Genomic DNA, 57,671 nt, shown 5'->3' on the forward strand with positions numbered 1-57,671 from the left:
TCCAGCGGGACCAGGCGTACCGCGCCGGCACCGATGCGAACCTGCTCACCGTCGGCGGCGGGGGCCTCCTTGGGCAGCACCCGGGGAATGATCTCGGTCTTGTCCGCCGAGGTGGTGGTGGAGCGGTAGACGCCACCGTTCTTCGGGTCGTCGGTGGGGAACGGCCGGGGCTTGCGGACCGGCGGGATGACCATGGTGTCCTCCGGGTTGCCGCCGGTGGCCGGGGTGGTGGCCGGGGCCGGGACGCTGCTGGGCATCGGCCGGGGGCGGGGCACCCGGGGCCGGGTCTGCTCGACGGCCGGGTGCCGGCGCTGCGCGTCGGTGAGCAGCGCCCGGATGCGTTCCTGGCTCTCCGGGGCGACGCCCAGGCGTACCTCGTGCCCGGACTGGGCCAGCGCCGCGGCGACCCCGGCGGTGACCTGTTCCCGCTGCTCGTCGGCGGCGCTGGAGAGTAGGACCAGGGGCAGCGGTGCCGGCCCGTCCACCCAGCGGCCCAGGGCCAGCACCAGGTAGCGCAGGTCGGTGTCGGAGAGCCGACCCGAGCGGTCCCGTCCGACGGTGCCCAGCAGCGGGGCACCGACCAGCGCGGAGGCCTCACCGGCGGTGCGGACCCGGCGGTCCATGGATTCCCGGACGAAGGCGACCAGCCCGCCGACGAGCAGGCCGCCGAGGAGCCCGGCGACCAGGATCAGCGGGGCGGCGTCCCGGCTCGACGGGACGGGTGCGCGGGCGGCGCTGGTGACCGAACCGGGGCTCAGGTCCGCCGAGGCGATCTTGGAACGCTGCTCGGCGAGGGTGGCGAGCTGGTCGTTGAGGGCCCGTAGCTGGTCGAGCAGGGCGCTGGTACGCGGCGACGGGCTGGACGAGCCCTGGTTGGCCGGCAACGACCGCTGGGTGGTGGTGCGCTGGCTGGTGACCAGGGCGATGGTCTCGTCGTACGACTTGAGCACCGCGGCGCGCTGGTTCTCGTACATGCCCTTGCGCAGTTCGAGGTACGACTCGGCGGCGCCGTTGGCACCGTTGACCGCCTCGGTCTCGCTGTGCCCGGCGTAGCTGAACCGCATCACCTGCCCGCCGACCGGCGTCTCCACGGTGAGCGAGTCGGCCACGGCGGTGGTGTCCCGGCCGGTGATCGAGGCGACCTTGTCGATGACGTCGTTGCTGGTGGCGATCCCGCTCTCGGCGGTCATGTTGACCGCCCGGTCGGCGCCACCGGAGGGCACCGAGAACGGGTCGGTGACCACCGGGCGCACCACCACGGCCGTGGTGGCGGTGTAGGTGGCAGGGAAGACCAGCAGGTAGGCGGCCACCAGTAACATCACCAGCCCGGTGGCGGCGAGCACCGTGCGCCACCGGCGCAGCGGAATGCGGGCCAACTCGGCCAGGCCGACCGGGCGCTGCCGGGCGGGAGTGACGTCGGTCACATCCATCAGTCAGGTCCTCTTGCGATGCGAGGGGTGGGCAGGTCGGCGCGGGCCGACGACGGCCCCGGGGCGAGCCGCTGGTTGTCCCATTGTCGCCGACCGTTCACCTGTGGTCGACAGCCGACCGGTCCCCTTGCGCAACGGGCGGTCCGCCGGTGTCCGGGACGCCGGCGGACCGCCCGTGACAGGTGCGGCTCAGGAGGTGGCGAAGAACAGCGTCTTGCTCGACCAGTCCACGCCGCCGCCGGCCGGTGCGATCTCCACCGAGGCGGCACCGTCGACGGCGGTCTCGTCGAACGGCACGGCCCGCAGGGAGCCGTTGGTGTTGCCGTAGACGATCTTACCGTCGACCCAGGCCATCCCCCGCACGTTGCCCCAGTTCAGGCCCACGCTGGGCAGGGTGAACTCGGTGCAGCCGACGACGTAGCCGTCGGGCTCCAGGTACCGGTAGAACAGCTTGTTGGTACCGGCCTTGGTGTAGTACATCCGACCGTCGAGGTAGAACGCGCCGGCCATCGTGGCGGGGTTGAACCAGTCGTTGTAGCCACTGCTCACCCACGGTGCGCCCACCGTGCCGCCGGTGAACATCGACACACCCAGGTAGCTGCCGCCGGCGGCGGTCGGGTCGGTCTTCGACCAGTAGAGCTTGTTGCCGACCGAGAAGGACGCGCCGGACGCGGTGAGGTTCGCCTGCGCGCTGGCCACCGGCGTGCCCACGGTGCTGCCGTTGAACGACACCTTGGCGGTCTGCCCGTTGCCGGTCCCGACGTACAGGTAGCCCGAGGACGCCGTCGGCGCGTTGGTCGCCGCGACGGTACGGCCACCGGCGAGCGGGAACAGGCCCAGCCGCCCGTGGTACTCGTTGCCGAGGCCGTCGGAGTCGAAGCCGGCGTAGAGGCCGGTGCTGCCCCGCCACAGCTCCCACATGATCGGGCCCCAGGTGGTGGTGCCCGCCGGGGCGCCCGAGCGGGTCGGGTTCCAGACCAGCGGCAGGCCGTTGATCGGGTCCAGCGCGCCGAGCCCGAACCGGTTGATCGCGCCGCTGCCGGCCGAGTCGTTGCCGTTGGCGTTGCTCAGCCAGCGGAAGTGACCGCCGACGTAGACCACGTTGTCGGCCACCTCGACGGAGGTCACCGAGTCGGTGCCGGTGTAGTTGACCCAGGTGGCGTCCATGGCCGTACCCCGGTCGGCGGTCTCGAACCGGGCGATGGCGTCGCAGTACGCCCCGTCGCCCCGGCCGCCGTCAGCGATGATCACGAAATACGTGCCGTCGTCGGAGAAGTCGACGTCGCGGGCGTAGAACGGGAACGAGCCGCTGTAGCAGGGCGCCACGTAGCGCTGGGTGCTCCAGTTGGCGACCGTCGGGGTGCCGTCCAGGTCGACGACCACCACCTGGTTGCGGGGCTGGCCGTTGACCTCGGTGAAGTTGCCCACCGCGACCAGGGTCTTGCCGTCGGGGGCGACGGCCAGGCCCCAGACCAGCTCGCTGCTGGCGCGGGCGACGCTGGCGTCGATCTGGAAGCTCGGGTCGATCGCGCCGGTGGTCGCGTCGAGCCGGGCCAGCAGCGAGTGCTCGGTGCCGTTGACCCAGTGGAACGCGCCGGCGATGTAGAGCTTGTTGCCGACCACGACGGTACGGCGGACCAGGCCGCCGTCGCTGCGGCCGACCCAGCTGGCGACCGTCGCGCCGGTCACCGGGTCGAGCTGGACGAGGTTCTTACGGCTGACCCCGTTGACGTTCTTGAACGCGCCACCGACGATCAGCTTGCCGTCGGGGCTGGCGGCGAGGGCGTGCACCGCGCCGTCGAGCGTCGGGCTGAAGTCGGCCTTGAGCGCGCCGCTGGTCCGGTCGTAGGCGAACAGGTAGTTGCGCGAGGTCCAGCTGGTGGCGCCGGCGGCCTTGACCGAGGTGAAGGAGCCGCCCACGTAGACCGTGTTGCCGATCTCGGCGAACGCCTTGGTGTCGCCGTCCTGCGCGTGCGGAATGTTGTCCGCCGGGTTGGCCGAGGTGAGTGTGCTGGTTACCGGGGTGAGATCCGCCGCGTGGGCGGGCGCGGCCAGGAGGCCGACCGCGAGCACCGGTGCGGCGAGCACGGCGAACCACCGCCGCCACACCGGTCGAGACGTTCTGTGAAGCACTGGCGCCCCCAAAAATGAAGTGAGATCGTGCGTAGCTTGCTCTGCCCGGACATTTCCCACCATCAACCGACCGGTCCGGTCGGCCACCGGCTCGGCCCTGTCCTGTCGTACGGGTCGCGTCCGGACGACCCACGCAGGACGAGAATCGCGCATCGACCGGCGGAGCCCACCACCGGGCCGCCCCACCCCGCTCGGCCTCATGCCGCCTCCGCCCACCGGAACGCCGGGACGACACCCGTGGCGGTCACCGTCCAGGCGGCTGCCCGGGTCAGGTCGTCGGTGGTGACCGCGTCGGCCTCCCGGGCCAGCACCAGTCCGCGTCGGTCGAGTTCCCGGGCCATCTCCACCTGGTGGTCGTCGACGTGTTCACCGTGACGGGCCCGGCGCGGCACGTAGACGGCGCGGTGGCCGGCGCGCATCGCGGCCAGCGCCGACCCCACCCCGGCGTGGGTGATGATCACGTCGGCCTCCCGCATGGCCTGCTGCATCTCGGCGTACGGCACCTGCCGGCGGGCACCGGCCGGCATCCGGGGGATCCGGGTCGAGCCGACCTGCCAGAGCACCTCCGCCTCGGCGGGCACCACGTCGACCAGGCGTTGCAGCAGCCGCGGGAAGCCGAAGCGGTCCTGGGTGCCGAGGGTCACCACGATCTTGGACAGCGGGCGCGGGGCGGCGGGCGCGGGGGCGTACCCGTCGAAGATGGAACCGCCGTAGCGCCACCGGCCGTTCGCCCAGCCCGGGTACTGCGTGTAGAGCCGGGTCCGGGGCACCCGGGCGACCAGTCGGCCGGTCAGCGACGGGCCGACGGTGCGGGTGGCGCTCTCGATGTAGTGGCAGTCCAGGCCGTGCCGGGCGGCGGGCAGGAAGAACGACATGGCGACGCTGGCACCGGTGCTGATCACCCGGCGGAACCGCCCGTCGCAGAGCACCCGGCGGGCGGCCAGCAGGTCGCGCAGCGCACCCACCGGGTCGCGGGTGCTCGCCGGGGGCACGTGGATGACCTCGTGCCCGTCGAGCAGCGACCGGCTCTGCGGGGAGTCGAACGTCGCCCAGACGCAGTCGTGCTGCACCCCGAGCCGGGGCAGCAGGTCGTGCAGCTCGGCGAGGTGCCCACCGGTGGAGGCGACGAGGAGGGTGGTCACGTCGGTGGCCCAACTTCTGTGCGAGGAGGGGTGGGGGCCGGGTCCGGACGGCGCGGGAACGGGTCGCGCCCACCGGACGGGTACGGGTCAGGTGCCGGTCAACATCCGGTCGTCGTCGGTGGTGGTGGTCGGTGCCGGGGCGGCGGGTCGGCGGACCCGACCGTCGGCGACCAGCACGGCGAGCACCATCACACCGGTCAGCAGGGTGCCGAAGAACCACCCGCCGAACACGTCGGTGAGCCAGTGCTTCTCGGCGTAGATGCGGGTGTAGCCCTCCACCGAAGCCAGCACGGCCAGGGCGGTGACCAGGCCGATCAGCACCCGGCGCGGCAGCCGCCAGGTCAGCGCGGCCAGCACCAGGATGGTGCCGAAGGTCATCAGCACCCGGCCGCAGCCGCCGGAGGGGTAGGTGCCCAGGTCGGTCGGCGGGTGGCCCCGGTCGACGACCTTCGCGAGGATCGTCTGGGTGTACTGCTCGACGACGAACTGCAGCGGCATCGCCACCAACGGGATCCACCAGCGGCGACGACGCCAGGCGATGGCGAAGCCGATCGCGGCCACCACGGTCACCCACTTGAGCGGGTAGCGGTCGCCGATGGGGGAGATGAACAGGTTGACGTCCTCCCAGAAGCCGACCCGGTGGGCGTGCACGTAGTCGAAGACCCGGTGGTCGACGTGGGGTTCGAGCCGGGAGATCGCCTCACCGACCGGCCAGCACACGGCGACGACCGCCGCGCACCCGGCCAGCAGCACCACCACGGCCGCGCCCACCCGGCCGAACGCGGCGGTCAGCCCGGCCAGGGCGATCCGGAACCGTTCGGCCGTCCGGCCGGTGGCGACGGCCGACATCCAGCGCGACGCCAGCACCGGAACGACCAGCAGCGGCACCAGCACCGCCAGCACGGCCAGCAGGTAGACGATGGTCACCGGGGGTCACCACCGCTCGCACGGCCGGTGGCCGGGGCGTGGTCCACCCCGGGCTGAATGACACGTGACGATCCCATCGTGCTCCCTGATTGTGCCGGCCGTCGGCCGGGCCTCCCCCACACCTGTGCCCCGGACGAGGTCCCCACGTCGTCCCGGGCCGGACCGACCACGCCGTCACCGGCCGGTAGTCGTCGAGTGGGGCCACCCTAGTGGAACGTGAGGCGGCTTCGGTAGCGGCGGTGACGGCAGTGTGGGCTTTTCGCCGTTTTTCCGGTCGGGACCCCGACACTTGTCCCAGCCCACGGGAAACCGCCGGTCAGGGGCGGGGCGTGCCCAGCCGGTCGGCGAGCGTGTGCAGCAGCGCGGGGTGCAACTTCGCACTCCAGCCACCACCGCCGGCGGCCAGTTCCGCCGTCCGCAACCACAGCTCGACGAGATATGCGTCGGCGACGAACTGACACCCCGCCGGGTCCAGGCCGAACGCCGCACCGTGCCGGCCCAACAGCTCGACCATCTCCCCGGTCGCCCCCGCCACGTCCCGGCCACCCAGCGACAGGGCGCTCTGGAACCCGTGGTGGGCGAGATCGAACCCGAGCGGCCGGTCGGCGCCGCTGTTCTCCCAGTCCCAGACGACCAACCGGCCCCGGTGCCGGCCGAGGTTCCACGGCACCCAGTCGCCGTGCCAGTGGCCGAACTCCACCGGCCGGTCGCCGTCGCGGGCGGCCAGGGCCGCCAGCGCCCCGACCACCGGACCACCGGCGGTCGCGGCCCGCGCGGTCAGGTCGGCCAGGAACGCCGAACCGCGCAGCGGCCGGGGTGTCGACGGCGGGCCACCGCGCCGGGCCACCGCCAGCATCGCGGTCACCTCCGGGCGCAGCGGATGGCGGGGGCGGCGCACCCGGGCCGGCATCGGCTCGACCAGGGTCACCGCCAGGTCACCCCAACCCACCTCGTCCAGCAGCCGGGGCACGTCCGGGAAGTCACCGCCGTCGCGGGGCAGATCCCGCAGCGCGGCGGCCTCCGCGCGCACCATCGCCCGGGTCGCGTCGTTCCACCCGATCTTCGCGTACGCCCGGGCGACGCCCCGGTCGTCGAAGAGCTGCAACGTCGGCTTGTGGTGCGGGTCCGGCGGCCGGATGCCGATCGCGGCGTGCAGCGGTCGGCCCGCCAGCCGACCCAGGTGCTCGGCGAGCAGCAGCTCGGCCGGGTCGGCGTCGGTGGGCACCGCCACGGTCAGCACCGGCATCCGGGCCAGCCCGGTCGCCCCGAGCCCGGCCAGCATCCCGACGGCCAGCCGGTTGGCCCGCACCCGGGGCGGACGCAGCGCGTTGTACGCCAGCGTCGACGCCGCGCCGACCCGACGGGAGACGAGCGGGAGCAGGAACCTGGCCCGCTCCACCGAGGGCACCACGGCGTACCGGACGACCGGGCGGTGGGTGGCGGGCACCGGGTCGGGCGGCATGCCGAGCCAGAGCCGGGGGTCACCGAAGATGGCCCGGGTCACCCAGCCCATGCCGTCCTGCCGGGTCCGTGGATCCGTCGCCACCGTCATGCCCTCCACCCGTCCCGCCCGACCGCCGCGCGCTCGCGGCCACGATAGGACCAGCGGACAAGCCGCCGCCCGGCGGGCCGTGACCCACCGGGCGGCGTATCCCGTGCCGGGCGGCTCAGCGCTGCCAGACGCGGACGTAGTCGACCCGGAAGTCGGCCGGGAAGCGGGTGGCCGCGTCGGGGTCACCCAGCCAGCCACCGACCTGGAAGTTCAGCCGCAGGTTGAACGGCTTGTTGAACGCCTCGTCGAACCACGGGGTGGTGCTGCGGTCCCGCTGCCAGACCTGACGGCCGTCGATGTACCAGCGGATCACCCCCGGCTCCCACTCCGTGGTGTACGTGTGGAAGCCGTCACCCGGGTAGCCGGTCGGGAAGTCCCACCGTTGGTCCTGCTTGACCGGCGTGTAGTCGTAGAAGATCGCCTGGGTGGCGGCCCCGTGCAGGGACGACCCGCCGGGCAGCTCCACCACGTCGATCTCGCCCTTGCCGCCGTCGTCGGGACGCAACCAGAACGCCGGCCAGAGCCCCTTGGAGTCGGTCGGCCCGTTGGGCGACTTCGCCCGCATCTCGAACCGGCCGTAGGTGAACGACGCCTTGCCGATGGTGTCCAGGTAACTCTGGGTGTACTGCCGGGTCTGCGAGCTGCACACCGCGGTCTCCCGCTGGGCGCGCAGGGTCAGCACCCCGTCGGCGACGAAGGTGTTGTCCGGGTCGTCGACGTTGCAGCCCTTGTCGATGTCGCGGCCCTCGTTGTCGCGCAGGTTCCACCGCTTGAGGTCGACCGTGGGCCCGGTGAACTCGTCGGACCAGACCAGCCGCCAGCCGGGCACGTCGGTGCCGGGGCGCACGGTCGGCGTCGGGCGCGGAGGGGCCGTGGTCGGCGCGGGCGGGCTGACCGTCCGCGTCGGCTTCGGCGACGGCGACGGTGACGTCCGCGTCGGTGACGGGGCGGCGGTGGTCGGTGCCGCCGTGGTGGCCGGCGGCCGGGTCGGCGTCCGGTCGCTGCGCTGGTAGGTCAGCACCAGGCTCGGTCGGATGGCGGCCTTGGCGTTCTCCCGCGAGGCCCAGTAGATCCGGGTGTTCCAGTTCTCCTGGGTCAACGCGAAGGTGACCGGGCCGTTGCCCTTGACGGCGGCGGAGACGTCCCACTCGTTGTAGCCCTGGGCGACCCGGTCGACGGCCGAGAGCACCGGGCCGAGGGCGGGTCGGTAGGCCCATTGGCCGGCGCCGACGGCGGTGCCCTGGGCGGCGTGGGCCCGCACCCGGGACGAGAACTGCTGCCACGCGTACACCCGCAGCGACGCCTTGACGTCGACCGCGTCGGCGGGCAGGCCCCGCACCTGGAACTCCAGCACCGCGTCGCGCTGGCCGTTGCGGTTGCCGTCGCACAGCTGCGGGCAGCTCGCCAGGGTGGTCTTGACCCCGTTGTCGCCGTCCTGCGGCACCTGGGTGACAGTGGTGTCCGCGACGGCGGAGAGCGTGATCGGTGGCACCTCGGCGGCGATCAACGGCATCATCGTGGCCGTGATGCCGCCGACTGCGGTGACGCTCAGGACACTGAGGACGACCGCCTTGCGTCGACCGCTGATGGCCGGAAGTGCGCGGTGGATTCCGTGCCGGCTCAAGGAACACTCCCCGGGTGGGCGACGATTACCGGCAGCAGCGTATCCACCACGGCTGGATATGGCAGGTCGGAAATCAGAGTGGCGACACGACTTAACCAAAGAATAAGAGAACAGGGGTTGCTTTTCGGCAGGCCAGCAAACGAATGCCGCTTCGGCGAGGTTACGCCTGATTGACCGGAAAGTCGGCGATGCGGTGACGACCGGCTGCCGGTGGGTCAGCCGCGGGCCGCCGCCAACGCCGCCCGCATCGCGTCGACCGGCGCCGGCACCCCGGTGAACTGGGAGAACTGGCCGACGGCCTGGGCCAGCAGCAGATCCAGCCCGGAGACCACCCGCCGGCCGGCGGCCTGCGCCGAGGCCGCCAGCGGGGTCGGCCACGGGTCGTACAGGGCGTCGAAGAGCACCGTGGACGGTCCCCAGTCGACCCCGGCCGCGAGCGGGTCGGCCACCCCCTTGGGCACGGTGGAGACGACCAGGTCGGCCCCGGTGTGCGCGGCGGCGTCGGACCAGGCGGCCGGCACCAGCTCCACCCCGACCGCCGACGCCACCGGCCGCAACTGCGCCACCGCCTCCGCGCGCCGGGCCACCACGGTCACCGTGGTCGCGCCGAGCCGGGCGGCGGCGGCCAGGGCGGCACGGGCGGTGCCGCCGGCGCCGAGCACCGTCACCGTGGCACCGGGGCGCACCCCGGCCTCGGTCAGCACGTCCACCATGCCGGTGACGTCGGTGTTGTCGGCGTACCACGAGCCGTCGGGACGACGGACCAGCGTGTTGGCCGCGCCGACGGCGGCGGCGACCGGCGACGCGGTGGCGGCCACCGCGAGCGCCGCCTCCTTGCCCGGCATGGTCACCGACAGCCCGGCCCACTCCGGGCCCAGGCCGGTGACCAGCGCCGGCAGCTCCTGCGCCCCGCACTCGATCCGGGTGTACGACCAGCCGTCGAGCCCGGCGGCGGCGTAACCCGCGTTGTGGATCACCGGGGAGAGGGAGTGCGCGATCGGCTGGCCGAGCACCGCCGCCCTCACCGGCAGTTCTCGCCGCTCAGCACGCCGTTGGTGCACATCTTGCGCTGCAGCTCGCGGAAGTCGGCATCGGTGGTGCCGTAGCCCATGGTGCCCTTCTTGTCGATGGTCATGAAGTAGACCCAGGTGCCGTTGGGCGGGCTCATCGCGCCCTTGAGCGCGTCCTCGCCGGGGTTGCTGATCGGGGTGATGGTCAGGCCGTCCGCGCCGTGCGTCCGGTACGGGTTCCTCGGGTCGTTCAGCTCGGACTGCTTGAGGATGTCGGAATCCTTAGGGTTCTTGCCCTGCAACCGCAGCCAGTAGTTGATCGCGCTGTCGATCTCCAGGCACTTGCAGTGGTAGCGGTCGGTGTAGACCCGGTTGTAGATCACCCGGGCCACCTTCGGCATGTCCTCGTGGTTGACCGACTCGGCCTGCGCGATCGACGCGGTGATCAACGCCTCGTACGGCGAGATGCCCCGGTCGGCCTCGACCGTCTCGACGAACTTCATCCCCCCGGTCACGTCGAGGAACTTGTCCACCATCAGCGACAGGATCTGCGGGGCGGTCGCCTTCGGCGGCAGCTCGTAGGTGGCCGGGAAGAGGAAGCCCTCCAGGCTGCGCGGCCCCTTCTTGCCGTCCTTGCGGTTGAACCAGAACTCCGGCACGCCCAACTTGACCGGGTCCTTCGCGGCGGCCTTGAACTCGGCGACCGGAATCTTGGTCTCCTTGGCCAGCAGGTCGTAGATGGCCAGCGTGATCATGCCCTCGGGAATGGTGACCCCGTTGACCACCCGGCTCTTCGGGTCCAGCAGCAGGGCGAGCGCGTCGGTGGCGCGCATCTCCTTCTTGACCTTGTACCGGCCGACCTGGATGTTCTTGCTGAGCGCGTTGTCGTCGGCCGCCTCGACGAAGGCCTTGGTGCTCTTGACCACACCGGCGTCGTACAGGGAGTTGCCGATGTCGGTGGCGGTGTCGCCCTGCTTGACGTCGACCAGCGCCTCACCGCTGCCCGGCCCGTCGAAGTCCGGGGTGATGAAGTGGTTACGGATCCGGTCGAAGCCGTAGAAGGCCCCACCGCCGATGCCACCCAGCAGCACCAGGGCCATGAACAGGGCGAAGATGGTCTTTCCGAGCCCGCCGCCCGACTTGCGGCCACCCGACGTGCCGTTGCGCCGGTTGACGAAGCCGCGCCGGTGCCGGCCCTTCTCCCCCCTCTCCTGCTCGTCGAACCCGAGGTCCAGATCGTCGATCATTCCGTCCGCCTCCGCTGCGCTTCCAGCCAGCTCTGCAGGATCTCGACCGCGGCGGCCTGATCCACCACCGCACGTTGGCGCTTTCCCCGGACGCCACGCTCGGCAAGCCTACGAGACGCGACGACAGTTGACATCCTCTCGTCGGTGAGGGTCACCGGAACCGGGGCGATCACCCCGGTCAACCGGCCCGCGTACGCCAACACGTGCTGGGCGGCCGGGCCGTGCCGACCGGCCAGGTTGACCGGCAGGCCGACGACGACCTCGACGGCCTCGTGCTCGACGACAAGCTGCGCGAGCTGGGCGAGGTCGCTGGGCACCGCGTCCGGTCCGGTGGTCAGGTCCCGGGCCAGCGTGACCAGCGGAGTGGCCAGGATGCCGTGCGGATCGGACCGGGCCACCCCCACCCGGACCTGCCCGACGTCGACGCCCAACCGGACCCCACGGGACGACTCACTCACAGATGGTCACCCTCCCCGGTGACGAGCCAGGGCGGACCAGCTCGGGTCCGCCCTGGCTCGGGTGCTGTTCCGTCACGCGTCGGCGATCGTCTTCTCGACCGTGAGCAGCAGGTTCGGTGCCTCGGCGGCGGGCAGGCCACCGCCCTGCGCCACGTCCGGGCTGCCTCCGCCACGCCCGGAGAAGGCCGCCTTGACCAGGTCGTTCGCCGCCAGGCCACGCCCACGGGCCGCCGCGTTCACGGCCACCACCAGGGAGGCCTTGCCGTTCGATCGGGCCGCCACCGCCACCACGGCCGGCCGCGCCGGATCGATCTTGCCGCGGATCTCCTGGGCCAGGGTCCGCACGTCGTTGCCGGCCGCGCCCTCCGGCGCCTCGGTGCCGACGTACGCCACCCCCCGGACGTCCTTCGCCTGCCCGGCCAACGCCGCCGCCCCGCCCAGCACCAGCTGGGCGCGGAGCTTCTCCAGCTCCTTCTCGGCGTCACGCAGCTGGGTGACGGTCTGCTCCACCCGGTCGGCGACCTGCTCACCGGGCACCCGGAACAGCTCCGCCAGCCGGGACACCAGCAGGTGCTCACGGGCCAGGAAGCCGAACGCGTCCATCCCGACCAGCGCCTCGATCCGGCGCACCCCGGAACCCACCGACGCCTCGGAGAGGATCTTCACCAGGCCGAGCTGGGCCGACCGGGCCACGTGGGTGCCGCCGCACAGCTCCCGGGCGTAGTCACCGACCTCGACGACCCGGACCCGCTCGCCGTACTTCTCGCCGAACAGCGCCATCGCGCCGATCCGCCGCGCCTCCTGCTGGGTGGTGATGAAGGCGTTGACCTCCAGATCCGCCAACAGCACCTCGTTGACCTGCTGCTCCACGTCGTGCAGCACGCTCGGCGACACCCCCGTCGGGGTGTTGAAGTCGAACCGCAGCCGGCCCGGCGCGTTCAACGAACCCGCCTGGGTCGCCGACTCGCCGAGGAAGTTGCGCATCGTCTGGTGCACCAGGTGGGTCGCCGTGTGCGACCGGGAGATCGCCCGGCGGCGGGTCACGTCGATCTCGGCGTAACCGGTCTCGCCGGCCCGCACCTCGCCCCGGACCACCTTCGCCCGGTGCACGATCAGCCCCGGCACCGGCTGCTGCACGTCGAAGACCTCGACCTGGCCGGCGCCGACCGTGATCAGCCCCTGGTCGGGCTGCTGACCGCCGCCCTCGGCATAGAACGGGGTGGTGTCGAGCACCAGCTCGACCGTCTCCCCCTCGACCGCCGCGCCCACCGTCGCGCCACCGCGCAGCAGCGCCCGCACCCGGGACTCCCGCTGCAACTCGGTGTAGCCGGTGAACTCCACCTCACCGCCGTCGTCGCGCACCGACCGGTACGCCGACACGTCGGTGTGCCCGGTCTTGCGGGCCTGCGCGTCGGCCTTCGCCCGGCTGCGCTGGTCGGCCATCAGCCGACGGAAGCCCTCCGCGTCGACCTGCAGGCCCTGCTCGGCCGCGATCTCCAGGGTCAGGTCGATCGGGAAGCCGTACGTGTCGTGCAGCTGGAACGCCTTCTCCCCGGACAGGGCCGGCTTCCCCGCCGACCGGGTCTCCGCGATCGCCGTGTCCAGGATCGTCGTGCCCGCCCGCAGCGTGGACAGGAACGCGTCCTCCTCGGCGTAGGCGTACTGGGAGATCCGGTCGAACTCCTCCGAAAGCTCCGGGTACGACGGGGACATGCAGTCCCGGGCCACCGGCAGCAGCTCCGGCAACGCCCGCTCCTGCCAGCCCAGCAACCGCACCGCCCGGATCGCCCGCCGCATGATCCGGCGCAGCACGTAGCCGCGCCCCTCGTTGCTCGGGGTCACCCCGTCGCCGATCAGCATCAGCGCGGTCCGCACGTGGTCGGCGACCACCCGCAGCCGTACGTCGTCCGGGTGCGACTCGCTCGCCACGTGCCCGGAGTGCGCGCCGTACCGCTTGCCGGTCAGCTCCGCCGCCCGGTCCAGGATCGGCCGCACCTCGTCGATCTCGTAGAGGTTGTCCACGCCCTGCAGGATCGAGGCCATCCGCTCCAGGCCCATGCCGGTGTCGATGTTCTGCGCCGGCAGGTCGCCCAGGATCGGGAAGTCCTCCTTCCCGCTGCCCGGACCCCGCTCGTACTGCATGAAGACCAGGTTCCAGAACTCCATGTAGCGGTCCTCGTCGACCGCCGGGCCACCCTCGCGGCCGTACTCCGGGCCCCGGTCGTAGAACAGCTCCGAGCACGGGCCGCACGGGCCGGGAATGCCCATCGACCAGAAGTTGTCCGCCTTGCCCCGGCGCACGATCCGCTCGGCCGGCACCCCCACCGACCGCCAGATCTCGAACGCCTCGTCGTCGTCGAGGTAGACCGTCGGCCAGACCCGCTCGCCGTCCAGCCCGTAGCCGCCCTCGGCGACCGACTTGGTGACCAGGTCCCAGGCCAGCGGGATCGCCCCGGCCTTGAAGTAGTCACCGAAGGAGAAGTTGCCGTTCATCTGGAAGAACGTGCCGTGCCGGCTGGTCTTGCCGACCTCGTCGATGTCCGGCGTGCGCAGGCACTTCTGCACGCTCACCGCCCGCCGGTACGCCGGGGTCTGCTGCCCCAGGAAGTACGGGACGAACTGCACCATGCCGGCGTTGACGAACAGCAGGTTCGGATCGCTGATGGCGGGCAGCGGAGCGGACGGCACCACGGTGTGCCCGTTCGCCTCGAAGTGGGCGAGGTACCGCCGCTTGATCTCCGCCGTCTTCATCGCTGGGGTTCCTCCGGAAAGATCTCTCGGTCACCGATACGCGGGTCCTCCCGCAGCTCGGCGAACTGGTCGTCGAACGCCTCACCCCGGGCGAACGCCTCGTGGATCTCCTGCTCGCGCTCGGCCATCCCGATCCGTACGTCCTCCACGAAGTTACGCAGCGACTCGACCAGACCGCCAGCGGATTCGGACAGCCCACTGGCGATGCCCGCCGGGGTGTACGCCTGGGCCGTCCGGGTGGCCTTGCGGACCACCACCACGCCCACGGCCAGCCCGATACCGAGCCAGAAAAGTCGCCTCATGTCCCTATCCTCCTGTGCGCCGCCGGCCCGGGGTCAGCGGTTGCCGCGCCGGGCGGCCCGACGCTGCTGCTTGATGGTGTCGCGCACCTCACGCTCGGTCTCCGCGGTCCGCCGCGCCGACGCGGCCCGGCGGACGCCGTACCCGAAGGCCGCCACCTTCACCAGCGGGTTCGCCGCGGCGGCCGAGACGACGGTGGCCAGGTTCGCCACGTTGGCGGTGACGTTCTGCGCGTGGCTGGTCATCGTGTCGACCTTGGCGAGCTGGAGGTTCACCCCGTCGAGGGAGGTCTGCACCTGCTCCAGGGCGACGTTGACGTTCTTCACCGTGGTGTTCACGTCCCCCAGCAGCGGAGCGGTCTGCTCGTTGAGGTCGTTGATCATCCGGGTCGTCGCGTCCACGGTGTGCCGCAGCCGCAGGATCGGCACCGCCAGCACGAGCACCAGCATCAGGAACGCGCCGGCCGCGATCAGCGCAGCGATCTGTCCACCATCCACGCAAGTCCTCCTCAAGCAGGGTTCCGGGGCCCGACGCCCCGGAACACGCGACCCGGATCCCCGCCGTCACGGCGTGACCCGCACGGGGTCATCGGGAGCAGGCGGGCCTGCCAGCCCCAGACCCTACCGTCCGTGATGGAAACCGGCTCAGGATGGTGAGCGTGTCAGATCGCCGAGCGGATCATCGGTAATCGTCGGGAACGGGTCCTCACCGGTCAGTGACGGGTCGGTGCTCGGCTGTGGCCGGGTCCGCTCGTCGTCGATCGCGTTACGGACCTTCACCGAGACCAACGAGCCGGTGCACTCCCCCGCCGCGGGGGGGACCGGGGTGGCCGGCGGCACCGCCGGGTCACCGCTCGCCTGTGGTGCCGCGCAGGTCGGCTCCCGCACCCACAGGTCGAGGGTCAACTCGTCGCGCCGCCAGCAGGTGTAGCTGCCCTTGGCCGGCTGCTCCGGGCAGCGGGTGACCTCCCACCGCCGCCAGCCCTCCGTCCGCAGGGCCTGCTCGTAGACCCGGGCGGTCTCCTCCGGTGCCCGGTCGGACTCCACGGTGCGCTCCCGCAACCGGCAGTCCTGCAGACACCAGCGGCTGCCGCTGACGTTGTCCACCGTCTTCGCCGTCGCCCAGCCGGGCACACCCAACTCGTCGAGGGTGTCGAAGACCGGATCCCGGCTCAACGTGCGCATCCCGAAATAGAGCGGGAGCGCCCCGAGGAGCACCACGCTGACCAGCACCAGGACTCCCAGCCGCAGCCGACGCCGTTCCCCCGACCGGCGTCGCGGCTCGGTGCCGGTCGGCGCGTCGGGGTCGACGTCGGATGCGTCGCCCCCGGTGGCCGGGCGCAACGGCCCGCCGGACGGACCGTCGGAATCGGACCGGGCCTCCTGCGGGGAGGTCACCCGGGCCACACCCGGCCCGTCGACCCGGCCGGCGGCGGGTGGCACGGCGGCGGAACCCGCCGCCTCCGCCCGGTCGGCGGGACGCACCGGCGGAGCCGCCCGGCCGACGGACTCCTCCGGCCGTACGCCCGGGGCGGTGGCCCGGGCCACCGCCGCCGCCGCGACGACCCCGCCCGCACCGGCGGGCCGGGGGGCGGCATCGGCGGCAGGTCCGGGCCGTCGGCCACCCTCCGGTCCCGCCACACGACGCGGGTCGTCGGCGGGTACGGGTGGACGCGCGGTGCCGGTGGCGGGGCCGCCCGGACGCACGGTGCCGGCGGCCGGACCGGCCGGGCCGTCCACACGCGCGGTACCCGCGGCCGGACGTGCCACGCCGGTGACCGGGCGCGCGCTACCGGCGGCCGGGCCGTCCGGACGGGCCACCCCGGTGGCCGGACGGGCGGTGCCGGTGGCCGGGGTGTCCGGGCGGGCGGTGCCGCGCGACGGGGCACCGGGGCGCGGGGCCCGGGGATCGGGCTCGCCGAGCCGCGGGCCGCCCGGGCCCGGGACATCGGGGCGGGGGCCGCCACCGGGAGGCCCGGCCGGGCGGGGGGCGTTCGGGACCGGGACACCGACCCGGGGAGCACCGGAGGTGGGTGCCGCGGCGTCCGGACCGGTGGCACCGGCCGGGCGGGCCACCGGTGGGGACGCCGCCGCACGCGGGCCGTCGGCGACCGACGCGACGCCGGGCACCGGCACGGCCGCGGTGGCACCGGTCCGGGGCCCACCGGACGGGGTGCCCCGGCCCCCGGGGAGGCCGGGGCCGTCAGGACCGCCGGGGCCGTGGGCACGCGGGCCACCCGGCACCGGCGCGCTGCCGGGTACCGGAGACGGGCCACCGGCCCGGTGATCCCCCGGCACCGCTCCGGCGGCACCGGGACGCTGTCCCCGGGTCGGCTCCGGTGACGGACCGGAACCGGAGTGGGTACCCCGGGCGGGACGGTCGGGCCCCTGCGGCCCGGGGCCGGTCGGCCGGCCGGGAGCCCCCTCGGGCGGGTTCGGCCGGTCCGTCGCCCGGGTCGGGCCGGGCTGGTCGGGCCAGGACGGCCCGACGGGGACGCCTGTCGTCTCCGGGCCACCCCGACGGGTCGGGGAGGCCGGGGTGGCCGCCGCCGACCCCGCCGGCCGGCCGGCCGGCGGGGTCGACCGGTTCAGCACCCGCAGGGCGGGGTCGGTGTGCGAGGTGCGCCCGGCCTGGCGCAGCCAGTCGGCCGGGCGCTCCGGACGGTCGCCCCGGGGCCGGTCGCCCGGCGCCGGCGGGACCGTCGGCTGGCCGGCCGTCCCGCCCTCGTCGGATCGGCTCCGCCGGCCCGGTGCCTCGTCGGCGTCCGGACGGGCCCGGGGACCGGGGGCGTCGGTGCCGACCGGGTGCCGCCATCCGCCCGACGGCTCCTCGTCGTCGGGGCGGGCCCGGCGACCCACGGGTGCGTCGCCCGCGGGCTCGGGGCGGTGGACGGCCGGCTCGTCGTCGGGGCGGGCCCGCCGGCCGGGCGGTGCGGCGACGTCGGTGGGCGGGCGGCGACGCCCGTTGTCGTCCCGGGCGGCCGAACCGGGCCGACCCGGAACGGAGGGGGCGGCGGGCGCGCCCGGCGCGGCCTCGGGCAGCGATGGCGCGTTGCCGCTCAGCGGCACCAGCGGCTGGTCGGGCTCGGCCGCGCGACGGCGGCCACCCCGCTCGCCGGCCGGCCGGTCCGCGGGCTCCCGGCCCGCGCCGGTAGCCGCGTCAGCGGGCCGGCCCGGGGTACCGGGTGCGGTGGCCTCGGGACGCGGGTCCACCGGTGCCACGGCGGCGGCTCGTGGGCCACCGGCCGACGGGTCCGGCAGCAGTCCGGCACCGGTTGGGGTACCCGCCCCGGCCCGGGGGGCACCGCCCGGGTCGACGCCGACGGGGGCGGAACCCGGGCCGGGCCTGGCCGGCTCGACCGGTGCCGCCCGGCGGCCTCTCGGCCGGTCATCCGGCACCGTCCGGCGGTTGCGCAGGGACGGCTCGGCGGGGGTCGCGACGCCGGGGGCCGTACCGCCGGGGCCGGCCCAGCCGACCGGAGGTGCCTGAACCCGCGGAGGTGTCTGACCCGACGGGGGTGCCTGACCGACCGGGGGTGCCTGACCCGACGGGGAGGCCTGACCGACCGGCGGCGTCGCCCGGCCGGGCCCGGTGCCGGGGACCGACGCACGGCCCGGGGCCGGGACGGCGGCCCGGACCGGGCCGGTGCCACCGGTGGTGGGGTCCGGGCGGGACGCCTCCTCGGGCCGCTGCGGGCCCGGCCGGCCGGGCGGTGCCGGGTCCGGCCACGGCCCCGCACCCGGGCGTGGACGCTGTTCGGGGGTCGCGGGCCAGCCCGGCCCACGGACCGGCGGGGCAGCCGGGCCGGCGGGGTGCTGCGGCGGCCCGTCGGAGTGGGCGACCGACCGTCCTGGCCGGACCGGATCGCCACCGGCCGGCACCGGACCCGGCCGGGTCATCCCGGCCGGTGGCGGCTCGGCCGGGCCTGCGGGCTGCGGCGGGCGGGCGACACCGGGGGCCGTCGGCTCCCGGCGCGGACCCGGTTGACCGGGGAACGGGGCTACCGGGTGCCCGGACTGCGGCCGGGCGCCCGGCGGTGCCGGCTCCGGCCCGGCCCCGGCAGGCGTCGGGTGCGGTCGGGGATCCGGCTGCGCGGGGCGGGCAGCGGCGGAGTCGGGGCGGTGCACCGGCTGACCGACGCGCGGCGCGACCGGCCCGGACTGCGGCGCGACCGGCCCCCGGCCGACGGGCGGCGCGGCCGGGGGGCGCACGGGCGGAACCGGGCCGCCCTCCGGGCCGAGTTCGGTGCGCTGCTGTTTCGCCGTACGCAGGTCGTCGATCCAGCCGAAATCCTCGCCGACCGGCTCGGGCGGGGTCTCGTCGCCGCCCCGCCCACGACCCCACCGACGTCCCTTGGCGCGAGGTTCACGCCGCTCGTCGGGACCGTCCTGCGGTTGCTCCCCACCTCGCGATGTCACTGCCGAACCTCCCCGGCGGCGTCGCCGCCGTCCTCGTCCGCCCCACCGGCGTGCCCCGTGCCCGACGGGTGCCGGCCGTTGACCACCGGCACCGGACCGTCGGGACGCGTCGCCGGGGCGGACAACCCCCGGACGATCCGGCGCAGCAGGGGCAGCCGGGCGGCCACCGACCGCTCGGCCCCGTGCCCGCTGGGCCGGTAGTAGTCGGTCCCGACGAGGTCGTCGGGAGCGTACTGCTGGGTGACCACCCCGCGCTGGTCGTCGTGCGGGTAGCGGTAGCCCGTGCCGTGCCCGAGCCCCCGGGCGCCGGCGTAGTGCGCGTCGCGCAGCCCACGCGGCACCGCGCCGCCCCGGCCGGCCCGCACGTCGGCCATCGCCGCCCCGAGGGCCGTGGTGGCCGAGTTGGACTTCGGCGCGGTCGCCAGGTGGATCACCGCCTGGGCCAGGTTGAGCTGGGCCTCGGGCAGGCCGACGTACTCCACCGCGTGCGCGGCGGCGGTCGCCACGCTCAGCGCCGACGGGTCGGCCATGCCGACGTCCTCGCTGGCGAAGATGACCATACGGCGGGCGACGAACCGGGCGTCCTCCCCGGCGACCAGCATCCGGGCCAGCCAGTGCAGCGCGGCGTCGACGTCCGAGCCGCGCATGCTCTTGATGAAGGCGCTGGTCACGTCGTAGTGCGCGTCGCCGTCGCGGTCGTAGCGCACGGCCGCCACGTCCACCGCCTGCTCGGTGGTGGCCAGGTCGATCCGGTCGACGCCGAGCGCGGTCGCCGAGGCCGCCGCCGCCTCCAGCGCGGTCAGCGCCTTGCGGACGTCGCCGCCGGCGAGGCGTACGAGGTGGTCCTCGGCGTCGGTGGCCAGGGTGAGCGTGCCGGCGAGGCCGCGCGGGTCGGTCACGGCGCGGCGTAGCAGGGCGCGCACGGCGTCGTCGTCGAGCGGCTGGAGGGTGAGCAGCACGCACCGGGACAGCAGCGGCGAGATGACGGAGAAGTACGGGTTCTCGGTGGTCGCCGCGAGCAGGGTGACCGTGCGGTCCTCGACGGCGGCGAGCAGCGAATCCTGCTGGGTCTTGCTGAACCGGTGCACCTCGTCGATGAAGAGCACGGTCTGCGGGCCGCCGGAGCGGCGCTGGCGGCGGGCGGTCTCGATGACGGCCCGGACGTCCTTGACCCCGGCGGTCAGCGCCGACATGGCCACGAACCGGCGGTCGGTGGCCCGGGCCACCAGGTGGGCGATGGTGGTCTTGCCGCTGCCCGGCGGGCCCCAGAGGATGACCGACAGCGCCGCGCCACCGCCGACGAGCTGCCGTAGCGGGGCCCCGGGGGCGAGGAGGTGTTCCTGGCCGACCAGCTCGTCGATGCTCGCGGGTCGCATCCGCACCGGCAGCGGGGCGTCCTGCCCGACGGAGGCGAAGTCGTCGACGCCGACGGAGCCCGCGGGGGCGCTGGGCGCCGCGGCGGGTGCACCGAGGGAGAAGAGGGCGTCGGAATCCATCAGGAAGACAGTACCGGGCGCGGCCCACGACGCCGGAATCGCGCCGTGGGCCGCGCCCGTTCTGATCTGTTGCGGTCAGCCGCGGCCCGGCCGACGGCCCCGGTACCACCGGCCGCCGCCACCGCCGCGCGGGCCGCTGCCGACGCCGGCCAGGTAGAGCGAGAGCAGCAGCAGGCCGATCAGGACCAGGGTGTTCCAGTTGAACAGGTCGGGGGCGCCGAAGTTGGTGTTGAGCAGGTCCAGCAGGAGCGCGAAGCCGAACACGACGGCCGCGAGGATGGCGAGCATGGTTATGTCCTCCGGTAGGGGGTCCCAGTAGGTCGGCCCCGATGTACCCAAACGGTCGACTCGTCAATCTCCATCGTGGAGATCAGCGTCGCCGGGGCGTCCCGCCCGGCCGGGTTCTAGGCTGCTTGCATGATCGACACCGACCGGGAACTCGCCGGCCGGGCGGCCGTCCTCGCCGCCACCGACCACCACCCGTTCGTCCGGCACGCGGTGCGGCTCGACGACGCGCCCCGCGCCTGGGCCCGCGACGGCGCGGTGGCCTGGCTGCTCCCGGCGGCGGGGACCGACCGGGCCGGCGGCGTGGTCGGCCCGGTCGAGGCGGCGGTGGGGCTGGTCGCGGCGCTGGTCGCCGACGGGGCTGTGCGCCCGGGGCAGTACCTGCAGTTGCCCCGGGCCGACCGGAGGCTGCTGGTCGACCGGTTCGCGGCGACCCGGGTCGACGACTGGGACTTCCTCTGGACCACCGCCGCCCCACCCCGGCAACCCGGGCAGGAGCGGGTGGTCCGCCTCGGTCGGACGGACCACCCGGCGCTGGCGGCGCTGATCGACGACGCCTTCCCCACCTCCTCGTCGCGCCCGCAGGACCCGACGGTCACCGGCTGGTACGGCATCTGGGAGGCCGACCGCCTGGTCGCCTGCGGCGCGGACCGCAGTCGCGGCGACATCGGCTTCCTCGCCGGGCTCACCGTGGCCCGCGACCGGCGGGGACGGGGGCTGGGCGCGGCGCTGACCGCCGGGATGATCCGGGCCCTGCTCGCCCGGTACGACCACGTCGCGCTCGGCGTCTACGCCGACAACCTGGCCGCGCTGCGGCTCTACCGTCGGCTCGGCTTCACCGGCACGCTACGGCGCAGTTCGGTGTGGCTCGGCTGAGGCCGCCGCGCCGGCCGGCTGGACGCCCCCGGCTGCGGGCCCGGCCGGTTCAGGCCCGGCCGGTTCGGCCCCGGGTCCGGTTCCGGCCGGACCGGTCGCCGGTCCGGTTCCGGCGGGCGTGGCCGGGGTGGCCAGGCGGCCGGCCCACCAGGCGGGCAGGTAGAGCGGGGCGGCCACCGCCAGCGCGACCGCGCCGACCACCATCGCGGTGCCGACCCCGGAACGGTCGGCCAGGGCGGTGAGCAGCACCGCGCCGAGGGCGAACCCCGGTTGCCCCATCATCGAGTTCAGCGAGATGACGCTGGTCCGGTAGGGCCCGTCGACCTGCCGGTGCAGCAGCCCCAGGTGCAGCGGGTTGGATGCGCCGTGCACGGCATAGCAGGCCAGGTAGGCGACCAGCACCCCGGCGGGCCCGGCGAGCAGCCCCATGCCGAGCACGGTGACGCCCTGCAGGATCCGCAGCAGCCCGGCGGCGGGGGCGGCGCCGAGCCAGCGCAGCAGCAGCGGGGTGGCCGCCGCGCCGGCCGCCGAGACCAGCCAGGCGGCCGAGTTCGCCGGGCCGAGCAGCGCCGCCGCCCGCTCGGGGTCGCCGACCACGTCGGCGAGCCGGACCGGCAGCAGCGACTCGAAGGTGACCATGCCGAAGCCCCAGAACAGCTCCACCGACACCAGGGCCAGCAGCACCCGGGAGCGGCGCAGCAGGCCGACGGCCTGCCCGACCATCCGGGGCGCCGCCACGACCGAGGCACGCAGCGCGCCGGCGCCTCGGGCGGGGCCGGTCTCGACCAGCAGGATCAGCAGGACGACCAGGGCGACGGCCTGCAGGGCGGCGGCGACCAGCACCGGCACGGTCAGGGCGCTCACCGGACCGACCGGTCCGAGCGCGATGAGGCCGCCGCTGAGCAGCGCGCCACCGGCGATGGTCACGCCCGCGACGGTGCCGGCGAAGCCGAGGCCGGGCTCGTAGTCGGCGTCGCGGTCGGCGGCCAGGGTGGACTCGACGTACCAGGAGTCGAGCGGGCCGCTGTCGAGTGCCCGGTAGACCCCCTGCAGGGCCCAGACCAGGAAGAACAGGGCGAACGAGTCCGCCACCGCGAACAGCCCGAGCGACAGCAGGCTCACCGCCCAGGCGGTGACCAGGACCACCCGGCTGCCGAGCGCGTCGGCCAGGCCACCGGTGGGCAGTTCCAGCGCCAGCACGACCAGACCCTGGGCGGTGGAGACCAGGCCGATCTGGGACAGCGTCAGGCCGCGTTCCTGCATCAGCAGGATCATCACCGGGATGGTCAGGCCGGTGGGCAGCCACCGCAGGCCGTAGAGGGTCAGGTAGCGCAACCGGACCTGGCGTACGGTGAGCGCGTTCATCGGGGCCCCTCCAGCAGCGGGTAGGCGGCCAGGAACACCTGCACCGGGCGGGCCTGCGGATCGGCGGGCGCGTGTTCCGCCTCGCGGCGGTACCGCTCCAGCACCTGCCACACCTCCGCCGTGAGCGCCTCGAGCCGGTCCGGTGCGACGGTCAGGAAGATGTCGCTCATGCCGATCGCGTCCCGCCACGCGGGGGTCGCCTCGTGCTGGGTGGCGAACCAGCGTTCGGCGTGCTCGACGAGCAGGCGTACCTGGTCGCCCTGGATCCACTCGATCGCGGCCCGCGCGTCGGGGTCGTCGTCGAAGTCGGTCGGTTCCCAGTTGGTGATCTCATGGGCCGCCTGCCACCAGCGCTGCCGGCCGGTCCCCCGGTCAGGGTCCTCGGTGACCAGCCCGACCTCGGCGAGCTGCCGCAGGTGGTAGCTGGTGGCGCCGGTGTTGGTGCCGAGCAGTTCCGCCAGGGTGGTGGCGGTGGCGGGCCCCTGCACCCGCAGTGCGCCGAGCAGCCGCATCCGCAGCGGGTGCGCCAGCACCCGCACCTGCCGCTTGTCGATCCGCACCTCGCGCGGCGCGGGTCGGGGGGTGGGTCCGTCGTTCGCCATGACCGCACAGTACCTGTGCACAGTTTCTATGCACAAGAGTTGTGCACAGAAACTGTGCGACAGTCATGGCGGACCGGTCGGACTCCGCCGCACGGTCGGTGCGGCAGTGGGCGGGGGGCGGGCAGAACAGAGGGCCAGGCGGGCCGTTGGGCCCGATGGGCCGGAGCGCCAGGCAAGGCGGAGGGCCAGGCGGGGCGGGCGGGGTCAGCCGGCGAGGAGTTCGGTGACGCCGCGCAGCCGGGTCCGGAGCAGACCGGCCGCGCGGGAGGAGTCCAGGCGTACCTGTGTCGGGCGGACCAACCCCGACGACCGCCCGGTGGCGGTCGTCATCCCACCCGGGTCGAGCCCGTCGCGCCGGGCGACCAGCAACCCCAGTTCCGCCCGGCTGACCGCGTCGGGGCCGGCGACGTTGAGCGGCCCGGCGTACGACGACGTGGCCAGCTCCAGCACGGCGCCGGCCAGGTCGGTCACGTCGATCGGGCAGCGCAGCTCGTCGGTGAACAGGACGGCCCGCCCGGCGAGCGCCTCCCGGCAGAGCCGGATCTGCTTGCTGCCCTCCCCCACGATCAGCGAGGTACGCACCAGCGCGGCGGACGGGTCGATCGCCCGGACCGCGGTCTCCGCCGCCGCCTTCGCCGCACCGTAGACGTGGATCGGGCTGGGCGGCTCGTCGTCGCCGTAGGGTTCGGGACGTCCACCGTGCAGCGCGTCGCTGGACAGGTGCACCAGCCGCGCCCCCACCTCGGCCGCCGCGTACGCGACGTGCGCCGCCCCGTCGGCGGTGACCGTCCAGTCGTCGGCACGGTACGCGGTCCCGACGACGGCGTCCGGGCCGACCTCGGCGACCAGTCGGCGCACCGCGTCCCGATCGGTCACGTCCAACCGACGTGTCCCGACGCCCGGCACGGCGACCCGGCCGCAGTGGCAGGTTCCCACCACCGACCACCCGGCAGCGACCCCCCGCCGGCACACCTCACCCCCGAGAAACCCGCTCCCTCCCACCACGAGCAACCGCATCCCACCACTCTCCCGTCACGATCAAGAGGTTTGCGTCACCTCGGAGAGCGATGATGACGCAAACCTCTTGATCAACGATGCCGGGTGGGCCGGACCGGGCCGGGTTCCGGGTGGGGTGGGTCAGACCGGGTCGGCGACCGGGGCGGCCGGGCCGGCGGTGCCGGTGGACGCGGTGGCGGCGGGCTTGGGCTTGGCGTCGATGCCGGCCTCGGCGCGCTGCTGCCCGGTGATCGGGGTCGGGGCGCCGGTCAGCGGGTCGAAGCCGCCCCGGGTCTTCGGGAAGGCGATCACCTCGCGGATCGAGTCGGCCCCGGCCAGCAGCATGCAGACCCGGTCCCAGCCGAACGCGATGCCGCCGTGCGGCGGGGCACCGTACTTGAACGCCTCCAGCAGGAAGCCGAACTTGTCCTGCGCCTCGGCGGGGGTGATGCCGAGCAGGTCGAAGACCCGCTGCTGCACGTCGCCCCGGTGGATACGGATCGAGCCGCCGCCGATCTCGTTGCCGTTGCAGACGATGTCGTACGCGTACGCCAGCGCCCGGTCCGGGGCCTCCTCGAACCGGTCGACCCAGTCGGCGTTCGGCGAGGTGAACGGGTGGTGCACGGCCGTCCAGCCGCCCGCTCTGCCGTTCTCCTGGTCGGAGGCCGGCTCGAACATCGGCGCGTCGACCACCCAGCAGAACGCCCAGGCGCTCTCGTCGACCAGCTTGGCCCGCTTGGCGATCTCGATCCGGGCCGCGCCGAGCAGTTCCTGCGCCTCCCGGGTGTTCGTGCCGGCGGCGAAGAAGACCGCGTCGCCCGGCTTGGCCCCGACCGCGTCGGCCAGGCCGCCCAGGTGCTCGGCGGAGAGGTTCTTGGCCACCGGCCCGCGTGCCTCGCCGGTCTCGGCGTCCAGCACCACGTACGCCAGGCCACGCGCGCCGCGCGCCTTGGCCCAGTCCTGCCAGCCGTCGAGTTCCTTGCGGGTCTGCGCCGCCCCGCCCGGCATCACCACCGCGCCGACGTAGCCGCCCGCGTCGATCGCCGCGGCGAAGACCCGGAAGGCGGTGCCGCGCAGGTAGTCGGTCAGCTCGGTCAGCTCCAGGCCGTAACGCAGGTCGGGCTTGTCGGAGCCGTACCGGGCCATCGCGTCGTGCCAGGTGATCCGGGGGATCGGCCGGGAGATCTCGTGCCCGGCCAGGTCCTTCCAGAGCGCCCCGACGATCGCCTCGCCGAGGTCGATCACGTCGTCCTCGGTGACGAAGGACATCTCGATGTCGAGCTGGGTGAACTCCGGCTGCCGGTCGGCGCGGAAGTCCTCGTCGCGGTAGCAGCGGGCGATCTGGTAGTACCGCTCCATGCCGCCGACCATCAGGAGCTGCTTGAACAGCTGCGGCGACTGCGGCAGCGCGTACCAGCTGCCGGGCTGGAGCCGGACCGGGACCAGGAAGTCGCGCGCGCCCTCGGGGGTGGACCGGGTCAGCGTCGGGGTCTCGATCTCCAGGAAGTCCCGCTCGTGCAGCACGGTGCGGGCGAGCTGGTTGGCCCGCGAGCGCAGCCGCATGGCGTTGGCCGGGCCACTGCGGCGCAGGTCCAGGTAGCGGTAGCGCAGCCGGATGTCGTCGCCGGCCTCGACCTGGTCGTCGACGGGCAGCGGCAGCGGCGCGGCCTCGGAGAGCACCTCCAGCGCGCTGGCGGTCACCTCGATCTCGCCGGTGGGCAGTTCCGGGTTCTCGTTGCCCTCGGGGCGGCGGGTCACCTCGCCGGTGACCTTGACGCAGAACTCGTTGCGCAGCGCGTGCGCGTCCTCTTCGCGGAACACCACCTGGACCACGCCGGAGCCGTCGCGCAGGTCGACGAAGATGACACCGCCGTGGTCGCGCCGGCGGGCGACCCACCCGGCGAGCGTCACCGTGGTGCCGGCGTCCGTCGCGCGCAGGCTGCCGGCGTCATGGGTACGGATCACGACTTGCGTCTCCTCATCTGCGGTACGGCTGTTCCCCCGCATTGTGTCAGCCGCCCGGTCCGCCCGGTTGCGGGGTGAGCAAGGCCGGCCCGCCCACCGGACGCGCGGAACGGGCCGCCGGTGTTCCCGACGGCCCGTTCGCGCAGGGTGGATCAGAGGATCCGCTGGTGCATCGGACGATGCGGCAGATCGGTCAGATGATGCTGACGCCGTAGACGCTCAGCGGCTCGGTGACCGGCTGGAAGTAGGTGGTGCCACCGCGGGTGCAGTTGCCGCTGCCGCCGGAGGTGAGGCCGACCGCGCTGCTGCCGCTGAACAGCGAACCGCCGCTGTCGCCCGGCTCGGCGCAGACGTTGGTCCGGATCAGGCCGGAGACCGAGCCCTCGGCGTAGTTCACCGTGGCGTTGATGGCGGTCACCGAGCCGCTCTTGAGGCCGGTGGTGCTGCCGGAGCGCTGCACGCTCTGGCCGACGAACGCGTTGGCGGCACCGGTGACGTCCCGGAAGCTGCCGTTGTAGAGGGAGACGTTGCCGGTCGCGTTGGCGGCGTTGCTGTGCCGGACGATGCCGTAGTCGTTGCCCGGGAAGCTGGTGCCGGTACGGGTACCGAGCACGCTGGTCTGGCCGGAGTTCGAGTACCAGGTCGAGCCGATGTTGGTGCAGTGCCCGGCGGTCAGGAAGAAGGTCTGACCGGCGCTGTTGCGGACGTTGAAGCCGAGCGAGCAGCGACCGCCGCCGGTGTAGATCGCCTGGCCACCGGAGATCTTGGTGCTGAGCACGCCGGCCTCGGCCTCGACCCGGACGGTGCCACCGGTGCGCGCGGCGGCGGCCTTGACCCGCTCCAGCTTGGCGCCGGTGACGGTGCTGTCGACCGACACGACGACCTGGTTGGTGGCGGTGTCGGTCCACCACGCGGTGCCGGGGATCTTGGCCGACCGCTCCAGCTCGGCGGTGGCGGAGCGGAGCTGGGCCGCGCCCCGGGTGACCAGCTTCGGGACGGCACCGGCGGCGCGGACCTGCTTGGCGGCGGCGGTGTCGGTGACGGTGACGACCATCTTGCCGGTGGCGTCGGCGTAGGTGCCGGCGGCGCGGTCACCGAGACGCTCGGCCAGGCTGGCGGCGGCGTCGGGGGATGCGGGCGAGGCGGGGGCCGCCTGGGCGGGGGCACCCATGAGCGCGCCGGTGACCAGGGTTCCGGCCATGGCGACGGCGGCGGCGTGTCGGAGTGAGGACCTCGTGGGTCGCATGCAACAACCTCCGGAAGGGGGTGACGGGCGGCGTCATGAAGACACACCCGGGGACAACCGGCCGACCTGGGGAAACCGGCCGAGTGACTGAAGTATTCACATATTTAAGATCGTAATCAAGACATGCGTTTGCCCGGATTCACCCCACCGGCGGTTATGACGGTCAGGCAACATCGTGGACACATCCATGTCAGACCCTCCGCCGACCCGCCCCCGCCCCCACGAACGGCCGGGCCCGAAGCGGCCACCGCCGAGGGCCCCGAGCGGCCACCGCCGACGGCCCGACGCACCCGGTGCCGACCGCCGCCGCACCCGGTCCCGCAGGCACCGCAGCCGATCCCGTCGACGCACCGACCGACCTCCGCACCGTCCGGGACCCGGTGGACACCGGGGCGGTCCGGCCACAGCCGGGACGGCACGTCACGACCGGGCCGCCGAGCAGGACGTCTCGTGCCGGCAGGCCCGATGGCGGCGGAGAACGGCAGCCCTCGACACCCGTCACCGGGAGTGATCATCAGTCGATCCCGTCACCCGATGGTCCACCCCTTTGCTCTGCTGCCCCCACCGCGACAGCTACACCAGGTAGCTACGTATGAGAAGACCAGCGAACCGCACGCCGCAAGAAAGGGCAGCTCAGGCCGGTGTCGCTTCGAGAGCAGCAGAGCAAAGCGCGGAAGGGCAGGACCACGAGGGAGGAGCCTTAGTGACGGAGGGTCACATCCGTCGACCCATTACCGAAAGTCACCGACTCCGAGGGGCGGACGGGGCATCCGGGGTGACGCACGACGTCGACACAACCCCGGGCGACGCGCCGGGGCCGGAAGAGCCGTCCCCGCCCGTGCGGCACGCCGACGCGCCCGCCGCACGGCACACCCGACGCGTTCCCCGCAGGGGGTGGCGACGTGGGCGCACCTGCGGGCAGGCACGGGTGCGGTAAAACCGCCGGGGGGGGGACGATCAGGTCAGGCGCGGGCGGCCAGCTTGGCGGCCCGGGCGTCGCGCTTCTCCTCGAACCGGGACGCGGCCTGCTCCAAGCCGTCCAGGTGGGCGGCGATCCGGTCACGGGCGGCCTCACCCTCGGCGCCCAGGCCGGCGACGTTGAACACGTCCCACTGGCGCAGCACCGGGGCGACCACGTCGTCGCGGTGCTGACGCAGGTCGTAGATGCCGGCCAGGGCGATCGTCACCGACTTGCGGGTGAAGCCCTCGATGCCGACACCGGGCATCTGGAAGTCCTCCAGCACCTCGGCGATCGCCCGCATCGTCTGGTCGGGGGCCACCTCCAGGGCCGCCCCGAGCAGGTTGCGGTAGAAGACCATGTGCAGGTTCTCGTCGGCCGCGACCCGGCTCAGCAGCGCCTCGCAGACCGGGTCACCGGTGATCCGGCCGGTGTTGCGGTGCGAGATCCGGGTGGCCAGCTCCTGGAACGACACGTACGCCAGCGAGCGCAGCATCGACGAGTCGTGCGAGTTGGTGTAACCGGCGGTCATGTGCACCATCCGGGCCCGCTCCAGGGCAACCGGGTCGACCGCCCGGGTCACCGTCAGGTAGTCCCGGATGGCGGTGCCGTGCCGGCCCTCCTCGGCCGTCCACCGACCCACCCAGGTCCCCCACGCCCCGTCCGGTCCGAACAGGCTGGCGATCTGGTGATGGTACGAGGGCAGGTTGTCCTCGGTGAGCAGGTTGACGATCAGCGCCGTACGGGCCACCTCGGGCAGGGTCGAGTCCCCCTCCGACCACGCCTCACCGCCGAGCGGGCCGTCGAAGGTGCGCCCCTCGCTCCACGGCACGTACTCGTGCGGGAACCACTCCTTGGCCATCGACAGGTGACGGTCGAGGTTCTTGGCGACCACGGGTTCGAGTTCGTGGAGCAGCGCGGTCTGGCTCAGCTCGGTCACAGGGGCCCTCCCTACGGTGGCGTAACTTACGCCACCGTAGGTCCCCGTCGGCGTACGCGCCAGTAACCCGGGCTCAGCCGATCACCGGAGTCAGATCCGCAGGCGGCGGCGACCACCGGTCCGCCAGCGCGTCCACCTGCTCGCCCGAACGGATGTCCTTCACCTGGTGACCCTCGCCTCCCGGGAACCACACGTACGGGATGCCGCGCCGCTCGGCGTAGCGGATCTGCTTGCCGAACTTCGCCGCACTCGGCGACACCTCGGTCGGCACGCCCCGCGACCGCAGCGCCTCCGCCACGGCGTTGCTGGCCGCCCGCTCCTCCTCGGCCGCGACGGCCACCAGCACGCAGGTCGGCACGCTGCGCGAGATCGACAGCGCCTCGGCACCGAACAGCAGCCCGAGCAGCCGGGTCACCCCGATCGAGATCCCCACCCCCGGGTACGACACGCTCCCGGCGCTGGCCAGGTTGTCGTACCGGCCGCCGGAGCAGATCGAGCCGAACCGCTCGTAGCCGACCAGCTGGGTCTCGTAGACGGTGCCGGTGTAGTAATCCAGGCCCCGGGCGATCCGCAGGTCGGCGACGCACAGCCCCGGCGCGTGCGCGGCGGCCGTCTCCACCACCGCGACCAGCTCGGCGACACCCTCGTCGAGCAGCGGATCGCGCACCCCGAGGGCGTGCACCGCGTCGGCGAAGGACGCGTCCGGCGCGGAGATCCCGGCCAACGCCAGGCAGGCGTCGGCCTGCGCCGCGCTCGCCCCCGCCGTCTCGGCCAGCAGGTCGGCCACCTTCGCCGGGCCGATCTTGTCGAGCTTGTCGACCGCGCGCAGCGCCGCCTCCGGGTCGGTCAGCCCGATGCCCCGGTAGAACCCCTCACAGATCTTGCGGTTGTTCACCTGGATCAGCACCGGCGGGATCGGCAGCGACCGCAGCGCGTCCCCGATCACCAGCGGCATCTCGGCCTCGTAGTGCGCCGGCAGGGTGTCCCGGTCGACGATGTCGATGTCGGCCTGGAGGAACTCCCGGTAACGCCCCTCCTGCGGGCGCTCGCCCCGCCACACCTTCTGGATCTGGTAGCGGCGGAACGGGAACTGGAGCTTGCCGGCGTTCTCCAACACGTAGCGGGCGAACGGCACGGTCAGGTCGAAGTGCAACCCGAGCGCGTCGTCACCGGCCGGGCCGTCCGCGTCGGCCTGCAACCGGCGCAGCAGGTAGACCTCCTTGGAGGTCTCCCCCTTGCGCAGCAACTGGTCCAGCGGCTCCACCGACCGGGTCTCCAGCGGGGCGAACCCGTACAGCTCGAAGGTGTGCCGGATCCGGTCGAGGACGAACTGCTCGATCATCCGCTGCGAGGTGGTCCACTCCGGGAAGCCGGAGATGGGCGTGGGCTTGCTCATGACGTACTCCTTGCGGGTCCGCGCCGGGCGCGGTGGGATCGACAGGTCCGCGCCGGGCGCGGAGGAACGGCTAGAGGCCGCGGGTGGGCGCGGCGGGGCGCGCGCCGTCCGGGCCGGCCAGGTCGGCGAGGTACGGGTTACGCACCCGCTCCCGGCCGATGGTGGTCGCCGGGCCGTGGCCGGGCAGCACGACGGTGTCGTCGGCCAGCGGGAGGACCTTCTCCCGCAGGCTGGTCAGCATCCGGGGCATGCTGCCGCCCGGCAGGTCGGTGCGGCCGATCGAGCCGGCGAACAGCACGTCACCGGAGAGACAGACCTGGTCGGCCTCCCAGGGCGAGCCGGCACCGGGCAGCCGGAACAGCACCGACCCGCCGGTATGGCCCGGCGCGTGGTCGACGGTGATCTCCAGGCCGGCCAGCGCCAGCGTCGCCCCGTCGGTCAGCTCCGCGACGTCGTCGGGCTCGGTGTACGGCAGCCGGCCGCCGAACAGCGCGGTGAGGTCCATCGACAGCGCCTTGGTCGGGTCGGCCAACAGCTCCCGGTCCTCCGGATGCACGTACGCGGGGATGCCGCGTGCGCCGCAGACCGGCGCGACGGAGAAGGTGTGGTCGAGGTGGCCGTGGGTGAGCAGCACGGCGGCCGGGTGCAGGCGGTGCTCGGCGAGCACGGCGTCGAGCCGGTCGAGCACCCCGATACCGGGGTCGACCACCACGCACTGCTCCCCCGGCGCGGTCGCCACCACGTAACAGTTGGTGCCGAAGGCGTCCGCGGGAAAGCCGGCCACAAGCACGTCCGCTCCCCTTCCGTCTCAGTCGTCCGTCTCCTGGGCAGCCTAGTCGTCGGCGCGATCCGATATCCGCGCCCACCCGTACCACGGGCCCCGCACGGCACAGTGACGCACTTTGATAAACCCAGGCCGGCCCTCGTACACCACTTTCACAGCAGGTACCCGTACACTCTGGCGGGCGTGTGGCGTGGCGCACCTGCGGGCACGGCGGGCGCGCACGGCCCGACCGCCGGTGACGACCAGGGTAGAGGAGGGGAGCACGGGTGGCTTCCAGCAGGGACCGGCAGCGCAAGCTCGCGCGGGAGAAGCTCGACCGGCAGTTGGCCCGGCGGGCCGCCGCCGCCCGACGGCGTCGGCAGATCCAGGCCGGGGTCGGTGCGGCAGTGGTGCTGGTGCTGATCGTGGCCGGTGCGGCGTGGGGGCTGGGTGCCTTCGACAGCGACCCCGAGCCGAAGGCCGCCGAGGACGTCTGCCTCTGGACGCCGCAGGATGCCGCAGCCAACACCAACCTCAAGGACGTCGGCACCCCGGCCACCAAGGATCTGCCCACCACCGGGGTACGCACGATGACCATCGACACCGACCAGGGCGGCCCGATCACCGCCGAACTGGATCTCGCCGGGGCCCCCTGCGCCGGGGCGAGCATCGCCCACCTGGCCGGCAAGTCGTTCTACGACAACACCAAGTGCCACGAGATCACCACCGAGGGCGCGCTGCGCTGCGGCGACCCGAGCGGCACCGGGCTCGGCGGCCCCAGCTACTCGTTCTACAACGAGAACGTGCCGACCGCGCCCGAGGCGAGCCCCTCGGCCAGCCCGCAGCCCGGACAGCCGCCGACCTACCCCAAGGGCACGGTCGCGATGATCAGCAACCCACCGGGCGCCAACGGCAGCCAGTTCCTGCTCTTCTTCAAGGACTCCAGCCCGGCCCAGCCCGCGTACCCGATCATCGGCCGGATCACCGGCGGCCTCGACGTGGTCGAGAAGATCGGCGCCCTGCCGACCGTGGACAACGGGGCGGGTGCCAAGGTCAAGCCGAAGACCGACGTGGTGATCCGCAAGCTCACCGTCGGCGAGGCGCAGGCCGCCCCGGCACCGGCGACCGGCTCCCCGGCCGCGTCCCCGGCGGCCAGCCCGAGCGCCGGCTGAGCCGGCCCACAACCCGTACCTGCGGCCCCGCCGCGCCAGAGAAAGCCCAGGAGGAGTGACCGTGACGTCCACGAGAGAGCGGCAGCGCGCGGCGGCGCGGGCCCGACTTGAGCGGGAGATGGCCGAGCGTTCGGCCAAGGCCCGCAAGCGCCGGCAGACGCAGGCGATCGTCGGGGCCGCCGCCATCCTGGTGCTCGTGGTCGCCGGCACCGTCTGGTTGGCGACCAGCCTCGGTGGCGACGACGACGACAGCAAGCAGCAGGCCGCCGGCACCGAGGGCTTCTCGCAGTGCGCCTACACCGAGGCGCCGAAGGAGGGCCGGCCGGCGCAGGTCAAGGACGTCGGGATGCCCCCGAACCAGCAGGCCAACAAGGGCACCCAGACGATGACGATCGACACCAACCTGGGCCCGATCGTCGCCAAGCTCGACCGGACCAAGGTGCCCTGCACCGCCGGCAGCTTCACCCACCTGGCCAGCAAGGGCTTCTTCGACAACACCAAGTGCCACCGGCTGGTGACCGAGGGCATCAAGGTGCTCCAGTGCGGCGACCCGAGCGCCACCGGCAAGGGCTGGCGGCAGACCGACGGCACCGGCGGGCCGAGCTACGGCATGCCCGAGGAGAACCTGCCGACCGACAAGCGGCCCCCCTACCCGGAGGGCGTCATCGCGATGGCCAACTCCGGGCAGCCGGGCAGCACCGGTAGCCAGTTCTTCATCGTCTACGGCGACTCGCAGCTCGACCCGAACTACACCGTGCTGGGCACCATCACCTCCGGCATGGACCTGGTCAAGCAGGTCGGGGCGGCCGGCGACGACAAGGCGTTCGCGCAGCAGGCGGGGGGTGGCCACCCCAAGAAGGAGGTCACCATCACCAAGCTGACGATGAGCGACATCGAGAGCTGACCCGCACCGTACGACGAAGCGCCCGCCGGCTGAGCCGGCGGGCGCTTCCGTGTCAGGTGACCGGGGGCGCGGCTGACGGTCAGGCGCCGGAGGTGACCCGGTAGGCGTCGAAGACCCCGTCGACCTTGCGGACGGCGGCCAGCAGGTGCCCCAGGTGCTTCGGGTCGGCCATCTCGAAGCTGAACCGGCTCACCGCCACCCGGTCGCGGGTGGTGGTGACCGTCGCCGACAGGATGTTGACCCGTTCCTCGGAGAGCACCCGGGTGACGTCGGCCAGCAGCTTGTGCCGGTCGAGGGCCTCCACCTGGATGGCGACCAGGAACGTCGAGGCGGAGGTGAGCTTCCAGCTGACCTCCACCACCCGCTCGACCTGGGCCCGCAGGTCCTCGGCGTTGGCGCAGTCGTCGCGGTGCACGCTGACCCCGCCGGAGCGGGTGACGAACCCGAAGACCGAATCCGGGGGCACCGGCGTGCAGCACCGGGCCAGCTTGATCCAGACGTCGCTGACGCCCCGCACCACCACGCCGGGGTCGCTGCTGTTCTGCCGGCTGTGCGGCGGACGGGTGGCGACGGCGGTCTCGGCGATGTCCTCCGCCGCGCCCTCCTCACCGCCGTACGCGGCCATCAGCTTCTGCACCACCGACTGCGCCGACACCTGACTGTCGCCGACCGCCGCGTAGAGCGAGGCGACGTCGGCGAGGTGCAGGTCCCGGGCGATCGCCATCAACGCGTCAGAGGTGAGCATCCGCTGCAACGGCATGCCCTGCTTACGCATCGCCTTGACGATCGAGTCCTTACCGGCCTCGATCGCCTCCTCACGCCGCTCCTTGTTGAAGTACTGGCGGATCTTGGTGCGCGCCCGGGGACTCTTGACGAAGCTCAGCCAGTCCTGCGTCGGGCCCGCCGTGTCGGACTTCGAGGTGAAGATCTCGATCACGTCGCCGTTGGACAGCGTCGACTCCAACGGCACCAGCTTGCCGTTGACCCGCGCCCCGATGCACTTGTGCCCGACCTCGGTGTGCACCGCGTACGCGAAGTCCACCGGCGTCGACCCCGTCGGCAACGGGATGACGTCGCCCTTCGGGGTGAAGACGTACACCTCCTGGCTGGACAGGTCGAACCGCAACGCGTCGAGGAACTCCGACGGGTCGGCGGCCTCCCGCTGCCAGTCCAGCAACTGCCGCAGCCAGGTCATCTCGTCGATGTGCGCCGGCGGGCCGACGATCTGGGTGCCCTTGTGCTCCTTGTACTTCCAGTGCGCGGCGATGCCGAACTCGGCGGTGCGGTGCATCGCGTAGGTGCGGATCTGCATCTCCACCGGCTTGCCGGTGGGCCCGATGACCGTCGTGTGCAACGACTGGTACATGTTGAACTTGGGCATCGCGATGTAGTCCTTGAACCGGCCCGGCACCGGCTGCCAGTTGGCGTGGATGACCCCCAGCGCCGCGTAGCAGTCCCGCACCGTGTCGACCAGGATACGCACCCCGACCAGGTCGTAGATGTCGTTGAAGTCCCGCCCCCGCACGATCATCTTCTGGTAGATCGAGTAGAGGTGCTTCGGCCGGCCGGTCGTCTCCGCCTTGATCTTGGCGGCCTTGAGATCGGTGCCGACCTTCTGGGTGACCTGCTTGAGCAGCGACTCCCGCTGCGGCTGGTGCTCCCCGATCAGCCGCAGGATCTCCTCGTACCGCTTGGGGAACAGGGTGCCGAAGGCCAGGTCCTCCAGCTCCCACTTGATCGTGTTCATACCGAGCCGGTGGGCCAGCGGGGCCAGGATCTCCAGCGTCTCCTTGGCCTTCTGCTCCCGCTTCGGGGCCGGCAGGAAGGACAGCGTCCGCATGTTGTGCAGCCGGTCGGCCAGCTTGATCACCAGGACCCGGGGGTCCTTCGCCATCGCCACGACCATCTTGCGGATCGTCTCCGCCTTGGCCGCGTCGCCCAGCTTGACCTTGTCCAGCTTCGTCACACCGTCGACGAGCAGGGTGACCTCGGGGCCGAAGTCGACCTTCATCTGGTCGAGGGTGTATTCGGTGTCCTCGATCGTGTCGTGCAGCAGCGCCGCCACCAGCGTGGTGGTGTCCATCCCCAGGTTGCCCAGGATGGTCGCCACCGCCAGCGGGTGGGTGATGTACGGGTCACCGGACTTGCGGTACTGGCCGGAGTGCCAGCGCGCGGCGGTGTCGAAGGCCCGCTGGAGCAGCCGGGCGTCGGCCTTCGGATGGTTCTCCCGGTGGCTGGCGATCAGCGGTTCGAGCACCTCGCTGACCTGGGAGGTCTGCCACGGGGCGTTGAACCGGGCCAGCCGTGCCCGGACCCGACGACCGGTCGGGGCGTTGGAGAGCGCGAAACCACCGCTCGGCGACGGGTCGTCGTCGAAAGACGCCCCCACCGCCAGGCCGTCCGGCGTACCGCCGACGTGGTCGCCGGCCCCCGTCGGGCCGGCCGCCGGATCGTTGTTCCGAGCGGTCACCGCGCCGTCAGCGTCGCCTGTCGGGTGCACCGTGCCCTCCACCGGAGGAACGACATCGTGGGACACCGGCCTCCTCACCGATCGCCGGGACCACGCCGACCGTACGGCCGACGCCTGACTTGCCGAACCGGCCGTCACGCCGGCGTGTTCCCCGCCGGCCGCCGCCGGGTCGGTGGCACTGCCCGCCGGCCCTGCGGCCGGCACCTGACCACCGCCCGGACGGGTGACCGTCCGGTCAGCAATGGGCAATGCTACCCGCACGGTAGGTGCCGTGCCGCTCCGCCGGACGGTCCGTCCCAGGTCGGCGGGACGACCCAGGAATCAAACGGTCAGCAGGGCATGGACCGGACGCCCGGCGAGCCGTTCCCGCCCGCCCAGGAAGCCCAGCTCCAGCAGCACGGTGAACCCGGCCACCGTGCCGCCGGCCCGCTCCACCAGGCCGAGGGTCGCCTCGGCGGTGCCGCCGGTGGCCAGCACGTCGTCGACCACCAGCACCCGGTGCCCGGCGGTGAAGGCGTCCTGGTGCACCTCCAGCGTCGCCTCGCCGTACTCCAGGGCGTAGGAGGCCGCGTACGCCGGCCGGGGCAGCTTGCCCGCCTTGCGCACCGGCACCACCCCCAACCCGGTCGCGTACGCGATCGCGGCGGCGATCACGAAACCCCGGGCCTCGATGCCGACCACGATGTCGAAGTTGTCCCGCCCGTGGTGGTCGATGATCCCGTCGATCACCTCACGGAACACGTCGCCGTCGGCGAACAGCGGCATCAGGTCCTTGAACATGACCCCGGGCTTGGGGAAGTCCGGCACGTCCAGTACCCGGCTGGCGACCAGCCGGGCCACCTGTGGGCCGCTGTCCCCGCGTACACCGGTGCTGTGGGTCTCCGTCACGGTGGTCGGCTCTCCTTCGATACGACGACGGCGTCCGTCACGCTGTTCGCACAGCATGGCGGACGCCGTCGACTCGACGTGGGGCGGGTAGCCCGTCGGTCAGCGCCGCTTCGCTCCACCGGGCCGGTTGCCGCCGCCCCCGGCGGGACGGCCACCCCGGGCGCCGGCCGACCGCTTGGCCGCCGGACGCGCGCCGACCTTCGGTGCGCTGCCGGCCAGGGCCGCCGCCTCCGGGTCGATCGGCTCGTCGGTGGCCTCCTCGGCGGCGGCCTGCCGGGCCGCACCGCGCGGGGTGATCTCGCCCCGGGCGATGGCGCCCCGACGGGCCAGCACCCGCTTGGTGTGCGCGTCGATCCGCGGGTCCTGGTTCTTGAGCAGCACCAGCAGCGGGGTGGAGAGCAGGATCGAGGTCAGGAACGCCATCGCCATACCGACGAACAGCACCAGGCCCAGGTCCTTCAGGGTGCCCGCGCCGAGCAGGCCGGCACCGATGAAGAGCAGACCGCCGACCGGGAGCAGGGCGACCACCGAGGTGTTCAACGACCGCATCAGGCTCTGGTTGAGCGCCAGGTTGGCCGCCTCGCCGTAGGTCTGGTTGTTGTTGGCGGTGATGCCCCGGGTGTTCTCCTGGACCTTGTCGAAGACCACCACCACGTCGTAGAGCGCGAAGCCCAGGATGGTGAGGAACCCGATGATGGTCGACGGGGTGACCTCGAAGCCGACAAGCGAGTAGATACCGGCGGTGAGGATCAGGTTCATGAACAGCGAGATGATCGCGGCGACCGCCATCCGCCACTCGAACCGCAGCACCAGGTAGGCGGCCACCACCAGGACGAAGATGACCAGGCCGAGCAGCGCCCGGGAGGTGACCTGGCTGCCCCAGGCCTCGCTGACCTGGCTGCCGCTGATCTGGTCGGCGTTGATGCCGAACTCGTCGGCCATCTTGGCCTTGACCGCGTTGGCCTGGTCGGCGCTGAGCTGCGAGGTGCGCAGCTCGTAGTACTCGCCGCTGGTGCTGCCGACCTTCTGCGCGGTCACCACCTCGGCACCGCCGCCCTCGGCGGCCAGTGCCTCGTCGACCTTGCTCTCGGCCTGCTCCAGGGTGCCGACGCTGGCCGGCACCTGGAACGAGTTGCCGCCGGCGAACTCGATGCCCAGGCTGAAGCCGCGAACCGCGAAGCTGAGCACGGCGATCAGCACCAGCACCCCGGCGACGGTGAACCACAGCTTGCGCCGGCCGACGATGTTGAGACCGGCCTCGCCCCGGTAGAGCCGGGACGCCAGACCACTCTTAGCCATCTCAGGCCTCCTTGACGCGCGAGTTGCGGGCGGTGCCCGGCTCGGCCGACCGGGCGGGCAGGGCCCGACCGAGGCCGCTGACCCGCGGCGACAGGAACGCCGGGGTCCGGGCGAACATCGTCATGATCGGGTGCCGGAACAGGAAGACGACCACCAGGTCGAGCACGGTCGCCAGGCCGAGGGCGAAGGCGAAGCCCTTCACCGTGCCGACCGAGACGATGTAGAGGACCACGGCGGACATCAGGGTGATCGCGTTGGCCGAGATGATCGTCCGGCGGGCCCGGATCCAGGCCCGGGGCACCGCGCTGCGCGGGCTGCGCCCCTCCCGGATCTCGTCCTTGAGTCGTTCGAAGTAGATGACGAACGAGTCCGCCGCCACACCGAGCGAGACGATCATGCCGGCGATGCCGGCGAGGGTGAGGGTGAAGCCGATCGACCGGCCGAGCACCACCAGCGCGCCGAAGACCAGCAACGCGGAGAGCACCAGGCTCAGGAAGATGACCGAGCCGAGCAGCCGGTAGTAGAAGAACGAGTAGATGATGACCAGCAGCATGCCGATGCCGGCGGCCAGCAGGCCGGCCCGCAGGTGGCTGTCGCCCAGCGTCGCGGTGACGTTCTGCTGCTCCTGCGGCACGAAGGTGACCGGCAGCGCGCCGTAGCGCAGCTGGCTGGCCAGCGCGTTGGCCGACGTGTTGTCGAAGCTGCCGGTGATCTGCGAGTCGCCCGTCAGCACGCCCTGGATCTCGGGCGAGGAGACGATCTCGTTGTCCAGCACCACGGCCACCCGGCACTTGCCGTCCTGGCCGAGAGCGGTCTGGTCGCAGCCGCCGCCGGTGTTGTTGAACGCCTCCCGGGTCAGCTCGGTCCACTTGGACTGGCCGTCGCCGGTGAAGTTCAGGCTGACCACCCAGGTGCTGGCCTGGTCGAGGACCGCGTTGGCGTCCTTGACGTCGGTGCCGAGCACCTTGGCCTGGTCGAGCAGGTACTTCGCCGCGCCACCCTCACAGGCGACCGCCTGCTGCTTCTCGTCCTTGATCGAGGCGGGGGGCCGCTTGTCGAGCTGGGCGCAGGTGATGGTCGGCACGTTGAACTGCATCTGCGGGGTCAGTACCGCGACCTCCTGCGGGGAGAGCGCGCCGAACGGCTTGAACGTCTCCGCCAGGGCCGGGTTGGTGGCCAGGTCGGCCGGGGCCTGGAGTCCACTCGCGGCAGCCCAGGCGGCCGCGCCGACCTTCTTCTCGACGGCCTTGCGCTGCTCCTCGATGCTCTGCGACACCGGCGCCTCACTGGCGCTGGGCGAGGCGGCCGGGGTGCTCGGCGAGGCCGACCCGGACGGGGAGGCGCTGGCGCTCGGCGCGGGGGCGCCGCCGCCCTGCCCACCGGCGCTCGGCGAGCCGGACACCTTCGGCGACGCGCTGCCGGAGGCCTTCGGCGAGGCGCTGCCCGACGGGGCGGGCGACGCGCTGCCGGACGGGGCCGGCGAGGCGCTGCCCGACGGCGCCGGGGCGGCGACCGCGCCGCTGCCGTCGGCGGCCTTGAGCACCTTGCGGAAGCGCAGCTCCGCGGCGCTGCCGACGTCGGTCAGCTCCCGGTTCTCACCGGGCAGGGAGATGACGATGTTCCGGTTGCCCTCGGTGACCACCTCGGCCTCGGCCACGCCGTAGGCGTTGACCCGGCTCTCGATGATCTGCCGGGCCTCCTCCAGGTTGGCCGACGTCGGGGGCTTGCCGTCGATGGTGTTGGTCGCCTCCAGCGTCAGCCGGGTGCCACCGATCAGGTCCAGGCCGAGCCGCGGCTCCAGCCGGTCCTTCCAGCCGCCGCTGGCACCGCCCGAGAAGAACACCAAGGAATAGAGGACGACGAAGATGAACCCGAGCACGGCGAGCTGCCGCCCGGGGCGCATCTGTCCCTGAGGTGGTGCCACGGCTGTCTGTCTCCCTGTAACGGTCGCGCCGCCGGCGCAGCGGCGACGAGGTCGGAGCGGGGTTCCCGCCCCGACGTGCTCTGCGCGGGCCACTCCCGACCGACGGCACGGCGCACCACCGCCGACGTGGTGGCGTCGGGCGGACGGTGCGGGTGCCGACCCTGGGGACCGGCCCACCTATCCAGTTGTCCCGCCGCTACCCGCCCGTGGTGCCGGGCGGGTGGCGGCTTCACTCCTTGACGACTTCCGCGTCCTCGGTGACCGGCTCGTCGGCCTCGGGGCGCTCGGCCCGGGTGACCACCCGGGCGATGGCCGGCCGGGCGTAGCGGGACTGCACACCGGGGGCCACCTCCAGCAGCACGGTGTCGTCCTCGACACCCACGACCGTGCCGTAGAGCCCGCCGATGGTGACGACCTCGTCACCGGGTCCGAGCGCGGACTGCATGGCCTCAGCCTCGCGGCGGCGCTTCTGCTGCGGCCGGATCATCATGAAGTACATGACCCCGAAGAGCAGGGCGATCATGAGGATCGGCGTCAGACTGCCGGCGCCTCCGCCGGACTGTGCTGCGTAAAGCACGGTGTGCGACCTTCCCATTGGCCACCGTCCCGGCACGTGCGCGCCGGAGCGGAGGCGGATATTCACATCCTGTACAGACCGCGGCGAGTCTAATCCCTGCACCTGGGAACGCCGAATGCGGCGCAGATCACGTTCAGATCACGGTGGATCGGGCGCGTTCGAGAAGAGATCGGGCACGGCGGGGGCTTCCACACCGAATGTACCATTTGGCGGGGTGCGGCCGAGGTGTCGCCAGGCGGCCTCGGTGGCCACCCGCCCCCGGGGCGTACGGGCCAGCAGTCCGGCGCGGACCAGGAACGGCTCGCAGACCTCCTCCACCGTGTCCGGCTGCTCCCCCACCGCCACCGCCAGGGTGGACAGGCCCACCGGACCACCGCGGAACGAGTCGACCAGCGCGGTCAGCACCGCCCGGTCCAGCCGGTCCAGGCCGAGGGCGTCCACGTCGTACACGGTCAGGGCGGACCGGGCGGTCTCCAGGGTGACCACGCCGTCGGCCCGGACCTCGGCGTAGTCGCGCACCCGGCGCAGCAGCCGGTTGGCGATCCGGGGGGTGCCCCGGGACCGGCCGGCGATCTCCACCGCCCCCTCCGGGGTGATCGGCACGCCCAGGATGCGCGCCGAGCGGTGCAGCAGCGCCTCCAGGTCGGCCGGGGAGTAGAAGTCGAGGTGCGCGACGAAGCCGAAGCGGTCCCGCATCGGGCCGGTCAGCAGGCCGGACCGGGTGGTCGCGCCGACCAGGGTGAACGGCTCCACGTCGAGCGGGATCGCGGTCGCGCCCGGGCCCTTGCCGACGATCACGTCGACCCGGAAGTCCTCCATCGCGCTGTAGAGCAGTTCCTCCGCCGGCTTGGCGATCCGGTGGATCTCGTCGATGAACAGCACGTCGCCCTCGGCGAGGCTGGTCAGGATGGCGGCGAGGTCACCGGAGCGCTCGATCACCGGCCCGCTGGTCACCCGGATGCCCGAGCCCAGCTCGGCGGCCACGATATTGGCCAACGTCGTCTTACCGAGGCCGGGAGGCCCCGACAGGAGGATGTGGTCGGGTGGGGCGCCACGCCGCATCGCGCCCTGCAACAGCAGGTCGAGCTGGTCGCGGACCCGGTGCTGGGCGATGAACTCGTCCAGCCGCTTCGGCCGGACGCTGACCTCCGCGTCCCGCTCCGCGTCGTCGGCGTACGCCGAGACCAGGCCGTCGCCGCTCATGCCGGCCACCCCGACCGGGACCGTGCCACGCCGGTCACCGGGTCCGGCCGAGCAGTCGGATGGCCTGCTTGAGCAGGACCGGCACCGGCGGGGTGGGCCCGTCCACGGTCTCCGCCACGGCGGCCACCGCCTGGTCGGCCTGACCGGCCGTCCAGCCGAGCCCGACCAGCGCCTGGCGGACCTGGTCCGGCCAGGCACCGGCGGTCACCCCGGCCGCGCCGTCGGGGCCCACCGGGACCGGGCCGATCCGGTCGCGCAGTTCCAGCACCAGCCGTTCGGCGCCCTTCTTGCCGATTCCGGGCACCCGGGTCAGGGCGGCGGTGTCGGCGTTGGCGATGGCCTTGCGGACCGCGTCCGGGGTGTGCACGGCCAACACCGCCTGGGCCAGTCGCGGGCCGACCCCGCTGGCGGTCTGGAGCAGCTCGAACAGCTGCTTGGCGTCGTCGTCGGCGAAGCCGTAGAGGGTGAGTGAGTCCTCCCGGACCACCAGGCTGGTGGCGAGCCGGGCCGGCTGGCCGACCCGCAGCTCGGCCAGGGTGCCGGGGGCGCACTGCACCGCCAGGCCGATCCCCGCGACCTCCACCACGGCGTGGTCCGGGCCGGTCGCGGTCACCGTGCCGCGCACGCTGGCGATCATCGTGCTCCTCCTCGTCGTACCCGGTCGGCGGCCTCGGCCAGCTTGGACCGGGTGCCGCCCCGCCACACGTGGCAGATGGCCAGCGCCAGGGCGTCCGCCGCGTCGGCCGGCCGGGGCGGCTCGGCCAGCCGCAGCAGCCGGGTGACCATCGTGGTCATCTGCTTCTTGTCGGCCTGGCCGGAGCCGGTCACCGCGGCCTTGACCTCGCTGGGCGTGTAGGTCTGCACCGGCAGCCCGGCCCGCGCCCCGGCCAGCACGGCGATCCCGCTGGCCTGGGCGGTGCCCATCACGGTGCGCACGTTGTGCTGGCTGAACACCCGCTCGACGGCGACCGCGTCGGGCCGGTGCTCGGCGACCAGGTCGGTCAGCGACCGGTCCAGGTGCAGCAGACGCAGTGACAGGTCGTCGGCGGGGTCGGTGTAGACGACGTAGTAGGCGACCAGCGAGCAGGGCCGGCCCGGCACCCCCTCGACCACGCCGACCCCGCACCGGGTCAGGCCCGGGTCGACGCCCAGCACGCGCACGTCGCCTCCTTAGGGCCCCTCGACAGTACGGGTGTTCGACACCCTACTGCTCCGCCCCGACACGCCGGTGGGCGGACACGCCGCCCGACGGTGGGGCTCAGCGGGCCCGTAGGCCGTCGAGCACGCCGTCGACGACCCTCTCGGGGAGCAGCCGGTCGTCCAGCTCCGGGTGCCAGCGCATCAGCCGCTGGACCAGCATCGGGCCGGTGAGCAGCGCCATCGCCACCTCGATGTCGAGATCGGCGCGCAGCTCGCCCGCGGCCACGCCCCGGCGGAGCACCTCCCGCATGATCTTCCGCCGCGGCTCGATGATGTTCTGGTAGAGCTGGAAGTGGTCCGGGCTGCGGTTCACCTCGGGCACCAGGCACGGCATGATCCGCTCCGCCCGGGGGTCGATGTTGTGCCCGACGGCGCCGACCAGCAGCACCAGGTCGTCGCGCACGGAGTGCCCGGCCGGCTGGGCGACCACCCCCTTGAGCCGGCGCAGCGCGTCCAGCAGCAGGGCGTCCTTGCCGGGCCAGCGGCGGTAGATGGTGGCCTTGCCCACCCCGGCACGGGTGGCGATCGCCTCGATCGACAGCGTCTCGATGGTGCTGCCCTCGGCGAGCAGATCCAGGGTGGCCTCGATGATGGCCTCGTCCGCGCGGATGCTCCGCGGTCGCCCGGGCGACCGCGGAGCATCGGCGGTGGGGTTCAGGTCGGACATCGTTCTGCGAACCTACGTGGTTCCGGCCAGTTCCCGCTCCGCCACCGGCGTGGCGGTGACGGCCGTGGCGGGCCGGCCCGGCATCCAGCGCAGCACGATGATGATGCCGAGGGCGGCCACCACCGCCGAGATCGCCGCCGCCCAGTGCATGGCCGAGACGAAGGCGTCGTTGGCCGCCGCGATCAGCCGCGGGGCCGCCGGGCCGAGCTGCGCCGCCGCCGCGTACGCCCCGGAGACCGACTCGGTGGCCGCCTCCCGGGCCGGTGCGGGCAGGGCGTCGGCGGTCGTGGCGATGTCCTGCCGGTAGACCGCGGAGAGCACCGAGCCGAGCACCGCGACGCCCAGCGCACCGGCGACCTGGCGGACGGTGTTGCTCACCGCCGACCCGACGCCGGCCTTCTCCCGGGGCAGCGCCGACATGATCGATTCGGTGGCCGGCGGCATGATGTTCGCCATCCCGACACCCTGGATGAAGAAGGCCACCAGCACCACCCAGATCGGCGTGGCGGCGTCGATGAAGGCGAACGCGGCCAGCGCCACGGCGGTCAGCACGAGGCCGACCGTGGCGACCGCCCGACCGCCGTACCGGCGCACCATGGCGGCGCTGCGCGGCGCGAAGACCAGCTGTGCCCCGGCGAACGGCAGGAAGAACAGGCCGGTCTCCAGCGGGCTGTAGCCCCGGACGAGCTGCATGTAGAACGAGCTGAAGAACATCACGCCCATGGCGGCGAAGAAGACCAGGCCGACGATAGCCACCGGGGCGGCGAACCGGGGCACCCGGAACAGCCGTACGTCGAGTGAGGGGTGGTCGCTGCGCCGTTCGTGCTCGACGAACCAGGCCAGCACCGCCGCCCCGCCGAGGATCGCGGCCCACACGAGCGGCCGGCCGAAGCCGTGCTCGCCGCCGTCGATGATGCCGTAGGTCAGCGCGACCAGGCCGACGACCGAGAGCAGCACGCCGAGGATGTCGACCCGGCCCGGCTGGGGGTCCCGCGACTCGGGCACCAGCAGGGCCACCAGCAGCACCCCGAGCGCCACCACCGGCACGTTGATCAGGAAGACCGAGCCCCACCAGAAGTGCTCCAGCAGCGCGCCGCCGAGAATCGGGCCGATCGCCACCGCCAGGCCGACCGCGCCGGCCCAGACCCCGATGGCGCGGCCCCGCTCCCGGGGGTCGAAGACGTTGGAGATGATCGACAGGGTGACCGGCATGATCGCCGCGCCGCCGATGCCCATCACGGCGCGGGCCGCGATCAGCTGGCCGGGGCTCTGCGCGTACGCCGAGAGCAGGGACGACAGGCCGAACAGGACCAGGCCGACGAGCAGGAACCGGCGTCGGCCGGCCCGGTCGCCGAGGACGCCGAAGGTGAACAGCAGGCCGGCGAAGACGAGGGTGTAGGAGTTGATCGCCCATTCCAGCTCGCCCTGGCTGGCCCCGAGGCCGTGCACCGGGTCGGCCAGGGTGCGCAGGGCGACGTTGAGGATGGTGTTGTCGAGGACGACGACGAGCAGGCTGACCACCAGCACGCCGAGGATCGCCCATCGTCTCGGATGTCCGGTGTTCTCGTGCGGTTGCATACGCTCCGGTGCTCCCCCCGGTTGCACCCGTGCCGTGGCAATACGGAACGGGTCAGACTCGTAACGGTGTTCACCTTACGAGTCTCATGTTTCGATACGGCACCGGTTCGTATCGGATGTGGTGCGGGTCACCTGGTCAGGCCGGCGGCCCGCAGGCGGCCAGCGCGGCGGAGAAGCTGGTCAACCGGGTCGCGGGGGGTGCGAGGGGCTCGATCCAGCCCGGCCCGGCGGCGTACACCCGTACCCCCGGGAAGTCGCGGCCGAAGCGGACCAGGCGGTACGCCCGGCCGGTGACCGGCGTCTGCGACCACACCACCACGCTCCGCGGGCGGGCCCGCAGCACGGCGGAGCCCAGCGCCACCCAGGGCAGCGCCGGCCCCAGGTGCAGGCAGCCGCGACCCTGCTCGCGCAGCGCGGCAGCCACCGCGTGCAGGCCCAGGCAGTGCGCCTCGTTCTCGGCCCCGGCGAGCAGCACCCCGTCGGTGCGCAACCGGCGGCCGGGAACCCGCCGGTGCACGTCCAACCCGATCCGGATGCCCTCGGACAGGGCGTGCTCGACGGCGATCTCGGCGGCGTCACGCCCGCGCAGCCCGGCCAGCAGCGGCACGCACACCGCCTCCCACACCGCCGCCACCCCGGCGTCGGCGGCGTACTCCAGCACCAGCGCGGCGACCAGGTTCGCGTCGAGGTCCTCGGCGGCGGCCGAGAGCCGCTTGTGGGCCGTCTCGACGACCTCGACCGGCATCGGATCCGACAACACCAGACGCACCCCCCGGGTAGGACACCGTTACCAGGGGTTCGCCCGGACGGGCCGGTTCGGATGCGCCGCCGGGGAAAAACTACGGTGGTTCAGCCGGTGAGCGCCTCCAACGCCAGGTCCACGTCCGCCTCGGTGGTGTAGAGGTGGAAGGCGACCCGGACCCGCCCGGCGCGCACCGCCGCCCGGATCCCGGCGCGGGCCAGCCGCTGCCGCGCGTCGGACACCTCCACCGCGACGATCGCGCTGTCCCCCGGCGGCCGGCCCAGCCCGGCGAGGAACCGGTTCGCCAGCGCCACGTCGTACGCCCCGGTCGTCGCCGGACCGAGCGCGGCGAGAAGTTCCAGCGCCGGCGCGGTACCCACCCAGCTGAACCAGGCCGGAGAGCTGTCGAACCGGCGGGCGTCGTCGGCCAGCCGCAGCGGCGGACCGTAGTAGGTGGACAGCGGCTCCCTGCCCGCGAACCAACCGGCGGCGTCCGGACGCATCCGCTCGCGCAGCGCCGGGGCCAGGTAGGCGAGCGCCGAGCCGCGCGGCGACACCAGCCACTTGTACGTGCCGACCGCGACCGCATCGGCCAGCGCCGCGTCGAACGGCAGCCACCCGCACGCCTGGGTGGCGTCCACCACCACCAACGCGTCGTGCGCGCGGGCCGCGGCCACGATCTCGGCGTACGGGGCGACGGCCCCGTCGGCGGACTGCACCAGGCTGAACGCGACCAGGTCGGTGCCGGCGTCGATCGCGTCGCACAGGCCGGCCAGCGGCACGGTGCGCACCCGCACACCGCGTTCCTCCTGCACCAGCCAGGGGAAGAGGTTGGCGGTGAACTCGACCTCGGGGACGACCACGGTGGCCCCGGCGGGCAGGGCCGCGGCGATCGGTCCGAGCAGCTGCGACACACTGCCGCCGACCGCGACATCGGTCACCGGCACCCCGACCAGGCCGGCGAACGCCTCCCGGGACCGCCCGGTGGCCTCCTCCCACACCTCGTGGGAGGTACGCCCCACCCGCCAGTCGGCCAGGGCCTCCTGCACCGCCGTCCAGACCGGCTCGGGCGGGAGCCCGTAACTGGCGGTGTTCAACCAGCCGGGTTCCGGCTGCCACAGCTCGCGTGCCTGCGCCAACTCCATGCGTCGAGGCTAGTGACACCCCCGCGCGCCCGGTCAGCACCAATCCGCCGGTGGTGGCCCGCACCCGCCGGCCACCCGACCGGCACCGGCTTGACCCGCTGACCTAGGTTGATGATCCACATAACGACGCTCCCTCGGAAGGGTGATGCCCCGTGCCCGTCGGCTTCACGTTCGCCGTCATCCTCGCCGTCGGGGCGCTGGTCGCCGGAGCGGTCCGGCTCCTCGCCCGGTACCCGGCCGTCAAGCGCACCTGCACGCTGGTCGCGCTCGGCTGCCTGGCCGGCGCGCTGCTGTTCGGGATCGGCGCCAGCGCGCACTCCGTGCCGATCCGCTCGGTCGGCATCGTCACCAGCTTCAACAAGCCGACCGGCGAGGTCACCGGCTCCGGGCTCAAGTGGGTCGCCCCCTGGCAGAAGGTCGGCGAGTGGGACGCCGGCCGGCAGAAGTACGACCACATCGGCGGCGACGACTGCGTCCGGGTCCGCACCGGCACCCTCGCCGACGCCTGCGTCGAGGTGCTGATCGAGTGGCAGGTCAAGCCGGAGAACGCGCCGAAGCAGTTCATGGACTACAAGGGCGACTTCGAGAGCTTCCGGGGCCAGCGGGTGGGGGTGCAGCTCGACAGCGCGGTCAACGACGCCTTCGCCACCTACAACCCGCTGGAGAAGATCGACGCCCGGACGGGGAACCTGAACGTCGACCTGAAGCCGTTCGCCGAGAGCATCCGGAGCAACGCCGAGGGCCGGCTCTCCGGCGACGTCGACATCCTGTCCGTCACCATCACCCGGGTCAACCACGACGACAAGACCGAGGGCAACATCAAGGCCTTCCAGGACAAGCTCGCCCAGACCCGCAACCTCGAACAGGACCGCCGCAACGCCGACATCCAGCGGCAGATCACCGAGACCAACGCCAAGGTCGACAAGGTGTCCCGCTGCCTGGAGATCGCCGAGAAGAACGGCAGCACCCCCGGACTGTGCATCAACCCGGGGATCGTGACCGGCGGCAAGTGACCTGGGCGCCGGCCGCCGGGCGGTGGTCACCCACCGCCCGGCGGGTCAGCTCACGTTGGCGGGGCCGAGGACGCTCTTGAGGTCACCCATCAGCGCGGTGGTGGCGGCCACCCGGAACGGGCCGAGCCGCAGGGTGGTCACCTTGCCGCCGTTGAGCAGCTTGACGTGCACCTCGGTGTCGCCCGGGTGCAGCACCAGGGTCTCCTTGAGCCGTTCCACCAGCGGCGGGGTGCAGCGGTGCACCGGGATGGTCAGCGTCACCGGCTTGCTGCCGGGGGTGCTGGTGACGTCCGGCATGGACATGTCCATCGCCATGATCCGGGGGGTGTCGTCGCGCCGGTCCACCCGGCCCTTGACCACCACGATCGCGTCCTCGGCGATGTACTGGCCGATCACCTCGTAGGTGTTCGGGAAGAACAGCGTCTCCACCCCGCCGGCCAGGTCCTCCAGCGCCGCCGAGGCCCAGGCCCGGCCCTGCTTGGTGACCCGGCGCTGCACGCCGGAGAGGATGCCGGCCAGGGTGACCACCGCGCCGTCGGGCACGGTGCCCTCCTCCGACAGCGCCGCGATGGTGGTGTCGGCCGCCGCGCCGAGGACGTGTTCCAGGCCGAACAGCGGGTGGTCGGAGACGTAGAGGCCGAGCATCTCGCGTTCGAAGGCGAGCTTGTCCCGCTTGTCCCACTCGGCGTCGCCGATGGTCGGCATCACGGTGGTGCTGCCGGTGTCGGCGTCACCGAAGCCCGCCCCGAACAGGTCGTACTGGCCGACGGCCTCCTTGCGCTTGACGTCGGCGAAGGCGTCGATGGCGTCGGCGTGCACGGTGAGCAGGCCCTTGCGGGTGTGCCCCAGCGAGTCGAACGCACCCGCCTTGATCAGTGATTCGATGGTCTTCTTGTTGCAGACCACCGCGTCGACCTTGGACAGGAAGTCGTAGAAGTCGGCGTACTCGCCCTTCTCGTCGCGGCACCGCATGATCGCCGCGACCACGTTCGCCCCGACGTTGCGCACGGCGGCCAGGCCGAAGCGGATGTCCTTGCCGACCGGGGTGAACGGGCCGGCGGAGGTGTTCACGTCCGGCGGCAGCACCTGGATACGCATCCGGCGGCACTCCGACAGGTAGAGCGCCATCTTGTCCTTGTCGTCACCGACGGAGGTCAGCAGCGCCGCCATGTACTCGGCCGGGTAGTGCGCCTTGAGGTACGCCGTCCAGTACGACACCAGGCCGTACGCCGCCGAGTGGGCCTTGTTGAAGGCGTACCCGGCGAACGGCACCAGGACGTCCCAGACGGCCTGGATGGCCTCGTCGGAGTAGCCGCGCTCGCGGCAGCCGTCCCGGAACGGGATGAACTCCTTGTCGAGGATCTCCTTCTTCTTCTTGCCCATCGCCCGACGCAGCAGGTCGGCCTGACCGAGGGTGTAACCGGCGAGGATCTGCGCGGCGCGCTGCACCTGCTCCTGGTAGACGATCAGGCCGTGGGTGGGGGCGAGGATCTCCCGCAGCGGCTCCTCCAGCTCCGGGTGGATCGGGGTGATCTCCTGGAGGTTGTTCTTGCGCAGCGCGTAGTTGGTGTGCGAGTCGACGCCCATCGGGCCGGGCCGGTAGAGCGCCAGCACGGCCGAGATGTCCTCGAAGTTGTCCGGCTTCATCAGCCGCAGCAGCGAACGCATCGGCCCGCCGTCGAGCTGGAACACCCCGAGGGTGTCGCCCCGGGCGAGCAGGTCGTAGGCGGGCTTGTCGTCCAGCGGCAGACCCAGCAGGTCGAGTTCCCGACCGTGGTTGAGCTGGATGTTCTTGACCGCGTCGTCGATGATCGTCAGGTTGCGCAGGCCGAGGAAGTCCATCTTCAACAGCCCGAGCGACTCGCACGTCGGGTAGTCGAACTGGGTGATGATCACCCCGTCGGCGTCCCGGCGCATCAGCGGGATGTGGTCGATGATCGGCTCGGCGGACATGATCACGCCGGCGGCGTGCACGCCGGTCTGCCGGATCAGCCCCTCGATGCCCTTGGCGGTGTCGATCACCTTGCGGACGTCCGGGTCGGTCTCGTAGAGGCCCCGGATCTCGCCGGCCTCGGCGTACCGGGGGTGCTTGGGGTCGAAGATGCCGGTGAGCGGGATGTCCTTGCCCATCACCGCCGGGGGCATCGCCTTGGTGATCCGGTCACCGACCGCGTACGGGAAGCCGAGGACCCGGGCCGAGTCCTTGATCGCGGCCTTCGCCTTGATCGTGCCGAAGGTGGCGATCTGGGCGACCTTGTCCTCGCCCCACTTGTCGGTCACGTACTTGATCACCTCGCCGCGCCGACGCTCGTCGAAGTCGATGTCGACGTCCGGCATCGAGACGCGCTCGGGGTTGAGGAACCGCTCGAAGATCAGGCCGTGCGGGATCGGGTCCAGGTCGGTGATGCCCAACGCGTACGCCACCAGCGAACCGGCCGCCGAGCCACGACCGGGACCCACCGCGATGCCCTGGCTCTTGGCCCACTGGATGAAGTCGGCCACCACCAGGAAGTACGACGGGAAGCCCATCTGGTTGATGACGCCCAGCTCGTACTCGGCCTGCACCACGTGGCCCTCGGGGATGCCCCCCGGGTAGCGGCGGGCCAGCCCCTTGAAGGTCTCCTTGCGGAACCAGGACTCCTCGGTCTCCCCCTCGGGCACCGGGAAGCGCGGCATCAGGTTGTGGAACTCGAACATCCCGCTCGGGTCGACCTTCTCGGCCACCAGCAGGGTGTTGCGGCAGCCCTGCTGCCAGAACTCCGAGGAGTCCACCGCACGCATCTGGTCGGCGGACTTGACGAAGTAGCCGCCGCCCTCGAAGCGGAACCGGTTGGGGTCGGCGACGTTGCTGCCGGTCTGCACGCAGAGCAGCACGTCGTGCGCCTCGGCCTGCGCCTCGTGGGTGTAGTGCGAGTCGTTGGTGACCACCGGCGGGATGTCCAGCTTGCGGGCGATGGTGATCAGATCCTCGCGGACCCGCTGCTCGATGGAGAGCCCGTGGTCCATGATCTCCAGGAAGTAGTTCTCCTTGCCGAAGATGTCCTGGTAGGCGGCGGCGACCTTGAGCGCCTCGTCGAACTGGCCCAGCCGCAGCCGGGTCTGCACCGCGCCGGACGGGCAGCCGGTGGTGGCCATGATGCCCTCGGCGTGCTCGGCGATCAGCTCCATGTCCATCCGGGGCCACTTGACGTAGTGCCCCTCCATGGACGCCCGGGAGTTGAGGGTGAACAGGTTCTTCAGGCCCTGCGCGTTGCGCGCCCACATGGTCTTGTGGGTGATCGCGCCGTTACCGGAGACGTCGTCGCTCTTCTGCTCCGGCCGGCCCCACTTGACCCGCGCCTTGTGGTAGCGCGACTCCGGCGCGACGTACGCCTCGACGCCGAGGATCGGGGTGATGCCGGCCGCCATGGCCTGCTTGTAGAAGTCGTTCGCGCCGTGCATGTTGCCGTGGTCGGTGATCGCCACCGCCGGCATTCCCAGCCGGTTGGCCTCGGCGAAGAGGTCCTTCAGCCGGGCCGCCCCGTCGAGCATCGAATACTCGGTGTGCACGTGCAGATGCGCGAACGAATCGCTCATACGTGAGCCCCCGGGGAAGGTCGATCAAGGCGGAACAGGCACGACCGGCCCACCCTACCGGGCCGCCCCACGCGCCGGCCCGGTAGCGGCGCGGGGTGTCGGCCGGGCATCGCCGACGGTCACCGACCGCACCCCCGACAGCGACCGCCGACCGCCCCGCCACCCCGTCGGAGCCTTCCCGACCATCGGCGGCGGCAGCAGAACGAGCACCCACTCGCATTCTTCACAAATATCGGTATAGAGGACAAAAAGGTCGAGCGGTTCCTAGTCTGAGGTCGGCAATTCGCCATGACCAAAGGCAAAGGAGACGACATGAGACGAGGACTCGCATCCGCCGCCGTGGTGGGGGCGGCGGCGCTGGCAGCCGGGCTCCTGACGGCGACACCGGCGTACGCGGGCACCTGTGTGGCCAGCGACCCGTGCGACACGACTGTCACCTTCGACGTCACCGCCGGGGCCCTGCAGATCACCGTCCCGGACACCGTCGACCTGGCCAACGACGGCACCCCCGGGGGCTTCGCGTACGGCCAGCTCGGCGCGATCACCGTCGATGACCTGCGGGCCAGCGCGACCCCGAGCTGGGTCGCCACGGTCAGCAGCACCGCCTTCATCACCGGCGCCGGCACCGACCCGGGCACCAGCATCCCGGCCAGCGACATCTACTACTGCTCGGGCGACGCCACCGCCACCACCGGCAGCGGCACCTTCGTCCCCGGCCAGGCGAGCCCCTGCGACCCGCCGCCGCCGGCCGACGGCACGGCCCTGGACACGCCGGCCACCGCGTTCAGCCACACCGTGCTCCCCGCCGACACCGGCAACAACTCGGCGACCTGGAACCCGCTGCTCACCGTCGCCGTTCCGCTCTCCGCCGTCGCCGGGCAGTTCACCGGCACGATCACCCACTCGGTCGCCTGATCCGATGACCCCGGCGACACAGTTGCGGTGGCGCGTGCTCCTCGCGCCGTTCTTCGTCGCGCTGTTCCTCGCCGCCACCGGTGTCCCCGTCGCAGCGGAGGGGGACGGGGACACCGGGGGCGACCAGCGGGGTAAACCCTCGGGCAGCATCGGCATCCAGCTGCTGGAGGCGTCGGCCGACCGGCGCGACGACCCCCGCGCCCGGGTGTACATCGTGGATCACCTGACGCCGGGCGCCACCATGAGCCGGCGCTTCGCGGTGACCAACGACTCCCCCCGGTCCCAGAAGATCACCATGTCGGTCGACGCGGCGGAGATCCGGGACAACCAGTTCGTGCCGTCACCCGACCCGAACGCCAACGAGCTGCCCGAGTGGGTCCATATCGATCAACCCAGCTTCGTCGCCCCGCCGTACAGCACCACCACGCTTCGCGTGAACGTCGACATCCCACCCTCGGCCCCACGCGGCGAACGGTACGGCGCGATCTGGGCCTCGGTCGCCTCGACCACACCCGATCCCACCCGGGGCACCGTACAGAAGATCAACCGGGCGGGCATCCGGATCTACCTCGACGTCGGGCCCGGCGGTGAACCACCGTCGGACTTCGAGATCGACGATCTCGTGCCGGGGCGTACCGACAAGGGGTTGCCGGTCGTCCGGGCGACGGTCCGCAACACCGGGGAGCGCGCCCTGGACCTCTCCGGCAAATTGTGGCTCTCCGACGGGCCGGGCGGGCTGTCCGCCGGCCCCTTCGGCGTCACCGTCGGCACCACCGTCCCGCCCGGCGGCACCGCGCACGCCGAGGTCCTGCTGGGCCGGCAGCTTCCCGACGGACCCTGGCAGGCCCGGCTACGGCTGGAGAGCGGCCGACTGCACCGCGAACTCACCGGCGAGATCACCTTTCCCCGCGACCACGGGGCCTGGGGGCTGCCCGCCACGCTGTCGGACCGGCTGCCGTGGATCGTCGCGCTCGCCGGCGTGCTGACCCTCGCGGCGGGGGTGTTGCTGGTCGTGACGGTGCGCCGGGTCCGCTCCCGGGTCGTCGCCGCGTGAGACCCGGCCCGGGCCCGACGCGTCCGCCCCGGGCCCGGCCGCGCCGCCGGTCGACCGGTCAGTGCATCGCGGTCAGGGCCGCCGCCTCCTGCTCGGCACGCTCGTCGCCGCTGACCTCGTGCAGCGGCTTCTCCCGGATGAAGACGACCGCGACCAGCGCGAGCAGGGCGATCGGGGCACCGATGAGGAACAGCTCCGAGGTGGCGGTGGCGTACGCGTCCCGCACGATCGCCAGGACCGGGGCGGGCAGCGCGGACAGGTCGGGCACCTCGGTGGTGCCGCCGCCGGTGACGCCGGCCGCCGGGCCGAGCCGCTCGGTCATCAGCCCGGTGACCCGGTTGGCCAGCACCGCGCCGAGGGCACTGACCCCGATCGCGCCACCCATGCTGCGGAAGAAGGTCAGCACCGAGGTGGCCGCACCGAGTTCGTGGGCGGGCACGTCGTTCTGGGCGGCGAGGACCAGGTTCTGCATCAGCATGCCCACGCCGGTGCCGAGCACCGCCATGTAGAGCGAGAGCAGCGGCACGCCGGTGTCGGCGTCGATGGTGCTCAGCAGCAGCATGCCGACGGTCATCACGGCCGCCCCCGCCACCAGGTAGGCCTTCCACCTGCCGAACCGGGTGATGAGCTGGCCGGCGACGGTGGAGGAGACCAGCAGGCCGAGGATCATCGGCAGGCTCATCAGGCCGGCGACGGTAGGCGACTTGCCCAGCGAGGTCTGGAAGTACTGCGACAGGAACACCGTGCCGCCGAAGAGGGCAACCCCGACCAGCACGCTGGCGACCGTGGTCAGCGTGACCGTACGGCTGCGGAAGATCCGCAGCGGGATGATCGGCTCGGGCACCTTCGACTCGACCCAGACCGCCAGCGCCAGCAGCACCAGCCCGCCGACGACCATCAGCGCGGTCCAACCCGAGGCCCAGGCGAACCGGTGCCCGGCCAGCGACGACCAGACCAGCAGGGTGGACACGCCCGCGGTGATCAGCAGCGCGCCCCACCAGTCGATGCGCGCCCTGCGGCGCACCACCGGCAGGTGCAGGGTGCGTTGCAGCAGGACGATCGACAGCAGGCTGAACGGCACACCGATCAGGAAGCACCAGCGCCAGCCCAGCCAGGAGGTGTCGACCATGACGCCACCGATCAGCGGGCCGGCGATCGTGCCGACGCCGAACACGGCGCCGAAGATGCCGGCGTACCGGCCCAGCTCCCGGGGCGGGATCATGGCCGCCATCACGATCAACGCCAGGGCGGTCATCCCGCCCGCGCCGACACCCTGCACGATCCGGCTGGCCAGCAGGGTCTCCACGTTGCGGGCGAGGCCGGCGATCAACGAGCCGAGCACGAACAGGCCGAGGGAGAGCTGGATGAGCAGCTTCTTGCTGTAGAGGTCGGCCATCTTGCCCCACAGCGGCACGGTGGCCGTCATCGCCAGCAGCTCGGTGGTGACGATCCAGGTGTAGACGGTCTGGCTGCCGTTGAGTTCGGCGATGATGCGCGGCAGCGCGTTCGCCACCACGGTCGAGGCGAGGATCGCCACGAACATGCCCACCATCAGGCCGGAGAGGGCCTGGAGGACCTCCCGGCGGGACATCCGGCCGGTGCCCACCTCGGGCGGGGTCGACGCGGCAGTTGCGGTCATGGACGTTTCCTTACCGGGTTCGATGCACGTCCGGCGCGGTCGCGCCGGGCTGGTCGGGGGTACGGGGGTCGGGCAGCCCGGCGGCGACGGCGGCGAACGCCTCGTCGAGCAGTTCGGCCAGGGAACGGAACCCGCCGCCGGTGGCCCAGCGGACCATCGCGGTACGCAGCGCGGCCCCGGTGACCGCCACCACGAGGGCGGGATAGCCGTCGTCCGGGTCGTGACCGGTACGCGCCGCGAGCGCCTCGACCATGGCCTGCTCGGTCGTCGCGTTGCCGGAGACCAGCCGGGCCAGCAGCATCGGGTGCTGCATCACCACCTGCATCCGCAGCAGCCACAACGCGGCGTCGCCCTCCACCTCGTCGATCACGCCGGCCAGGGCCGACCGGATCGCCGTCAGCGCCGGCACCTGCGCCGGTACGGCGGCCAGCGCCCGCAGCACCCGTTCCCGGTCGCCCGCCGTGTCGCCGACCAGCGCGTCGTCCTTGGTGGCGAAGTAGTTGAAGAAGGTCCTGGCGGAGACGTCCGCGGCCTCGGCGATCTCCTCGACGGTGACCTGGTCCAGCCCCCGCTCGGCGACCAGGCGCAGCGCGGCGGCGGCCAGTGCGGCGCGGGTCTGCCGCTTCTTGCGGTCCCGCCGTCCGAGTCCCTCGTCCCTGGTCACGAGGGGAGCGTACGAACAAAAGTGCAGTGCCTGCAAACTTGCGCAGTGTGACATGAAACTCGACCGGAGGCCGAGCCGGTGCGGGGTGGCCCGGCCGGTCCCGGCCGCCTAGCCTCGACGGCACCACACCACGGCGCTCGGGGGACGGCAATGCTCCTCACGGACGACATCGACGACCTGGCCCGCGCCGCCGCCCGGGGCGAGCCGGGGGCGCTGGACGCGCTGCTGACGGCGGTACGCCCCGAAGTGCTCCGGCTGTGCGGCCGGCTGCTGCCCCACCGGGAGGACGCCGAGGAGGCCTGCCAGGACGCCCTGCTCGCGGTGGCCCGGGGCATCGGACGCTTCGAGGGCCGCTCGTCGTTCCACACCTGGCTGTACCGGCTCACCGCCAACCGGGCCCGGTCGACCTACCGGGCGCTGCGCCGACGCTGGCAGGTCGAGGCCGGCGGGGTGCCGCTGCCCGACCCGCCGGACCCCCGACGCACCAGCGTGGTCGCCGGCACCCGGCTCGACCTGCTCGACGCGCTGGACGCCGTCCGCCCCGAGGCGGCCGAGGCGCTGACCCTGCGCGACCTGCTCGGCCTGTCCTACCCCGAGATAGCCACCCTGCTCGACGTGCCGGAGGGCACCGTGAAATCCCGCGTCCACCAGGCCCGCCGCCAGGTCCGGGAACGGTTGACCGGTGCCTGAGCGGACCGGCCGGGGGCTGGCCGCCGCGCTGCTGCTCGTACCGGTGACCGGCTGCGCGACCCCGGTCGCCCCGCTCCCGGTCCGGGCACCGACGCCCACCCCGGCGATCCCGACGACCGCACCCCCGACCACCGTCGCCCCGACCCCGGCCGGCCCGCCCCCGGGCACCGTGGGGGCGCTGCCGACGCGGCCCGCACCGGCACCGTCCACCCCCGACCGGACCCGGGGCACCCGGTCCCCGTCGGCGAGCCCCCGGCCGAGCGCCTGCCTGGGCCCGGTCCGCTACGACCTGGTCCTCGCCGACACCGAGCTGGCGCTGCTGACATCGCTGTGCCTGGGCGTCGGCGGGGTGCTCCGGCTCCAGGGGATCGGCCCCGGCGAGGTCACGGTGGACCGGGAGGACCTGGTCGACCAGAACTACGAGGCCGGCGTGGTCGACCTCCGCTTCCTGCGCGCCGGCACGGTCGGGGT

45 protein-coding genes and 1 pseudogene (2 of these 46 cut by a window edge) are annotated in these 57,671 nt (G+C 72.9%); 8 read left to right on the forward strand and 38 right to left on the reverse strand.

Annotation, left to right across the window (positions count from 1 at the left end; genetic code table 11):
* From ACN265_RS20415 to ACN265_RS20485, 15 genes are all read right to left on the reverse strand, one after another.
* On the reverse strand, positions 1 to 1,430 hold the 5' portion of the coding sequence (locus ACN265_RS20415; RefSeq protein ID WP_421408976.1) for a hypothetical protein. The gene continues 211 nt to the left of window position 1, outside the view; the window shows 1,430 of its 1,641 coding nt (coding positions 1–1,430); it begins with the start codon at positions 1,428 to 1,430; its stop codon lies beyond the left edge, outside the window.
* Between the two features lie 189 nt (positions 1,431 to 1,619).
* Positions 1,620 to 3,518, reverse strand: coding sequence for a delta-60 repeat domain-containing protein (locus ACN265_RS20420; protein ID WP_420116457.1), 1,899 nt, complete (start codon positions 3,516 to 3,518; stop codon positions 1,620 to 1,622).
* A 242-nt stretch (positions 3,519 to 3,760) separates the two neighbouring features.
* Positions 3,761 to 4,705 (reverse strand): glycosyltransferase, encoded by a 945-nt coding sequence (locus ACN265_RS20425; RefSeq protein ID WP_204927600.1) that lies wholly within the window; start codon positions 4,703 to 4,705, stop codon positions 3,761 to 3,763.
* Positions 4,706 to 4,792: 87 nt separating this feature from the next.
* Positions 4,793 to 5,632, reverse strand: a complete 840-nt coding sequence (locus ACN265_RS20430; RefSeq protein ID WP_204927601.1) for a phosphatase PAP2 family protein — start codon at positions 5,630 to 5,632, stop codon at positions 4,793 to 4,795.
* 316 nt (positions 5,633 to 5,948) lie between these two features.
* Positions 5,949 to 7,184, reverse strand: a complete 1,236-nt coding sequence (locus ACN265_RS20435) for a hypothetical protein (RefSeq protein WP_421408977.1) — start codon at positions 7,182 to 7,184, stop codon at positions 5,949 to 5,951.
* Between the two features lie 115 nt (positions 7,185 to 7,299).
* Positions 7,300 to 8,808, reverse strand: coding sequence for a family 16 glycosylhydrolase (locus ACN265_RS20440; protein WP_420116453.1), 1,509 nt, complete (start codon positions 8,806 to 8,808; stop codon positions 7,300 to 7,302).
* Positions 8,809 to 9,023: 215 nt separating this feature from the next.
* Entirely contained in the window at positions 9,024 to 9,833 is an 810-nt protein-coding gene (locus tag ACN265_RS20445) for a shikimate dehydrogenase (RefSeq protein ID WP_363655012.1), read from the reverse strand.
* The gene (mltG, locus tag ACN265_RS20450; protein WP_204927605.1) at positions 9,830 to 11,065 is read right to left on the reverse strand and encodes an endolytic transglycosylase MltG; all 1,236 of its coding nucleotides are present in this window, start codon (positions 11,063 to 11,065) and stop codon (positions 9,830 to 9,832) included. The genes ACN265_RS20445 and mltG overlap by 4 nt, the downstream gene beginning before the upstream one ends.
* Positions 11,062 to 11,523, reverse strand: a complete 462-nt coding sequence (gene ruvX, locus ACN265_RS20455) for a Holliday junction resolvase RuvX (protein ID WP_204927606.1) — start codon at positions 11,521 to 11,523, stop codon at positions 11,062 to 11,064. The genes mltG and ruvX overlap by 4 nt, the downstream gene beginning before the upstream one ends.
* 72 nt (positions 11,524 to 11,595) lie before the next feature.
* On the reverse strand, positions 11,596 to 14,274 hold the full coding sequence (gene alaS, locus ACN265_RS20460) for an alanine--tRNA ligase (RefSeq protein WP_421408978.1): 2,679 nt from the start codon (positions 14,272 to 14,274) through the stop codon (positions 11,596 to 11,598).
* Complete coding sequence (locus ACN265_RS20465; RefSeq protein ID WP_204927608.1) at positions 14,271 to 14,576, reverse strand: hypothetical protein; 306 nt, start codon at positions 14,574 to 14,576, stop codon at positions 14,271 to 14,273. The genes alaS and ACN265_RS20465 overlap by 4 nt, the downstream gene beginning before the upstream one ends.
* Positions 14,577 to 14,609: 33 nt before the next feature.
* Entirely contained in the window at positions 14,610 to 15,071 is a 462-nt protein-coding gene (locus ACN265_RS20470; RefSeq protein ID WP_088647310.1) for a DUF948 domain-containing protein, read from the reverse strand.
* A 147-nt stretch (positions 15,072 to 15,218) separates the two neighbouring features.
* The gene (locus ACN265_RS20475; RefSeq protein ID WP_372444640.1) at positions 15,219 to 15,818 is read right to left on the reverse strand and encodes a hypothetical protein; all 600 of its coding nucleotides are present in this window, start codon (positions 15,816 to 15,818) and stop codon (positions 15,219 to 15,221) included.
* Between the two features lie 3,170 nt (positions 15,819 to 18,988).
* Positions 18,989 to 20,488 (reverse strand): replication-associated recombination protein A, encoded by a 1,500-nt coding sequence (locus ACN265_RS20480; RefSeq protein ID WP_204927609.1) that lies wholly within the window; start codon positions 20,486 to 20,488, stop codon positions 18,989 to 18,991.
* A gap of 75 nt (positions 20,489 to 20,563) precedes the next feature.
* Positions 20,564 to 20,776, reverse strand: a complete 213-nt coding sequence (locus ACN265_RS20485; RefSeq protein WP_067307861.1) for a hypothetical protein — start codon at positions 20,774 to 20,776, stop codon at positions 20,564 to 20,566.
* 129 nt (positions 20,777 to 20,905) lie between these two features.
* Between ACN265_RS20485 and ACN265_RS20490 the strand changes: the two genes are divergently transcribed.
* Positions 20,906 to 21,649 carry a GNAT family N-acetyltransferase gene (locus ACN265_RS20490; RefSeq protein ID WP_421408979.1) on the forward strand — a complete coding sequence of 248 codons (744 nt, stop codon included), beginning with the start codon at positions 20,906 to 20,908 and terminating at the stop codon, positions 21,647 to 21,649.
* On the opposite strand, the gene ACN265_RS20495 is transcribed toward ACN265_RS20490, so the two are convergent.
* From ACN265_RS20495 to ACN265_RS20530, 8 genes are all read right to left on the reverse strand, one after another.
* Entirely contained in the window at positions 21,620 to 23,014 is a 1,395-nt protein-coding gene (locus ACN265_RS20495; RefSeq protein WP_421408980.1) for an MFS transporter, read from the reverse strand. The two genes, ACN265_RS20490 and ACN265_RS20495, sit on opposite strands and share 30 nt — an antisense overlap.
* Complete coding sequence (locus tag ACN265_RS20500) at positions 23,011 to 23,616, reverse strand: helix-turn-helix domain-containing protein (RefSeq protein ID WP_421408981.1); 606 nt, start codon at positions 23,614 to 23,616, stop codon at positions 23,011 to 23,013. The genes ACN265_RS20495 and ACN265_RS20500 overlap by 4 nt, the downstream gene beginning before the upstream one ends.
* Before the next feature lie 204 nt (positions 23,617 to 23,820).
* Positions 23,821 to 24,633 (reverse strand): SDR family oxidoreductase, encoded by an 813-nt coding sequence (locus ACN265_RS20505; RefSeq protein ID WP_421408982.1) that lies wholly within the window; start codon positions 24,631 to 24,633, stop codon positions 23,821 to 23,823.
* A 120-nt stretch (positions 24,634 to 24,753) separates the two neighbouring features.
* Entirely contained in the window at positions 24,754 to 26,577 is a 1,824-nt protein-coding gene (gene aspS, locus ACN265_RS20510) for an aspartate--tRNA ligase (RefSeq protein WP_421408983.1), read from the reverse strand.
* Positions 26,578 to 26,770: 193 nt separating this feature from the next.
* A complete protein-coding gene (locus ACN265_RS20515; RefSeq protein ID WP_420116900.1) occupies positions 26,771 to 27,823 on the reverse strand; it encodes a S1 family peptidase in 1,053 nt (350 codons plus the stop codon).
* A gap of 962 nt (positions 27,824 to 28,785) precedes the next feature.
* Entirely contained in the window at positions 28,786 to 29,721 is a 936-nt protein-coding gene (locus ACN265_RS20520) for an acyl-ACP desaturase (RefSeq protein WP_357930721.1), read from the reverse strand.
* Positions 29,722 to 29,794: 73 nt separating this feature from the next.
* Positions 29,795 to 31,117: a histidine--tRNA ligase gene (gene hisS / locus ACN265_RS20525; RefSeq protein WP_421408984.1), complete on the reverse strand. Its 1,323-nt coding sequence runs from the start codon at positions 31,115 to 31,117 to the stop codon at positions 29,795 to 29,797.
* Positions 31,118 to 31,187: 70 nt separating this feature from the next.
* On the reverse strand, positions 31,188 to 31,907 hold the full coding sequence (locus ACN265_RS20530; protein WP_204927618.1) for an MBL fold metallo-hydrolase: 720 nt from the start codon (positions 31,905 to 31,907) through the stop codon (positions 31,188 to 31,190).
* A 260-nt stretch (positions 31,908 to 32,167) separates the two neighbouring features.
* On the opposite strand from ACN265_RS20530, the gene ACN265_RS20535 reads away from it, so the two are divergent.
* Both ACN265_RS20535 and ACN265_RS20540 read left to right on the forward strand, forming a co-directional pair.
* The gene (locus tag ACN265_RS20535) at positions 32,168 to 33,052 is read left to right on the forward strand and encodes a peptidylprolyl isomerase (protein WP_420119593.1); all 885 of its coding nucleotides are present in this window, start codon (positions 32,168 to 32,170) and stop codon (positions 33,050 to 33,052) included.
* A gap of 61 nt (positions 33,053 to 33,113) precedes the next feature.
* Positions 33,114 to 33,956 carry a peptidylprolyl isomerase gene (locus ACN265_RS20540; protein WP_357930727.1) on the forward strand — a complete coding sequence of 281 codons (843 nt, stop codon included), beginning with the start codon at positions 33,114 to 33,116 and terminating at the stop codon, positions 33,954 to 33,956.
* A 79-nt stretch (positions 33,957 to 34,035) separates the two neighbouring features.
* Here ACN265_RS20540 and ACN265_RS20545 read toward each other — a convergent pair.
* The 12 genes and pseudogenes from ACN265_RS20545 to ACN265_RS20600 all read right to left on the reverse strand — a co-directional run.
* Positions 34,036 to 36,315 (reverse strand): annotated as a pseudogene (locus tag ACN265_RS20545) (RelA/SpoT family protein); the annotation flags it as partial.
* Between the two features lie 432 nt (positions 36,316 to 36,747).
* The gene (locus ACN265_RS20550; protein WP_088644004.1) at positions 36,748 to 37,314 is read right to left on the reverse strand and encodes an adenine phosphoribosyltransferase; all 567 of its coding nucleotides are present in this window, start codon (positions 37,312 to 37,314) and stop codon (positions 36,748 to 36,750) included.
* 99 nt (positions 37,315 to 37,413) lie between these two features.
* The gene (gene secF / locus ACN265_RS20555; protein WP_204927621.1) at positions 37,414 to 38,613 is read right to left on the reverse strand and encodes a protein translocase subunit SecF; all 1,200 of its coding nucleotides are present in this window, start codon (positions 38,611 to 38,613) and stop codon (positions 37,414 to 37,416) included.
* A gap of 1 nt (position 38,614) precedes the next feature.
* Entirely contained in the window at positions 38,615 to 40,537 is a 1,923-nt protein-coding gene (gene secD / locus ACN265_RS20560; protein WP_421408985.1) for a protein translocase subunit SecD, read from the reverse strand.
* 229 nt (positions 40,538 to 40,766) lie between these two features.
* A complete protein-coding gene (gene yajC / locus ACN265_RS20565) occupies positions 40,767 to 41,132 on the reverse strand; it encodes a preprotein translocase subunit YajC (protein ID WP_232378607.1) in 366 nt (121 codons plus the stop codon).
* A 120-nt stretch (positions 41,133 to 41,252) separates the two neighbouring features.
* Positions 41,253 to 42,317 (reverse strand): Holliday junction branch migration DNA helicase RuvB, encoded by a 1,065-nt coding sequence (gene ruvB, locus ACN265_RS20570; RefSeq protein ID WP_204927624.1) that lies wholly within the window; start codon positions 42,315 to 42,317, stop codon positions 41,253 to 41,255.
* 34 nt (positions 42,318 to 42,351) lie between these two features.
* Entirely contained in the window at positions 42,352 to 42,954 is a 603-nt protein-coding gene (gene ruvA / locus ACN265_RS20575) for a Holliday junction branch migration protein RuvA (RefSeq protein WP_204927625.1), read from the reverse strand.
* On the reverse strand, positions 42,951 to 43,478 hold the full coding sequence (gene ruvC, locus ACN265_RS20580) for a crossover junction endodeoxyribonuclease RuvC (RefSeq protein ID WP_420118820.1): 528 nt from the start codon (positions 43,476 to 43,478) through the stop codon (positions 42,951 to 42,953). Before ruvC ends, ruvA begins: the two co-directional genes overlap by 4 nt.
* A 97-nt stretch (positions 43,479 to 43,575) precedes the next feature.
* Positions 43,576 to 44,184 carry a TetR/AcrR family transcriptional regulator gene (locus ACN265_RS20585; RefSeq protein WP_420118821.1) on the reverse strand — a complete coding sequence of 203 codons (609 nt, stop codon included), beginning with the start codon at positions 44,182 to 44,184 and terminating at the stop codon, positions 43,576 to 43,578.
* A gap of 12 nt (positions 44,185 to 44,196) precedes the next feature.
* On the reverse strand, positions 44,197 to 45,762 hold the full coding sequence (locus ACN265_RS20590; RefSeq protein WP_421408986.1) for an MFS transporter: 1,566 nt from the start codon (positions 45,760 to 45,762) through the stop codon (positions 44,197 to 44,199).
* Positions 45,763 to 45,898: 136 nt separating this feature from the next.
* Positions 45,899 to 46,522, reverse strand: coding sequence for a transcriptional regulator (locus ACN265_RS20595; protein WP_363654976.1), 624 nt, complete (start codon positions 46,520 to 46,522; stop codon positions 45,899 to 45,901).
* An 89-nt stretch (positions 46,523 to 46,611) separates the two neighbouring features.
* Complete coding sequence (locus tag ACN265_RS20600; RefSeq protein WP_420118823.1) at positions 46,612 to 47,649, reverse strand: aminotransferase class V-fold PLP-dependent enzyme; 1,038 nt, start codon at positions 47,647 to 47,649, stop codon at positions 46,612 to 46,614.
* Positions 47,650 to 47,801: 152 nt separating this feature from the next.
* Between ACN265_RS20600 and ACN265_RS20605 the strand changes: the two genes are divergently transcribed.
* Positions 47,802 to 48,662, forward strand: coding sequence for an SPFH domain-containing protein (locus ACN265_RS20605; RefSeq protein ID WP_357930743.1), 861 nt, complete (start codon positions 47,802 to 47,804; stop codon positions 48,660 to 48,662).
* 45 nt (positions 48,663 to 48,707) lie between these two features.
* On the opposite strand, the gene dnaE is transcribed toward ACN265_RS20605, so the two are convergent.
* On the reverse strand, positions 48,708 to 52,238 hold the full coding sequence (gene dnaE, locus ACN265_RS20610) for a DNA polymerase III subunit alpha (protein WP_204927631.1): 3,531 nt from the start codon (positions 52,236 to 52,238) through the stop codon (positions 48,708 to 48,710).
* A 312-nt stretch (positions 52,239 to 52,550) separates the two neighbouring features.
* Here dnaE and ACN265_RS20615 point away from each other — a divergent pair, with 312 nt between their 5' ends.
* Together ACN265_RS20615 and ACN265_RS20620 are read left to right on the forward strand one after the other, a co-directional pair.
* Positions 52,551 to 53,153 carry a hypothetical protein gene (locus tag ACN265_RS20615; RefSeq protein ID WP_420119485.1) on the forward strand — a complete coding sequence of 201 codons (603 nt, stop codon included), beginning with the start codon at positions 52,551 to 52,553 and terminating at the stop codon, positions 53,151 to 53,153.
* Between the two features lie 4 nt (positions 53,154 to 53,157).
* A complete protein-coding gene (locus ACN265_RS20620; RefSeq protein WP_420119484.1) occupies positions 53,158 to 54,207 on the forward strand; it encodes a hypothetical protein in 1,050 nt (349 codons plus the stop codon).
* 58 nt (positions 54,208 to 54,265) lie between these two features.
* Here ACN265_RS20620 and ACN265_RS20625 read toward each other — a convergent pair whose 3' ends face one another.
* A complete protein-coding gene (locus ACN265_RS20625; protein ID WP_357930754.1) occupies positions 54,266 to 55,846 on the reverse strand; it encodes an MDR family MFS transporter in 1,581 nt (526 codons plus the stop codon).
* A gap of 10 nt (positions 55,847 to 55,856) precedes the next feature.
* Positions 55,857 to 56,510, reverse strand: a complete 654-nt coding sequence (locus ACN265_RS20630) for a TetR family transcriptional regulator (RefSeq protein WP_421408987.1) — start codon at positions 56,508 to 56,510, stop codon at positions 55,857 to 55,859.
* Positions 56,511 to 56,660: 150 nt separating this feature from the next.
* Here ACN265_RS20630 and ACN265_RS20635 point away from each other — a divergent pair, with 150 nt between their 5' ends.
* On the forward strand, positions 56,661 to 57,200 hold the full coding sequence (locus ACN265_RS20635) for an RNA polymerase sigma factor (RefSeq protein ID WP_421408988.1): 540 nt from the start codon (positions 56,661 to 56,663) through the stop codon (positions 57,198 to 57,200).
* Positions 57,193 to 57,671, forward strand: partial view of a hypothetical protein gene (locus ACN265_RS20640; RefSeq protein ID WP_421408989.1) — the 5' portion only. The gene runs 52 nt beyond the window's last position; only the first 479 of its 531 coding nucleotides appear in the window; the start codon lies at positions 57,193 to 57,195; the stop codon falls past the right edge of the window. The genes ACN265_RS20635 and ACN265_RS20640 overlap by 8 nt, the downstream gene beginning before the upstream one ends.

Source organism: Micromonospora sp. WMMD730 (assembly GCF_049178955.1).
Classification (GTDB): Bacteria; Actinomycetota; Actinomycetes; order Mycobacteriales; family Micromonosporaceae; genus Micromonospora; species Micromonospora wenchangensis.

What these genes read in the sequence shown, in the direction of transcription:
- ACN265_RS20435 (WP_421408977.1), bottom strand. Translation starts at nt 7,184, where the DNA reads ATGACGGTGGCGACGGATCCACGGACCCGGCAGGACGGCATGGGCTGG.
- mltG (WP_204927605.1), bottom strand. Translation starts at nt 11,065, where the DNA reads ATGATCGACGATCTGGACCTCGGGTTCGACGAGCAGGAGAGGGGGGAG.
- alaS (WP_421408978.1), bottom strand. Translation starts at nt 14,274, where the DNA reads ATGAAGACGGCGGAGATCAAGCGGCGGTACCTCGCCCACTTCGAGGCG.
- ACN265_RS20465 (WP_204927608.1), bottom strand. Translation starts at nt 14,576, where the DNA reads ATGAGGCGACTTTTCTGGCTCGGTATCGGGCTGGCCGTGGGCGTGGTG.
- ACN265_RS20480 (WP_204927609.1), bottom strand. Translation starts at nt 20,488, where the DNA reads ATGGATTCCGACGCCCTCTTCTCCCTCGGTGCACCCGCCGCGGCGCCC.
- ACN265_RS20485 (WP_067307861.1), bottom strand. Translation starts at nt 20,776, where the DNA reads ATGCTCGCCATCCTCGCGGCCGTCGTGTTCGGCTTCGCGCTCCTGCTG.
- ACN265_RS20490 (WP_421408979.1), top strand. Translation starts at nt 20,906, where the DNA reads ATGATCGACACCGACCGGGAACTCGCCGGCCGGGCGGCCGTCCTCGCC.
- ACN265_RS20495 (WP_421408980.1), bottom strand. Translation starts at nt 23,014, where the DNA reads ATGAACGCGCTCACCGTACGCCAGGTCCGGTTGCGCTACCTGACCCTC.
- ACN265_RS20500 (WP_421408981.1), bottom strand. Translation starts at nt 23,616, where the DNA reads ATGGCGAACGACGGACCCACCCCCCGACCCGCGCCGCGCGAGGTGCGG.
- ACN265_RS20505 (WP_421408982.1), bottom strand. Translation starts at nt 24,633, where the DNA reads ATGCGGTTGCTCGTGGTGGGAGGGAGCGGGTTTCTCGGGGGTGAGGTG.
- ACN265_RS20515 (WP_420116900.1), bottom strand. Translation starts at nt 27,823, where the DNA reads ATGCGACCCACGAGGTCCTCACTCCGACACGCCGCCGCCGTCGCCATG.
- hisS (WP_421408984.1), bottom strand. Translation starts at nt 31,117, where the DNA reads ATGAGCAAGCCCACGCCCATCTCCGGCTTCCCGGAGTGGACCACCTCG.
- secF (WP_204927621.1), bottom strand. Translation starts at nt 38,613, where the DNA reads ATGGCTAAGAGTGGTCTGGCGTCCCGGCTCTACCGGGGCGAGGCCGGT.
- yajC (WP_232378607.1), bottom strand. Translation starts at nt 41,132, where the DNA reads ATGGGAAGGTCGCACACCGTGCTTTACGCAGCACAGTCCGGCGGAGGC.
- ruvB (WP_204927624.1), bottom strand. Translation starts at nt 42,317, where the DNA reads ATGAGCGGCGACGGCCTGGTCTCGGCGTACGCCGACGACGCGGAGCGG.
- ruvA (WP_204927625.1), bottom strand. Translation starts at nt 42,954, where the DNA reads ATGATCGCCAGCGTGCGCGGCACGGTGACCGCGACCGGCCCGGACCAC.
- ACN265_RS20585 (WP_420118821.1), bottom strand. Translation starts at nt 44,184, where the DNA reads ATGTCCGACCTGAACCCCACCGCCGATGCTCCGCGGTCGCCCGGGCGA.
- ACN265_RS20590 (WP_421408986.1), bottom strand. Translation starts at nt 45,762, where the DNA reads ATGCAACCGCACGAGAACACCGGACATCCGAGACGATGGGCGATCCTC.
- ACN265_RS20600 (WP_420118823.1), bottom strand. Translation starts at nt 47,649, where the DNA reads ATGGAGTTGGCGCAGGCACGCGAGCTGTGGCAGCCGGAACCCGGCTGG.
- dnaE (WP_204927631.1), bottom strand. Translation starts at nt 52,238, where the DNA reads ATGAGCGATTCGTTCGCGCATCTGCACGTGCACACCGAGTATTCGATG.
- ACN265_RS20615 (WP_420119485.1), top strand. Translation starts at nt 52,551, where the DNA reads ATGAGACGAGGACTCGCATCCGCCGCCGTGGTGGGGGCGGCGGCGCTG.
- ACN265_RS20620 (WP_420119484.1), top strand. Translation starts at nt 53,158, where the DNA reads ATGACCCCGGCGACACAGTTGCGGTGGCGCGTGCTCCTCGCGCCGTTC.
- ACN265_RS20625 (WP_357930754.1), bottom strand. Translation starts at nt 55,846, where the DNA reads ATGACCGCAACTGCCGCGTCGACCCCGCCCGAGGTGGGCACCGGCCGG.
- ACN265_RS20635 (WP_421408988.1), top strand. Translation starts at nt 56,661, where the DNA reads ATGCTCCTCACGGACGACATCGACGACCTGGCCCGCGCCGCCGCCCGG.